Origin of the sequence: Rossellomorea sp. SC111 (assembly GCF_024733565.1) — a bacterium.
GTDB lineage: Bacteria > Bacillota > Bacilli > Bacillales > Bacillaceae_B > Rossellomorea.
Genome location: NZ_JANIOC010000008.1, coordinates 1 through 57671, shown reverse-complemented (window position 1 = coordinate 57671; position 57671 = coordinate 1). Strand labels below are relative to the sequence as shown.

Annotated in this window: 59 protein-coding genes and 1 other annotated feature (1 of these 60 running past the window's edge); of the genes, 21 read left to right on the top strand and 38 right to left on the bottom strand. The window is 42.7% G+C overall.

Features of this window, described 5'->3' with window-relative positions; all coding sequences use genetic code 11:
* Together NQ095_RS11750 and mgtE are read right to left on the bottom strand one after the other, a co-directional pair.
* A protein-coding gene (locus NQ095_RS11750; protein WP_258263670.1) for a monovalent cation:proton antiporter family protein crosses the window boundary here: on the bottom strand, window positions 1–997 show its 5' portion. The gene continues 866 nt to the left of window position 1, outside the view; 997 of the gene's 1863 nt are visible here — the first part of the coding sequence; the start codon lies at window positions 995–997; its stop codon lies beyond the left edge, outside the window.
* Between the two features lie 21 nt (window positions 998–1018).
* Window positions 1019–2362 carry a magnesium transporter gene (gene mgtE / locus NQ095_RS11745; protein ID WP_034763962.1) on the bottom strand — a complete coding sequence of 448 codons (1344 nt, stop codon included), beginning with the start codon at window positions 2360–2362 and terminating at the stop codon, window positions 1019–1021.
* Window positions 2363–2639: 277 nt separating this feature from the next.
* On the opposite strand from mgtE, the gene prpE reads away from it, so the two are divergent.
* On the top strand, window positions 2640–3377 hold the full coding sequence (gene prpE, locus NQ095_RS11740; protein WP_258263669.1) for a bis(5'-nucleosyl)-tetraphosphatase PrpE: 738 nt from the start codon (window positions 2640–2642) through the stop codon (window positions 3375–3377).
* A 71-nt stretch (window positions 3378–3448) separates the two neighbouring features.
* On the opposite strand, the gene NQ095_RS11735 is transcribed toward prpE, so the two are convergent.
* The 4 genes from NQ095_RS11735 to NQ095_RS11720 are packed head-to-tail and all read right to left on the bottom strand — an operon-like array spanning window position 3449 to window position 6201.
* Window positions 3449–4336, bottom strand: a complete 888-nt coding sequence (locus tag NQ095_RS11735) for an RluA family pseudouridine synthase (RefSeq protein ID WP_258263668.1) — start codon at window positions 4334–4336, stop codon at window positions 3449–3451.
* A 14-nt stretch (window positions 4337–4350) separates the two neighbouring features.
* The gene (locus NQ095_RS11730) at window positions 4351–5148 is read right to left on the bottom strand and encodes an NAD kinase (RefSeq protein WP_060670229.1); all 798 of its coding nucleotides are present in this window, start codon (window positions 5146–5148) and stop codon (window positions 4351–4353) included.
* 14 nt (window positions 5149–5162) lie between these two features.
* Window positions 5163–5807 carry a GTP diphosphokinase gene (gene yjbM, locus NQ095_RS11725; protein WP_258263667.1) on the bottom strand — a complete coding sequence of 215 codons (645 nt, stop codon included), beginning with the start codon at window positions 5805–5807 and terminating at the stop codon, window positions 5163–5165.
* A gap of 19 nt (window positions 5808–5826) precedes the next feature.
* Window positions 5827–6201: a UPF0738 family protein gene (locus tag NQ095_RS11720; RefSeq protein WP_258263666.1), complete on the bottom strand. Its 375-nt coding sequence runs from the start codon at window positions 6199–6201 to the stop codon at window positions 5827–5829.
* A gap of 129 nt (window positions 6202–6330) precedes the next feature.
* On the opposite strand from NQ095_RS11720, the gene NQ095_RS11715 reads away from it, so the two are divergent.
* From NQ095_RS11715 to NQ095_RS11695, 5 genes are all read left to right on the top strand, one after another.
* On the top strand, window positions 6331–6918 hold the full coding sequence (locus NQ095_RS11715; RefSeq protein ID WP_258263665.1) for a CYTH domain-containing protein: 588 nt from the start codon (window positions 6331–6333) through the stop codon (window positions 6916–6918).
* 47 nt (window positions 6919–6965) lie between these two features.
* Window positions 6966–7607, top strand: coding sequence for a lytic transglycosylase domain-containing protein (locus NQ095_RS11710; protein WP_258263664.1), 642 nt, complete (start codon window positions 6966–6968; stop codon window positions 7605–7607).
* A 253-nt stretch (window positions 7608–7860) separates the two neighbouring features.
* Window positions 7861–8262, top strand: coding sequence for a globin domain-containing protein (locus tag NQ095_RS11705; protein WP_258263663.1), 402 nt, complete (start codon window positions 7861–7863; stop codon window positions 8260–8262).
* Window positions 8255–9121 carry a ClpXP adapter SpxH family protein gene (locus tag NQ095_RS11700; protein ID WP_258263662.1) on the top strand — a complete coding sequence of 289 codons (867 nt, stop codon included), beginning with the start codon at window positions 8255–8257 and terminating at the stop codon, window positions 9119–9121. Before NQ095_RS11705 ends, NQ095_RS11700 begins: the two co-directional genes overlap by 8 nt.
* A gap of 247 nt (window positions 9122–9368) precedes the next feature.
* Window positions 9369–9590 (top strand): hypothetical protein, encoded by a 222-nt coding sequence (locus NQ095_RS11695; protein ID WP_258263830.1) that lies wholly within the window; start codon window positions 9369–9371, stop codon window positions 9588–9590.
* A 102-nt stretch (window positions 9591–9692) separates the two neighbouring features.
* On the opposite strand, the gene pepF is transcribed toward NQ095_RS11695, so the two are convergent.
* The 12 genes from pepF to NQ095_RS11635 all read right to left on the bottom strand — a co-directional run bounded on the left by pepF (window position 9693) and on the right by NQ095_RS11635 (window position 24273).
* Window positions 9693–11516, bottom strand: a complete 1824-nt coding sequence (pepF, locus tag NQ095_RS11690) for an oligoendopeptidase F (protein WP_258263661.1) — start codon at window positions 11514–11516, stop codon at window positions 9693–9695.
* Between the two features lie 88 nt (window positions 11517–11604).
* On the bottom strand, window positions 11605–12786 hold the full coding sequence (locus tag NQ095_RS11685; RefSeq protein ID WP_258263660.1) for a competence protein CoiA: 1182 nt from the start codon (window positions 12784–12786) through the stop codon (window positions 11605–11607).
* A gap of 88 nt (window positions 12787–12874) precedes the next feature.
* Window positions 12875–14380, bottom strand: coding sequence for a cardiolipin synthase (gene cls / locus NQ095_RS11680; RefSeq protein WP_258263659.1), 1506 nt, complete (start codon window positions 14378–14380; stop codon window positions 12875–12877).
* Window positions 14381–14485: 105 nt separating this feature from the next.
* The gene (gene mecA, locus NQ095_RS11675; RefSeq protein ID WP_258263658.1) at window positions 14486–15157 is read right to left on the bottom strand and encodes an adaptor protein MecA; all 672 of its coding nucleotides are present in this window, start codon (window positions 15155–15157) and stop codon (window positions 14486–14488) included.
* 335 nt (window positions 15158–15492) lie between these two features.
* Entirely contained in the window at window positions 15493–15888 is a 396-nt protein-coding gene (gene spxA, locus NQ095_RS11670; protein WP_032089161.1) for a transcriptional regulator SpxA, read from the bottom strand.
* Window positions 15889–16191: 303 nt separating this feature from the next.
* The gene (locus NQ095_RS11665; RefSeq protein WP_258263657.1) at window positions 16192–16764 is read right to left on the bottom strand and encodes a GNAT family N-acetyltransferase; all 573 of its coding nucleotides are present in this window, start codon (window positions 16762–16764) and stop codon (window positions 16192–16194) included.
* Window positions 16765–17057: 293 nt separating this feature from the next.
* Window positions 17058–18251 carry a putative glycoside hydrolase gene (locus tag NQ095_RS11660; RefSeq protein ID WP_258263656.1) on the bottom strand — a complete coding sequence of 398 codons (1194 nt, stop codon included), beginning with the start codon at window positions 18249–18251 and terminating at the stop codon, window positions 17058–17060.
* Window positions 18252–18471: 220 nt separating this feature from the next.
* Window positions 18472–19407, bottom strand: coding sequence for an ABC transporter ATP-binding protein (locus NQ095_RS11655; RefSeq protein WP_098441028.1), 936 nt, complete (start codon window positions 19405–19407; stop codon window positions 18472–18474).
* Window positions 19407–20477, bottom strand: coding sequence for an ABC transporter ATP-binding protein (locus NQ095_RS11650; RefSeq protein ID WP_375162836.1), 1071 nt, complete (start codon window positions 20475–20477; stop codon window positions 19407–19409). Before NQ095_RS11650 ends, NQ095_RS11655 begins: the two co-directional genes overlap by 1 nt.
* Window positions 20478–20496: 19 nt before the next feature.
* Window positions 20497–21522: an oligopeptide ABC transporter permease gene (opp3C, locus tag NQ095_RS11645; protein WP_258263655.1), complete on the bottom strand. Its 1026-nt coding sequence runs from the start codon at window positions 21520–21522 to the stop codon at window positions 20497–20499.
* On the bottom strand, window positions 21522–22451 hold the full coding sequence (opp3b, locus tag NQ095_RS11640) for an oligopeptide ABC transporter permease (protein ID WP_258263654.1): 930 nt from the start codon (window positions 22449–22451) through the stop codon (window positions 21522–21524). The genes opp3C and opp3b overlap by 1 nt, the downstream gene beginning before the upstream one ends.
* A gap of 172 nt (window positions 22452–22623) precedes the next feature.
* Complete coding sequence (locus tag NQ095_RS11635) at window positions 22624–24273, bottom strand: peptide ABC transporter substrate-binding protein (protein WP_258263653.1); 1650 nt, start codon at window positions 24271–24273, stop codon at window positions 22624–22626.
* Between the two features lie 509 nt (window positions 24274–24782).
* Between NQ095_RS11635 and NQ095_RS11630 the strand changes: the two genes are divergently transcribed.
* Together NQ095_RS11630 and trpS are read left to right on the top strand one after the other, a co-directional pair.
* Complete coding sequence (locus NQ095_RS11630) at window positions 24783–25166, top strand: DUF3899 domain-containing protein (protein WP_258263652.1); 384 nt, start codon at window positions 24783–24785, stop codon at window positions 25164–25166.
* A 43-nt stretch (window positions 25167–25209) separates the two neighbouring features.
* Window positions 25210–25442 (top strand) — a binding site (T-box leader).
* A gap of 50 nt (window positions 25443–25492) precedes the next feature.
* Complete coding sequence (gene trpS / locus NQ095_RS11625; protein WP_258263651.1) at window positions 25493–26491, top strand: tryptophan--tRNA ligase; 999 nt, start codon at window positions 25493–25495, stop codon at window positions 26489–26491.
* Between the two features lie 112 nt (window positions 26492–26603).
* Here the strand turns inward: trpS and NQ095_RS11620 are convergent, their stop codons facing one another.
* The 9 genes from NQ095_RS11620 to NQ095_RS11580 all read right to left on the bottom strand — a co-directional run bounded on the left by NQ095_RS11620 (window position 26604) and on the right by NQ095_RS11580 (window position 33819).
* Window positions 26604–27353: a YjbA family protein gene (locus NQ095_RS11620; RefSeq protein ID WP_258263650.1), complete on the bottom strand. Its 750-nt coding sequence runs from the start codon at window positions 27351–27353 to the stop codon at window positions 26604–26606.
* A gap of 94 nt (window positions 27354–27447) precedes the next feature.
* Complete coding sequence (locus tag NQ095_RS11615) at window positions 27448–27702, bottom strand: YuzI family membrane protein (protein ID WP_309137638.1); 255 nt, start codon at window positions 27700–27702, stop codon at window positions 27448–27450.
* Between the two features lie 96 nt (window positions 27703–27798).
* Complete coding sequence (locus tag NQ095_RS11610; RefSeq protein WP_258263649.1) at window positions 27799–28590, bottom strand: DUF2268 domain-containing putative Zn-dependent protease; 792 nt, start codon at window positions 28588–28590, stop codon at window positions 27799–27801.
* A 65-nt stretch (window positions 28591–28655) separates the two neighbouring features.
* On the bottom strand, window positions 28656–29900 hold the full coding sequence (fabF, locus tag NQ095_RS11605; protein WP_258263648.1) for a beta-ketoacyl-ACP synthase II: 1245 nt from the start codon (window positions 29898–29900) through the stop codon (window positions 28656–28658).
* Between the two features lie 51 nt (window positions 29901–29951).
* Window positions 29952–30884: a beta-ketoacyl-ACP synthase III gene (locus NQ095_RS11600; protein ID WP_258263647.1), complete on the bottom strand. Its 933-nt coding sequence runs from the start codon at window positions 30882–30884 to the stop codon at window positions 29952–29954.
* 194 nt (window positions 30885–31078) lie between these two features.
* On the bottom strand, window positions 31079–31267 hold the full coding sequence (locus NQ095_RS11595; protein ID WP_034763435.1) for a ComZ family protein: 189 nt from the start codon (window positions 31265–31267) through the stop codon (window positions 31079–31081).
* Complete coding sequence (locus tag NQ095_RS11590; RefSeq protein ID WP_258263646.1) at window positions 31264–32232, bottom strand: BMP family ABC transporter substrate-binding protein; 969 nt, start codon at window positions 32230–32232, stop codon at window positions 31264–31266. Before NQ095_RS11590 ends, NQ095_RS11595 begins: the two co-directional genes overlap by 4 nt.
* A gap of 101 nt (window positions 32233–32333) precedes the next feature.
* Window positions 32334–33092, bottom strand: coding sequence for a hypothetical protein (locus NQ095_RS11585; protein ID WP_258263645.1), 759 nt, complete (start codon window positions 33090–33092; stop codon window positions 32334–32336).
* On the bottom strand, window positions 33076–33819 hold the full coding sequence (locus NQ095_RS11580; RefSeq protein ID WP_258263644.1) for an alpha/beta fold hydrolase: 744 nt from the start codon (window positions 33817–33819) through the stop codon (window positions 33076–33078). Before NQ095_RS11580 ends, NQ095_RS11585 begins: the two co-directional genes overlap by 17 nt.
* Window positions 33820–34084: 265 nt before the next feature.
* On the opposite strand from NQ095_RS11580, the gene NQ095_RS11575 reads away from it, so the two are divergent.
* Window positions 34085–34252 carry a YjzD family protein gene (locus NQ095_RS11575; RefSeq protein ID WP_309137639.1) on the top strand — a complete coding sequence of 56 codons (168 nt, stop codon included), beginning with the start codon at window positions 34085–34087 and terminating at the stop codon, window positions 34250–34252.
* A 33-nt stretch (window positions 34253–34285) separates the two neighbouring features.
* On the opposite strand, the gene clpB is transcribed toward NQ095_RS11575, so the two are convergent.
* Window positions 34286–36877, bottom strand: coding sequence for an ATP-dependent chaperone ClpB (gene clpB, locus NQ095_RS11570; protein WP_258263643.1), 2592 nt, complete (start codon window positions 36875–36877; stop codon window positions 34286–34288).
* Window positions 36878–36999: 122 nt separating this feature from the next.
* Complete coding sequence (locus NQ095_RS11565) at window positions 37000–37179, bottom strand: YjzC family protein (RefSeq protein ID WP_034763424.1); 180 nt, start codon at window positions 37177–37179, stop codon at window positions 37000–37002.
* Window positions 37180–37373: 194 nt separating this feature from the next.
* On the opposite strand from NQ095_RS11565, the gene NQ095_RS11560 reads away from it, so the two are divergent.
* Both NQ095_RS11560 and NQ095_RS11555 read left to right on the top strand, forming a co-directional pair.
* Window positions 37374–38183 carry an undecaprenyl-diphosphate phosphatase gene (locus NQ095_RS11560; RefSeq protein WP_258263642.1) on the top strand — a complete coding sequence of 270 codons (810 nt, stop codon included), beginning with the start codon at window positions 37374–37376 and terminating at the stop codon, window positions 38181–38183.
* 73 nt (window positions 38184–38256) lie between these two features.
* The gene (locus NQ095_RS11555; protein ID WP_258263641.1) at window positions 38257–38949 is read left to right on the top strand and encodes a Crp/Fnr family transcriptional regulator; all 693 of its coding nucleotides are present in this window, start codon (window positions 38257–38259) and stop codon (window positions 38947–38949) included.
* A 57-nt stretch (window positions 38950–39006) separates the two neighbouring features.
* Here NQ095_RS11555 and NQ095_RS11550 read toward each other — a convergent pair whose 3' ends face one another.
* A complete protein-coding gene (locus NQ095_RS11550; protein WP_060670294.1) occupies window positions 39007–39315 on the bottom strand; it encodes a metal-sulfur cluster assembly factor in 309 nt (102 codons plus the stop codon).
* Between the two features lie 84 nt (window positions 39316–39399).
* On the bottom strand, window positions 39400–40173 hold the full coding sequence (locus tag NQ095_RS11545; protein WP_258263640.1) for a prolyl oligopeptidase family serine peptidase: 774 nt from the start codon (window positions 40171–40173) through the stop codon (window positions 39400–39402).
* Window positions 40174–40362: 189 nt separating this feature from the next.
* On the opposite strand from NQ095_RS11545, the gene NQ095_RS11540 reads away from it, so the two are divergent.
* The 3 genes from NQ095_RS11540 (at window position 40363) to NQ095_RS11530 (ending at window position 41627) form a co-directional block, all read left to right on the top strand.
* Window positions 40363–41178, top strand: coding sequence for a Cof-type HAD-IIB family hydrolase (locus NQ095_RS11540; RefSeq protein WP_258263639.1), 816 nt, complete (start codon window positions 40363–40365; stop codon window positions 41176–41178).
* Between the two features lie 108 nt (window positions 41179–41286).
* On the top strand, window positions 41287–41436 hold the full coding sequence (locus NQ095_RS11535) for a hypothetical protein (protein WP_179886584.1): 150 nt from the start codon (window positions 41287–41289) through the stop codon (window positions 41434–41436).
* Window positions 41436–41627: a DUF3813 domain-containing protein gene (locus tag NQ095_RS11530; RefSeq protein ID WP_258263638.1), complete on the top strand. Its 192-nt coding sequence runs from the start codon at window positions 41436–41438 to the stop codon at window positions 41625–41627. The genes NQ095_RS11535 and NQ095_RS11530 overlap by 1 nt, the downstream gene beginning before the upstream one ends.
* A gap of 43 nt (window positions 41628–41670) precedes the next feature.
* Here the strand turns inward: NQ095_RS11530 and NQ095_RS11525 are convergent, their stop codons facing one another.
* Together NQ095_RS11525 and NQ095_RS11520 are read right to left on the bottom strand one after the other, a co-directional pair.
* Window positions 41671–42093, bottom strand: coding sequence for a Gmad2 immunoglobulin-like domain-containing protein (locus tag NQ095_RS11525; RefSeq protein ID WP_258263637.1), 423 nt, complete (start codon window positions 42091–42093; stop codon window positions 41671–41673).
* 54 nt (window positions 42094–42147) lie between these two features.
* The gene (locus NQ095_RS11520) at window positions 42148–43002 is read right to left on the bottom strand and encodes a YitT family protein (protein WP_258263636.1); all 855 of its coding nucleotides are present in this window, start codon (window positions 43000–43002) and stop codon (window positions 42148–42150) included.
* A gap of 166 nt (window positions 43003–43168) precedes the next feature.
* On the opposite strand from NQ095_RS11520, the gene NQ095_RS11515 reads away from it, so the two are divergent.
* The 5 genes from NQ095_RS11515 to NQ095_RS11495 all read left to right on the top strand — a co-directional run bounded on the left by NQ095_RS11515 (window position 43169) and on the right by NQ095_RS11495 (window position 47666).
* Complete coding sequence (locus tag NQ095_RS11515) at window positions 43169–44026, top strand: DegV family protein (protein ID WP_258263635.1); 858 nt, start codon at window positions 43169–43171, stop codon at window positions 44024–44026.
* Window positions 44027–44083: 57 nt separating this feature from the next.
* Entirely contained in the window at window positions 44084–44215 is a 132-nt protein-coding gene (locus tag NQ095_RS11510; RefSeq protein ID WP_094075248.1) for a DUF3941 domain-containing protein, read from the top strand.
* 229 nt (window positions 44216–44444) lie between these two features.
* A complete protein-coding gene (locus NQ095_RS11505) occupies window positions 44445–44936 on the top strand; it encodes a YajQ family cyclic di-GMP-binding protein (RefSeq protein WP_044337711.1) in 492 nt (163 codons plus the stop codon).
* A gap of 69 nt (window positions 44937–45005) precedes the next feature.
* Window positions 45006–46358 (top strand): CoA-disulfide reductase, encoded by a 1353-nt coding sequence (locus NQ095_RS11500; RefSeq protein WP_258263634.1) that lies wholly within the window; start codon window positions 45006–45008, stop codon window positions 46356–46358.
* A 438-nt stretch (window positions 46359–46796) separates the two neighbouring features.
* On the top strand, window positions 46797–47666 hold the full coding sequence (locus NQ095_RS11495; RefSeq protein WP_258263633.1) for an SDR family oxidoreductase: 870 nt from the start codon (window positions 46797–46799) through the stop codon (window positions 47664–47666).
* 67 nt (window positions 47667–47733) lie between these two features.
* Here NQ095_RS11495 and NQ095_RS11490 read toward each other — a convergent pair whose 3' ends face one another.
* From NQ095_RS11490 to NQ095_RS11470, 5 genes are all read right to left on the bottom strand, one after another.
* Window positions 47734–48765, bottom strand: coding sequence for a LacI family DNA-binding transcriptional regulator (locus NQ095_RS11490; protein WP_258263631.1), 1032 nt, complete (start codon window positions 48763–48765; stop codon window positions 47734–47736).
* Window positions 48766–48890: 125 nt separating this feature from the next.
* Complete coding sequence (locus NQ095_RS11485) at window positions 48891–50426, bottom strand: alpha-amylase family glycosyl hydrolase (protein WP_258263629.1); 1536 nt, start codon at window positions 50424–50426, stop codon at window positions 48891–48893.
* A gap of 38 nt (window positions 50427–50464) precedes the next feature.
* The gene (locus tag NQ095_RS11480) at window positions 50465–51307 is read right to left on the bottom strand and encodes a sugar ABC transporter permease (RefSeq protein ID WP_258263627.1); all 843 of its coding nucleotides are present in this window, start codon (window positions 51305–51307) and stop codon (window positions 50465–50467) included.
* 1 nt (window position 51308) lies between these two features.
* On the bottom strand, window positions 51309–52595 hold the full coding sequence (locus NQ095_RS11475) for a carbohydrate ABC transporter permease (RefSeq protein WP_258263625.1): 1287 nt from the start codon (window positions 52593–52595) through the stop codon (window positions 51309–51311).
* Between the two features lie 151 nt (window positions 52596–52746).
* Window positions 52747–54024 (bottom strand): extracellular solute-binding protein, encoded by a 1278-nt coding sequence (locus tag NQ095_RS11470; RefSeq protein ID WP_258263623.1) that lies wholly within the window; start codon window positions 54022–54024, stop codon window positions 52747–52749.
* 292 nt (window positions 54025–54316) lie between these two features.
* Here NQ095_RS11470 and NQ095_RS11465 point away from each other — a divergent pair, with 292 nt between their 5' ends.
* Together NQ095_RS11465 and NQ095_RS11460 are read left to right on the top strand one after the other, a co-directional pair.
* Complete coding sequence (locus NQ095_RS11465; protein WP_258263621.1) at window positions 54317–56077, top strand: alpha-glycosidase; 1761 nt, start codon at window positions 54317–54319, stop codon at window positions 56075–56077.
* A gap of 111 nt (window positions 56078–56188) precedes the next feature.
* Entirely contained in the window at window positions 56189–57544 is a 1356-nt protein-coding gene (locus tag NQ095_RS11460; RefSeq protein ID WP_258263620.1) for an MATE family efflux transporter, read from the top strand.
* Window positions 57545–57671 lie beyond the last annotated feature (127 nt).

The window sequence follows — 57671 nt, the reverse complement described above, 5'->3', positions numbered from 1 at the left end:
ACCTCAATAAATATACCGGGATGATCTTCGAAACGAGGAAGGCAAGAACCAGTAATGGAATGAGTAAAAGCATTTTCTTATCACTCAGTAGTGACCCAAGATCCAGCTCCACACCGATCATTACGAAAAAGATCGGGATTAAAAACCCGTAACCAAATGAATCAAGCTTGTGAACCATCTCCTGATTCGGTGCAAGTAAAGATACAAGTACACCGGCAAGGAAAGCCCCCAGAATGTTCTCAGCACCCACCGTCTCTGACACGGCCACCAGTAACATGATCAAGGTGAAGACCGCACGTGTACCGATTTGAACAGTCCCGGTCGATAGACTTTTGATGAAAGGGTTATTCTTCAGCCTCTTGGCGAGGAAGTATAATAACAGACCTACACCAAAGAGAATCAGAAGTAGCCACATATTCCCATGTCCTTCTCCATAAAGGGAAACGAACACAGCCAGTAAGATCATGGTCACCAGGTCTGCGATGACCGCTACCAGCAGAATGATCTGTCCGATGGCACTTTTCGTGATATGCGCCTCTTTCAGTGTAGGTACCACGACACCAAGGGATATTGTGGAAATGATCAATGTCATCAAGAACGCATTATCAATGAGTCCAAACAGGACAAACAGATAAGACAATCCCAGTGACACAAAGAAAATACCGATAAAAATGATAATGGCCAATTTCAAGCGGTTTGGTTCTTCTTTACCACTCGGCAATACCTCTTTTTTCTTTTTCCCGCCTGAAAAAGCCGTGAAATCTATTTCAAGACCGCTTAAGAACATGAGAAAGATAAACCCCAGGGTAGAAAGTGTCTCAAGCCACATGTCCTGCTGGACGAGATTAAACCCGCTCTTTCCTATAACCAATCCCATTATAATCTCCGCGATGACGACCGGGATGAAATTCAACTTGAATTTATGCAGCAAAATGGGAGTTAAAAAAGCTACCATGATCACGATCACAAGGGATGCAACAGATGCATGTTGTTCCATTCATACTTCCCCCTCTTCTCTCTATATTAGGTAATTCATAAACATCGTCGCTAATCCAAGATAAATTAAAGTACTGATGATATCATTTATCGTCGTAATAAAAGGACCGGAAGCGACGGCCGGATCCACTTTTAGCTTGTGCATCAAAAGGGGCACTAATGTACCTGCAAGGGTAGCAACGAATAGTGAAATTAAGACGGAGACGCCAACAAGGATCCCTAGAAAGAATTCACCTTTCCACACGTATACAATGATGCTGACCACTATCCCGCAGGTCGTCCCGGTAATCAGTCCTGTTCCCGCTTCACGAAAGACAAGAGACATCTTGTTTTCCTTTTCCAGGTCCCCTGTTGCAATCCCCCTTACGGCAACGGCGAGTGCCTGAGTTCCAGTATTTCCTGCCATTCCGGCAATCAGTGGGATAAACACGGCAAGGATGGCCACTTTATCCAATGTATCTTCAAACCTGCCGATGAGGCTTGCGGTGAACATTCCGAGGAATAATAAGGCGATGAGCCATGGAAGACGCTTCTTGGCCGCATTTATAGGACTTCTGTCAATGGAATCCAAATCGGCGATACCGGCAAGTTTGGAGTAGTCATCAGACGCCTCTTCTTCCATGACGTCCATGATGTCATCTACCGTAATGATTCCAAGTAGATGATGTTGGAAATCAACAACGGGCAGGGCAAGGAAGTCGTAATCCTTCATCTGCCGTGCGACAGCTTCCTGATCTTCGCTGACACCGACAGACATGACCCGGCCACTCATTATTTCACCGATCATCACATCATCATGGCTGATGATCAAATCTCTAAGGGAGATAACCCCTACAAGCTTTTTATCATCATCCACCACATAGATATAGTAAATCGTTTCCGCATTCGGTGCTTCATTTTTCAATATATACATGGCAGATCTGACCGTCTGATTCTTTGAAATGGCCACGAACTCGGTGGTCATGATACTACCAGCTGTATATTCTTCATAATGGAGCAATTCTTTAATCTCTTTAGCCGATTCATCATTCATGATCGTCAAATAACTGACAACCTGATCTTTATCCAGCTCATTCAAGACATCCACGGCGTCATCGGCGTACATATTGGAAAGCATTTCGGCTGCGTATGTAGGATTCATTTCCGCTAAGATATCCTGATAATCTTCTTCATCTATATCCAGACTTTCAAAAAGCTCCGCCATTTCTTCCGGTGAAAGATAATGATACAGCCGGCTTCGGAGGTCTTCATCTATTTTAGAGAAAAACTTTGCTTGATCATAAGAGTGTAATTGAACAAATTCTGAACGAAATAAATCCAGATCTTCTTCCTGAAGGGCTCTGATGAGAAGGTCTTCATCATACATTTCCTTTTCCTGCTTGTCTCTGTCATTCTCCTGTTCTTGAGTTACCTCAGACATCCAATACACCCTCCTTTATAACTTCATTGAATATAGTCGTAATAATACTAGCAAATCTCAAGACAATTGTCTCTTATGAAATCATACCACCTATGTATTCCTTTGCTTTAATATGTCATACTAATGCCTGACGAATAATAAATGCAGTAATTGCTGAATCATTAATATGTCATAAAATACGGGAAAAGAAAAGAAAAAAGGCAGTTTAGGGAGTGGGATTTCCATGAAAATTGATATAATCGGTGATGTTCATGGCTGCTTTAACGAATTTAGAGAGTTGACGAGAAAACTTGGGTATGAATGGGGCAGCGGCCTTCCTGTTCACCCTGATGGAAGGAAACTTGGTTTAGTGGGAGACCTGACAGATCGCGGACATCACTCCCTGGAGACGATTTCAACCGTATACGGTCTCTTTCAAAAAGAAACTGTTTATTATGTCCCCGGGAACCATTGCAACAAGCTTTACCGTTATTTCTTAGGAAACAACGTGAAAATCCTTCACGGTCTGGAAACAACCGTGGCGGAACTGAATGCCCTCCCCCAAAAGGAAAGAAATTGTTATCAGGATATGTTCATTGATTTATATGAACAATCCCCTCTATACCATGTATTGGACAATGGTAAGCTCATCATTGCACATGCAGGCATCAAAGAAGAACTAATCGGAAAACAATCGAACCGGGTCAAAACCTTCGTCCTTTACGGAGATATAACTGGAGAAAAGAACGATGACGGCACCCCTGTCAGAAAAGACTGGGCACGTGATTATCAAGGAGAAGCATGGATCGTATACGGCCACACCCCTGTAAAAGAAGCACGCCTCATAAATAAAACGGCCAACATCGATACAGGAGCCGTGTTTGGCGGTATGCTATCTGCATTTAGATACCCTGAACTGGAAGTAGTGAGTGTAGCATCAAGTATGCCTTTCGTGGCTGAGAAATTTCGGGAAGTTGAATGAGTTTTCTTGTGGGCGATAGCATCATAAGATTTGAAAGAGATCCCCCTTCAGTCTAACTGAAGGGGGATCTCTTACTGTCTATAAAGCATCCTCATATCATCTGGCAAGGGGCATTCCAAGTTCATCCATATGTTCATGATGGGATGGAAAAAGTGCAGTCTCTTACAATGAAGGGCCTGTCTGCCTATCAGCTTTACACTTCCTCCGTATAAATCATCTCCTGCAAGAGGATGGCCTATGAAGGAAAGATGAACCCGGATCTGATGGGTTCTGCCAGTTTCGAGCTTCAACTCCAGGTGTGCAAACTCAGGAAACTGCTTCTCCACATTGTAATGAGTCAGGGCATATTGTCCATCTGAGCGCACTTCCCTTTCAATGATGCTGTCGGCTTTCCTTCCAATCGGCTCTTCTATCGAACCATATCCATTCATCACCCCTTCAGCGAAGGCTTCATATGTCCGATTGATTTCCCTTCCCATCTGCTGAAGGCTGAACAGGTGATGGACGTGGCGGTGTTTTGCCACCAGGACCAGGCCCGATGTGTCTTTATCCAATCGGGTGACGATGTGTACCGTTGAAGAGAGGTCCATTTGATTGAAATATCCTAATATCGCATTCGCAAGACTTCCCGTCGGCTCATCTTTCGTGGGGATCGTTTTCATCCCCCACGGTTTGTCCACAACGAGCACATCATCATCTTCGTATACGATCGAGAGAGGAATTCTTTCCGCCACTAGTGTTTCACTCGCTTTTTCTTCAGGGAATCTCACCTCAAGGATATCTCCTGAAGTAAGTGGATGCCGGACATTTTCTTCTTTTCCATTGATGGTGATCCTTCCTCCGTCAAACTTGACTGCCGTCAATGTGCGTTTTGACAATTGCTGATCGATCAGAAACTCTCTCATCAGTTTCCCTTCATAGCTTGACGGGATGCACCACTTTAGCGTATAACCCTTCACCTTACCATTCCCCGTTATTCATCCGCTACAAATGAATCATGCACGCGTTTCCAGAACGGGAAAGGACGGAAGCGTGCAAAGCGGATTTTTTCATCTGCGACACGATATTGAATGCTTTTCACGTCTTTATGAAGGAGGGATAGATGATCAATCGTCACCAGGAAATCCGGTCCATTCACAGGCTTCAGCATGCATGTATGATGTGCAGGTAAAATGAGCGGCGATCCGATGGTACGGAATACCCGATTATTGATGGAAGCCATTTCAGCGAATTGGATGGCGGGTAAGGACGGGTGAATGATCGCCCCTCCCAATGCCTTATTATATGCCGTACTGCCTGAAGGAGTGGACAGGCATAGTCCGTCCCCTCTGAACCGTTCAAAATGCTGCCCCCTGATTTCCACATCCATCACCAGGGTCCCCTCCACGCTTTTGACCGTTGATTCATTCAATGCAAGATAACGGGTTTCTTTCCCACCATGCTGATAGCGGATAATCGTTTCCAATAGTGGATACTCAATGATCTGATATGGTGTCTTGGCGATGGCAATGACAAGCTTCTCAATTTCTTCAGGCACCCAGTCAGCATAAAAACCGAGGTGACCCGTATGTACACCCACAAAAGCCGTCTTATCAAGTCTCGATCTATAGCGGTGAAAAGCATATAGAAGTGTGCCGTCACCACCGACTGAAATGACGATATCGGGTTGATCGTCATCATAGATCAGGTTGAAATCCTGGAGATACGTTCTCATTTTATGCATCAGTGTGTTGGACTTTGAATCACCTTTTGATGTAATTGCGAACTTCATTCATTTACCCCCTGCTATTTAGGTTCAGAGCCACGCTGGTCTTTTTCCTTTTTGTTTGTGAATATGACCTGGGCTTCCTGGATTTCTTCACGGATCAAACTCATTTCTTCATCCAGCCTGAATGCCGCTTCGGCAGCACTTTGCAGACGGTGACCGATCTGTTCTGGAATTTGTCCACTGTACTTATAGTTCAACGAATGTTCGATCGTAGCCCAGAAATTCATCGAAAGCGTACGAATTTGAATTTCTACCAGGATGTTCTTTTCACCGTGAATCGTTTGTACTGGATAGTCGATGACGACATGATATGAACGGTATCCACTTTGTTTCTTGTGCGTCACATAGTCTCTTTCTTCAATAATCGTAAAATCCTTGCGCCCGCGGAGCTTTTCCACCACCACATGAATATCCTCTACAAACTGACACATCATTCTTAGTCCTGCGATGTCCTGCAATTCAGTTCCAATGTTGGACAGCTTGATTCCTTTTTGATTGGCTTTATCAAGGATACTCGCGATCGGTTTAACTCTGCCAGTCACGAATTCAATGGGGGAATGAGTGTTATGAAGTTCATATTCTCCCCTCATTCCCTTAAGCTTAATCTTTAATTCATCAACCGCCTGCTTGTAGGGAGCCAAAAATTGTTCCCAGTGATTCATTCCCCTCACCTCTAAACGCCTACTTTTCAAGAAATACGTTCTCTACCTTTATAACCATTTCGTCACCATAGTTCCCGTTTCCTTCTATATTATCTATGAGATAGTCAAGCTCTTCCGTGAATTGATCTAATTCCAATGAATACTTTTCACTTTTCGCCACGACTACGGCTTTTTCATTCAGGGCTTTTTTTAATTCCGGCCAGATTGACTCTTCCAAATATAAGTATACATATTCCTCTTCATTTTCTGCTAAGTATACGAAAGCATAGCGATCGGAGTCTGCAATGATCTGACCGGCAGCAGTAGTACCATTAAAGAGCTCCGACTGGTCAGTATGTAAATATAATGTTCCGTTTTCATATGTTGTGTGGTTAAATTGAACAATTTTCCTCATGCTTTTCTTCATCCTTCCATTAAACAATCAGTATCATTTTAACATAAGAAAACCATTTCATCTAAATATTGAAGTTCCCTTTTATTAAAGAGATAATAGAGGAAGTATGAAAAGGAAAGGATGCTGGTGATGGCACAGGAAATTGAAATTGAATTTAAAAATCTTGTAACAGAAGAAGAATTCACCCGATTGACTTCACATTTTCATATAAATAAGGAAGATTTCATTTCTCAGGATAATCATTATTTCGATACACCGGATTATCAATTAAAGGAAAAACAGTCTGCCCTCCGGATCCGGGAGAAAAACGGAAGGTATATGTTAACGTTAAAGACCCCGTTAAAAGAAGATCTCCTGGAGACGAATCAATCCTTATCTAAAAACCAATCAGATTCCCTTTTACGGGAAGGGCTATTCCCAGAAGGAGAAGTGAGAGATGTGCTGACCTCCCTTTCCATTCCTTATGGATCCCTGCAACACTTCGGGACTCTCTCAACCAGCAGAGCGGAAATCCCTTATAGGAATGGCCTGCTTGTTTTCGACCAGAGCTCTTACCTGCAAAAAAAAGATTATGAGCTTGAATATGAAGTGAAAGAACGTACCTCAGGGGAAGCGATATTCTTGGAGTTACTCGAGCAGCATAAGATTCCCCTTCGTCAGACAGATAATAAAATCAAACGTTTTTATCTGGAGAAATTAAAAAGGGACCGATCATGACCGATATAGAATAGGAATAAGCGTTTTATTAAAGGGGAGTCAAACATATGAATGTTCAACAGTTGAAAACGATGATGGAACTTCAAGCCTTGAACAGTCTGGGTTCAGTATCTTCCATCCAAGATACAGGCGGTCAATCCAATGATTTGTTTCAACAATTATTAACTCAAGCCCTGCAACCAAGCCAACAAAATATAGATTTGAATCAAACACTTGGAGCCGTTAGTGGAGCCCTTCTAGCCCAGTCCACCCTACCGGCACCTATGAACATCCACCCCCTTGCGGATTTAAACAAATCGAACAGGGATGCACCGCAGGAAATCGATGAAATCATCAGCCGTGCAGCAGATCACTACGACATGCCGAAAAAATTGATTCAAGCCGTCATTAAACAGGAGTCCAATTTCAACCCGGATGCCGTCAGCCCTGCTGGCGCCACAGGATTGATGCAGCTCATGCCGAGCACCGCACGTGGGCTGGGGGTAAACAACATATTCGACCCTGAACAGAATGTATTTGCCGGTACCAAATATTTAAAGCAAATGCTTGATAAGTACAATGGGGACATCCACCTTGCACTTGCAGCCTACAATGCAGGTCCTGGAAACGTTGATAAATACAACGGTATCCCACCGTTCAAAGAAACCACTTCCTACGTAAAAAAAGTAACAGATCGCTATTTTGCCTAACGATCCCGCCATCAATCAGAAATCATGCCGCTCATTTTGAGGCCTGATTTTTTTTTGATTACAGAATAGTCCAATCTACCCTCGTTGATTCTTCAGCCGTAATTCCCACTATTTCATGGAATTTGAGGATAGAGTGACAAAAGCAGGCTACACTAATTTAGGAATAATCAGTTGGTGTAAGGCGATTTGTTTGAGATATGAAAGAATGCTTGCTAGAATGAACATACAATCTAAGGAAAAAGGAGTCATTCTTATGGTCGAGAAACCACAAATGCCTTATAATCTTATCGGCGAAAAGAAACTCTCCATGCTCGTTGAAGCCTTTTATAATAGAGTATCAAATCATCCTGAGTTAGCACCGATCTTTCCGGATGATTTAACCGAGACAGCTCGTAAACAGAAACAATTCCTAACTCAATATTTAGGTGGACCGGCTCTTTATACAGAAGAACACGGACACCCCATGCTGCGTGCAAGGCACCTGCCCTTTCCCATCACAGAGTCACGGGCTAAGGCTTGGTTAAGCTGTATGCATGACGCAATGGATGAGGTCAACCTAGAGGGTCCTGTAAGGGATGACTTTTTTCACAGACTCGTATTAACCGCCCACCATATGGTAAATACTGAAACACCTAAGGGTTCTTCCATTGACTAGAACAAATAGCTGGCATCACCTCAAAGGGTGTGGGCGTGACAAGAAACCTCTGGAAATATATATGTTTATTGACCCTCTTTGCCCTGAATGCTGGGCGCTTGAACCAATCTTAAAGAAATTGCACATTGAGTATGGACAATACTTCCGGATCCGCTATATTTTAAGCGGGCAGCTCGCCTCCTTAAACCTTGCGACGAAACGGAAGCAGGAAGATCTGGCACATCAATGGGACAAAACAGCGAGTCGCTCCGGCATGTCCTGTGACGGGAGCCTGTGGATCGAGAATCCGATTGATTCACCCTATCTTGCTTCATTCGCCATTAAAGCGGCAGAGCTTCAAGGGAAACACTCGGGAATCCGCTTTTTACGTTTTTTACAAGAGCGATTATTCCTGCAGAAACAAGACATCTCAAATATCGAAGTGCTGAAGGAATGCGCACAGGCAGCCAAGCTTGACCTCACAGAATTCATGAACGATATCAACTCTTCTTCCGCATCCAAAGCATTTCAATGCGATGTCAAGATCACATCTGAAATGGAAGTGGAAGAAATTCCGACGCTTGTCTTCTTCAATGAAAATATTGAAGATGAAGGACTAAAGATTACTGGATTGTATTCCTATGAGGTATATGTACACATCATTGAAGAAATGCTTGCAACAAAGCCTGAAAAGCAGCCGTTGCCTCCACTGGATGTGTTCATGAAGTATTATCGGGTTGTCGCATCGAAGGAAATAGCTGTTGTGTATGATCTATCGGTAGAAGAAGTAGAGAAACAAATGAAGAAATGGACGCTTCAGCAAAAAGTAAAAAAGCTCCCTGCAAAGCATGGAACCTTTTGGAAATATATTAGTCAATAATTATTTTAATATAATTAAATCGCCTTATAAACAAGAAAAGCCGATGTTGTTTCCAACATCGGTTTTTCAATACGAACAAAGGGGATGGGAGAAATTTTTCACGGTCAAACAAAGGGGTATATGTTTGCTTGTGATCAACTTCACACTGATAATATATCATGTATCCACTTGTATTGGCAAGTTGTTTGTATGGTATTTCACAATATTGTCAAAATCGATACATGTTCTCCTTTTCCTTTTCATATACATGGTTATAAGACAACGTACGGAGGGAATGGCTATGTTCGCAAAAATGAAATATGGAATACTCCTTCTATTGATTGTAATCAGCTTCTTCATAAATATCCTTGGCCTTATGCACCTGATCCCCGTATATATCACATCCCCCATCCTCTTTCTCTCACTCCTCATCTTCTTCCATTCACTGGGAAGCCGTAACCGCTTCAGGGGATTCAAGTCGATGAAATGAGGGACGGACCTTTAGGTTGGAATATGGCTATAAGCAAAAAAAACACCCCTCCCTGAAGATAACCCTTCAGGGAGGGGTGTTTCATTCTGTCGTTACGACTATTTATTGCAACTTTTCAAGCAGTTCTTCCATTTCATTCAGCTTTTCTTCAAAGACCTTACAAGCATCTTCCACCGGTTTGGATGTTGTCACATCCACTCCAGCTTTTTTCAATACTTCAATCGGATAATCGGAACTTCCTGCTCTAAGAAAATCGATGTAGCGTTCCACTGCAGGCTGCCCCTCTTCCAGGATCTGTTGACTAAGAGCCGTAGCTGCAGAGAAACCTGTTGCATATTGGTATACATAATAATTGTAATAGAAATGTGGAATACGCGCCCATTCCAAACCAATTTCTTCATCAATCGAAATTTCTTCCCCAAAGTATTTCTTATTCAGTTCATAATACTGTTTGGTTAAGAACTCTGAAGTCAAGGCTTCTCCTTCCTGGGCTTTCTTATGGATAAGATGCTCGAATTCAGCAAACATCGTCTGACGGAAAACGGTCCCTCTGAAGCCTTCAAGATAATGATTCAACAGATACAACCTTTTCTTCTCATCATCTATCGTATTCAACAGGTAATCATTCAATAATGCTTCATTGCAAGTGGAAGCGACTTCTGCCACAAAGATGGAATAATGACCATACGTGTATGGTTGAGCGCTACGCGTATAGTAACTATGGACACTGTGACCGAATTCATGAGCCAGGGTGAACAGATTGTTTACATTATCCTGCCAATTCATCAGAATATAAGGATTGGTACCGTAAGCCCCAGATGAGTAGGCACCGCTTCTCTTTCCTTTATTTTCGACGACGTCCACCCAACGATTTTCAAAGCCATCTTTCAGCACATTTGCATACTCCTCACCTAACGGCTTTAATCCATCGAGGATCATGGTCTGTGCTTCCCCATAACTTATGTCCATTTTGACTTCCTTCACGAGTGGGGTATACAAATCATACATATGAACCTCATCCAGACCCAGCACTTTCTTGCGAAGCTTCACATAACGCTGAAGCAGATGAAGGTTTTTATTCACCGTATCAACAAGGTTATCATACACTTCTTCAGGAATATTGTTAGTAGATAATGCCGCATGTCTCGCCGAATCGTAATGTCTGACGTTGGCGACGAAATTATCTTTCTTCACAGCCCCGCTTAAAGTAGAGGCGAATGTGTTTTCAAATTTTCCGTACGTCTCATACACCTTTTTAAATGCTTCTTCACGTACACGGCGATCACTGCTCTCCAGGAATCGAATAAAACGCCCGTGTGTAATATCCACTTCTTCCCCATTTTCATCTTTGATGCTCGGAAACTCAAGGTCCGCATTATTCAGCATGCCGAATGTATTACTTGCAGCACTGAACACTTCAGATGCCTGGGCCAAGAGCGCTTCTTCTTCAGCGGAGAGGACATGGGGACGCTGAAGGTTGATTTCCTCTAAAGCATGCTTATACTTCTTCAGTTCATCCTTCTCCTCAAGGAAACCATTCAGCTTCTTTTCGTCAATCGATAGAACTTCCGGCACCAAATAAGCAAACTTACTCCCTAACTGGGTATAAAGACTTTTGGCACGGTCATCGAGACCCTGATAATAGGAATTGGTCGTATCCTGGTCATAGCGCATATGAGAATATGTATACACCTTCCCCATACGTTCCATTATTTCATCCTGGAAGGCAAATGCTTTATAAAGCTGATCTGCACTATCACCAAGTGTCCCTTTAAATTCGTCTGCTCTTTTTGTCATTCCTTGGATTTCTTTATATTCTTTCTCCCACTCATCATCACTTACGAAGATATCTTCCAGTCTCCACGTTAACGTTTCATCTACCTCTTTTCTTCCAGGCAGACTTTTAGTAGCTGTATCTTTTGACATATACATCCTCCATTCTGAAATCTACAGAAAATTCCTTATAGTTACATTCTCTCTCATCTACCAATTTCCTGCAACAATACATTCTTTCTTACAGCTTTTTTAATATATGCTTCCATTTAGGAAAAAAATCATGTTTATGCTGTTCGAATGCCGAAAAATGATCCGGGCAGCTCCAGGGTTCAGTTAGTTGAAATGTATCATTTATCTTTCTGAGAACATGCACCTCTTCTAGTACACTTAAATATCCACCAGCAATTTTCTTTATCACTTTATCGCTTTTTTGGAGTGGGAAGGAACGAAACTCGATATGTCCTTTAGTAAGTCTTCTATTTAACGCATTTGACACACTTTCCAATGAGAAGAGGCTGTCTTTTTTCAAACAATCTTTCCATAAATAATATTGCCACTCTACTTCGTGATTTCTAATATGAATGCCATGGGGAATAACTGGAAGGCCAATAAAAAGGGGCAAATACAAAAACGTATCCCCTTCCCCGTACACTTCCCTTAAAAATACATCTGTTCTCGCCTTATTATAATGAATTTTGTTGTATATCCATTTGGTTCTAAAATCGTTCCATTTAGATAAAGAGTATGGAGGAAGAATGGGTACATTTGGAATGACAGGAGGTAGTGTAAACTCAGCAACGGGGATGATGATGGGCGCTGCACTCATAAATGCCGTACTTGAAACGGGAAGAAGACGTGTGTATAGATGAAAGATTCCCCTATCCGGGAGAAACTGAAGGAGGAAATAATCCAAGGATGGAGAGTATCGGATAAATGCTTGTTGAAAGGTCGTTAGATTCAGGAGCTTCTTGGACTTCAGGGACTGGGTCAGGATCCAAAAGGGGGTGATCCCTTCTCGATGATAACCGTTTGAGCGTCGCACTACTTCAGAAATCGGTATGGTTGAACACTGAATCTCGATGGCTATATCTGCCGTATCTGTTTTCACAAAAATATCTGCGACTTGCTTAATCTCTTTAATATAATGTTCAAGACTCACACTCTCATACAGGGAGCTTACCCTACCATATAAAAGCTGCTTACTTAAGAGATGTTGTGGAGTCTCACCCCTCACCAATTCGCAATCAGAGTGGGAAATATGGGCAAAGTGGGGTGTGTTTCGGCTACCGATTCTCATGGTCAATATAGAAGAACAATGGGGACAGACAAAGGAGACACCTTCCCTTCTCAGTCTTCTCAATTCCTCCCTGGAATAATGGATTGTGGTAATTACTTGCTGGTTTAATAATGCTGTTAACATAGAACACCTCCTTCTCTTATCATTCGACATAAATAGTAAAAATCCTGCATAAACAAAGCCCTCAAGCAATAAACTTGAAGGCTTAACTCTATAACAATGGAGACATTAACCTGGAAGTGGATTCCAAGATCCTATATCCCAGATGTCTTTTCTGAAATTCTTCCAGCTGTAATTCTTCGGATTCTTCCAGGTCATGTAAATATTCTTTTACAATGGAGGAGGTACTCTCAGTTTTATACAAAAATGCATTCACTTCAAAATTTAAGTGAAAACTTCTCATATCCATATTCGATGTTCCGATTGAAGCCATTTCTTCATCCACAATCACAATTTTACTATGCATGAACCCTTTTTGATACTCAAATATCCGGGCCCCGGCTTCCAGAAGATCTGGGAAATAAGAGCGGGAGGCATGGAATACAATCCGTTTATCCGGTTTATGTGGAACCAGGAGTCTCACATCCACACCACTTAAAGCGGCAATCTTCAGAGCTGAAAAAATGTCTTCATCCGGAACGAAATATGGAGAAGCCACCCACACACTCTTTTTCGCTGAAGTGATCATCGAGAAGAATATATTCTTCAATACACTCAATTCATTGTCAGGTCCGCCCGCAATCATCTGGACTCCGCCGTCGTTTGTATTTTTAAGGGGGTCAGGACTTAAATATCCAGGTGTCAGGAAATCATCGTTCGTCATATAATACCAATCCTGCAGGAAGATCAACTGCAAGGTCCGAACCGCTTCTCCCCTTACAAATAGGTGAGTGTCCCTCCAGAAACCGAAGTGAGGATTCTTACCCAAATATTCATCCCCGATATTAAGACCTCCCACAAATCCGATACTCCCATCGATGACAATGATTTTGCGGTGATTCCGAAAGTTAAATTTGTTATTAAGCACTGGGACCTTGACGGGACCGAACGCAACCACTTCGACACCCGCACCCTTAAGATCATTTATGTAATCCTTTGATAATTGCCAAGCACCTACTGCATCGTAAAGGAAGCGAATTTTGACTCCATTATGGGCCCGCTCTATAAGAATGTCTTTAATCTGATTTCCAATTTCATCATGACGTACAATATAATATTCCATATGAATATGATGCTTTGCCGTCTTTAACCACTTTAAAATCTCACCAAATGTTTCGTTTCCGTTGGTCAGCAGTTTCGTTTCACTTGAAAAAGAGATGGCACTGTTCCCGATTCTTTGCGCTAGCTGAAAATGTTTCTCTTGAAATAAACCAAACATATCAGCGTTTATTTCTTTAGGACCAGGTTCAAATTTATTATACGTTTCCTGATCCAATATGTACTTCTTCTTATACATTTTCTCTTTTCTGTAATTCCTGCCAAATAATAAGTAAAAAATGAAGCCCAAAAACGGAAATGCGCCCAATACCACAAGCCATGTCAGAGTTTGGGCCGGATGACGATTTTCAAAGAAAATGAGAAACCCAATGACAATGACCGAGAATGTGAAGACGATACTAAAATACTTCACCATACCTGAAAGATATTGATCAAAATAAAAAATATAACTTAATACTAGGACAGCAATAAATAAGAGTACTCTTACTGTATTCTTCATATGTATAACACCTTCCACCGGCTTAATGTATCAAAAATTAAAAACCCTTATACAGAGAGTGGATATAAAAAAATACCGATTTCTATATGAAACCGGTATTGATCCTTACGAAAAGTGTTCACTTAACGTCTCAAAGACTTGTTCATGGATGACCACTTTGCCATACTCTTCAAGACGATGAACAGTCATTCGTGACTCATTAGTATATTCAAGCAGTATACTCAACGTATTATCGATATCTTCTTCAGAAAAGTGTTCTTCAGAAAATTTAACATAAATAAAATATCGATCTTCGAATGCAAGCAGCTTTGTTTCCAAATGCTCCAATGGCATGTCTTTCAATCGATGGGATAGAGAAATCGCATCTTCGAAATCATTGAATTTCAACGTGAAGTCCAATACTACTTCAGCTTCGCCATCCTGGTCCTGTTTAATTTGGAAATGCTCATCCAGTAGTTCCTCTATACGCTCATCGACAGGAAGTTCCTTGAGCTTATCCTCTGGAATAGGAAGCTCGAATCGCTGGCCATCCTTCGAGACCTGTGCTCTTGTAACAAGTACTTCAAGACCTTTATCTAAAGCCTGAACTTGAATCCAAAGCGGTCCTTCTATTCCGAAATCTTCTTCCTGATGAACCTCATCCATCATTTCCCAGAAGAGTTCTTCACTTCGTTCGCGATTATACCAGATTTCCTCACGGTCAAATCCGCGATCTTCTATATCCCCATATGAAATATAGAACTTGACTGTATTTTCGTTTATGCGCTCGATTTCCAATTAACACCTCTCCCTTCTTGCATGATGTTAGTGAAGGGACTACACCCTCTGAGCTCTTTCGCTCCATTGCTGGTGAAGATAGAAGATACATTTAGGTTAGTTTGTACCTTGTACTTCTATTTTATGATAAAACCTCAGAAAATGGAATTAAACTAACACCCATTTTTTCCTCACAAATCCCTCTAGGTGTTTTTGACATTCTAGCGGATATTTGCAGAAAATTCAAGTGATAAAACTTATTCTAATATAAAGGGACTGACCCGAAAGGAGACGCAACGTTCCTTAAAGGGTCAGCCCCTTTTACTTATATATTCCCATACTTAGAAAAGGATACTTTAGTTTACCATTCTTTGAGCTTCGAGAAGTTGGAATGTCCGAACCTTCCTTGGAAGGAATCGTCTGATCTCATCTTCATTGTACCCAACCTGTAGACGCTTTTCATCGAGGATGATCGGACGTCTTAGAAGTCCGGGATTTTTTTGAATCAATTCGAACAGCTCTTGAAGTGGTAAAGTTTCCAAGTCCACATTAAGCTTCTGGAATGTTTTAGAACGGGTTGAAATGATTTCATCTGTTCCATCCTCAGTCATACGAAGGATTTCTTTGATTTCATCAATGCTTAATGGCTCAGAAAATACGTTACGTTCGGTATATGGAATCTCATGCTCTTCTAACCAAGCTTTTGCCTTACGACAAGATGTACAACTAGGTGAAGTGAATAATGTAACCACGAATCATTCACACTCCCTTAAGGATTTTTTATAATTATAGTATAGAGTATTTTATTTAAACATCGTTAATTAAAATTAGTTTAAATAAGAAATCTCTATTATGTATTATACATGAATAACAGTCCCATGAACATAGTTTTAACTAATTTGTCAAATTTCCTATACAGAGGTTTAACATAGCTATATATTTTGTTTCTATTATGGGTTTACCCGATACAACTCAAGCCTAAACATGTTATTGAACATTTCCATATTTTCATTTAGAAAACCTTATTGCGAATAGGCAATAAGGTTTCTCTTTGCTTAAAGATCTTTTAATACATCCCCATCACGTTTTTCATCTTTCTTTAGAACTTCTTCCACGGGTTGATAAGATGCACCATAAAATTTATGGTCATTGTACGTATGAATGAGCTCGTAAGTTTTTTTCATGGATTCGAAGATAAGGTCTTCAGATTCATGTTTGGGAGTCCAATATAGGATTTCCATTTGGTTGATCTCGTTGGTTGCTAGTGAACGGCGTGCATATCCGATGCTGACGGCGTGTTCGAAGCCTTCACGCTTGTAGAATTTCAATCGTTTCTCTGTGTCAGTGTCATCATAGTCCACAGGCTCTACTTCCAAAATGATCGCTTTCTTCTTTACTTTCAACTGATCAAGTAATTTATGGCCGAGGCCTTGTCCACGGGCATCCTTTGAGACAAATAGATAATCGATAAAGATAAAGTCTTCAAGTTCAGCATACATGAGTACATGGTGAGGCCCTTCATCTTTGTGATAGATGTCGCTTCTCTCTTTTAACAGTGACTCAAGATGTTCTTTTGATTTCATTTCCTCTACAGGGAAATATTGATTTAATTTTTCATACCAGTGCATGGATCTACTCCTTCGATTGAATTTTTAAGTGACATTGACTAACGTGATACCATTATCATTCTCAGAAAAAAATTGGTTTATGTTAGATGTTAGTCTTATCCGTGGGATAATCATACGGAATCACAGGCTATACGCCTATGAAGGGGGTAATGTGGTTGAAAGCGGTTAATCTTACCAGTACTTTAATGATAACAATATTTGAAGTCTTTTTCAAATGGGAAGCGATGCTTCGGTCCTGGATTCTCCATAAATGAAAGAAAGACTGACCTGAATGGTCAGGTCAGTCTCTTCTATTAAGGAGTGTAGTCAACGCCTTCTGTATAGGAATTACCTGCATCCCATAGAAGGAATTCATTGATCCCTTGATCATTTAACGCTTTGATCTGCGCCTCTACTTCTGCTTTACCGTACGTTTTATAGTTACCGCTGCCAAGCCAGGAAGCGGTGAAATCCTGCAGCCAAGGTCTTGAGATCGGCTTATTTGTCAATTCGGCTATTTTCGCTTTCTCCACCTTCGAGTATTCCGTCACCAGTTCGTACGGTTGTAGATCCGGTTTCGCTATTCCGAAATATGGTGTCCAATGGCTTGGGTAAATCATGGATGAAATGACATCCACATTCTCAGATATCTTCGAGAAATTCTGACCGATACCAGGTGCCTCCGGAAGAGTTGCCGTATATCCGAAAATATCAACGGATACTTTCACTCCATACGGTTCGAGCTTTTTATGGGCATATTCCACAAAATCAGTAACGGCATGTACACGTTTCTGTACATTATCACTGTCTTCCTTGGCATACTCCCCTCCGTTATAACTCAGTTCATCATCGCGCTTCTCGAATCCTTCAGGGAATCGTACATAATCGAACTGAATTTCCTGAAAGCCCATTTTTGCTGCTTCAATGGCGATACCTACATTATAATCCCATACTTCTTTCAAGAATGGATTGACGAAGGAGTCCCCACCACCATTTGACCAGACCTTATCCCCGTCCTTAAATGACAAGTCAGGGCGCTGATTCGCTAGAACCGTATCCTTGAAAACAACGACACGTGCAATCGGATAGATTTTCTTTTCTTCCAATGTCTTTAACATCGCTTTAGGATCTTTTATATATGGCTGACCCACTTTAGCATACGGGGAAGACTCTTCCGGTTCATATGTTACATTTCCTACGTCATCTTTAATGTCAATGACCATGGCATTAAGATCTGTATCATCCATTAACTTTGTTAGAGTATCAAAACGGTCTCCGCCAGCTGAATGTGCCGTGACATATACCCCTCTTACCGCATCTGGATACTCGAAGCTCAGACCGGAATCATATACAAACCGTGGTACTGGGTTTGTAATCTCTTTTTTACCCATTGAAAACGTTCTCTTCTCATGTACTGCCTGACCATCTTCTGCGGCACTTGCCGACTGGAAGGGCAATACGCATATTGTGACTACACATAGTGATGTCGCTACCTTACTCCATTTCAAAATGAACCTCTCCCCTATTAAGTATGCTATCTAGTAAATTATGTAACTCCTTATACTATTCTAACAAGGAAATTACTTGTAAGAAAAGGGTTATTCCACCTAGTCTTTCGAAATTTCCAAGGAAATGAATATTCTTCAATATATAATATGAATCATTGTTGTAAATAGACTTTATCAAAGGAAAAAGCTCCCCTCATTGAAGGGAGCTATTATCATCCTCTTAGCTTTTATATGATGCTTGATACTGCGCAAATTCTTTCTCGGAACAGTATACGAAATGTCCCGGTACCACTTCACGCATCTCAAGATTGTCATCCTCTGTATAGTTATGAACAGAAGGATTATACTCTTTTCTTCTGCGGGTGCGCTCATATTCTGGATCCGGTAACGGAATCGCAGATAGAAGCGATTGAGTATAAGGATGAAGCGGATTTTTGTATAGGGCGTCACTTGTCGTCAACTCAACAAGCTTACCATAATACATTACACCAATCCGGTCACTGATATACTTCACCATGGAAAGGTCATGGGCGATGAATAGATATGTTAACCCTTTTTCCTTTTGAAGTTCCTGCATCAGATTGACGACCTGGGCCTGAATCGAAACGTCCAAGGCAGAGATCGGCTCATCGGCAATGATGAAATCAGGATCTACTGCAAGTGCACGGGCAATCCCGATACGCTGACGCTGTCCACCTGAGAATTCATGTGGATAACGTCCGGCATGCTCTTTGTTCAGTCCCACTGTCTCAAGCAGCTCATGAACCTTTTTCAAGCGTTCTTCCTTAGAAGAAGCCAATCCATGAATATCGATGCCTTCAGCAATGATGTCCGCTACCTTCATACGAGGATTCAGACTCGCATACGGATCCTGGAAGATCATTTGCATTTTACGGTTGAACTTCTTTAATTGAGAGCGTGACTTCTTCCCATGAACATCTTCACCGTTAAAGAGAACCTGACCGTCCGTCGCATCATAAAGACGAATGATCGTCCGGCCTGTCGTTGATTTCCCACAACCGGATTCTCCAACAAGGCCAAGGGTTTCCCCTTTGTAAATATCAAAGCTGATATCATCAACCGCTTTTACCATATTCGGTTTTCCTGGGTTGAAGTACTGTTTTAAATTCTTAATTTCAAGTAATTTTTCTGCCATTATGAACGAACCCCCTCAACAAGTACCGGCTCTCTATAATTAGATGGCATTTGTCTTTGTCTTACTTTCACTGCTTCCGGTGGCTCAACCTGTGGTGCACTCGGATGCATCAACCAGGACTTTACATAGTGAGTGTCTGATACCTGGTAATATGGCGGCTCCTGCTCGAAATCCACCTTCAGTGCGTATTCACTTCGGAGGGCGAATGCATCTCCTTTTGGTGGATTCAATAAATCCGGAGGGGTACCAGGAATCGCTACAAGCTCCTGCTCACCTTCCGTATCCGTTGTCGGCATCGAACCGATCAATCCCCACGTATACGGGTGACGCGGGTCGTAGAAAATCTCATCGACCGTTCCCGTTTCCACAATCTGACCACCGTACATGACCGCTACACGATCTGCAACATTTGCAACCACTCCAAGGTCATGGGTGATGAAGATGATGGACGTTTCAATTTTATTTTGAAGATCTTTCATCAATTCAAGAATCTGTGCCTGAATTGTAACGTCCAATGCTGTTGTCGGTTCATCGGCAATAAGGATCTTAGGATTACATGCAAGAGCGATGGCGATGACGACACGCTGACGCTGCCCACCCGAGAACTGATGCGGGTATTGCTTAAAGCGGGCTTCAGGGCTCGGAAGACCAACCAGCTTCAGTAATTCAATCGCGCGTTTTTTAGCGTCATTTTTGCTCATATTCTGATGTTTCACCAGTGGTTCCATGATTTGCTTCCCGATTGTCATTGTTGGATTCAAAGATGTCATCGGATCCTGGAAGATCATCGAGATATCTTTCCCACGGATTTTTTGCATATCTTTTTCAGGAAGCTTCGCTAAATCTTTCCCTTCAAAAAGGATCTCCCCGTCTTTGATGAATCCAGGAGGGTTCGGAATCAATCTCATAATGGCTTTGGTGGTAACTGATTTACCTGAACCCGACTCCCCTACAATCGCTAATGTTTCGCCTTTATCTAAATGGAAATCTACACCGCGGACAGCCTGTACTTCTCCACCATGCGTATTGAAGGAGACGTGTAGATCTTTCACTTCTAAAATTTTCGACATATTCATTATCTCCCTTCCATTACTTACGCATTTTCGGATCTAGTGCGTCACGCAGTCCATCGGCCATTAAGTTGAAGCTTAGGATGACTAATGAAATGACAGCTGACGGTACTAGCATCATATGTGGATATGACTGGATAGATCTGTATCCTTCATTAACCAATGATCCAAGAGACGCTTTAGGTGGAGCAATCCCTAATCCGATAAAGCTTAAGAATGCTTCTACATATATTGCAGCAGGCACAGTGAACATTGTCGTAATGATGACAGGTCCCATTACGTTCGGTAGCAGATGTTTGAAGATCAAACGGTTACTGCTTGCCCCTAAGGTACGTGATGCAAGGACGAATTCCTGATTCTTTAATTGAAGAACTTGACCACGGACAATCCTTGCCATGCCGGTCCAACCGGTTATGACCATCGCCATGGTAATCGAAAAAATACCAGGTTCAAATATCAGGATGAAAAGGATGACAACAATCAGATTAGGAATCCCTACCAAAATTTCTATGATACGTTGCATAATGTCGTCGACTCTTCCACCGTAGTAAGCAGAAATCCCCCCGTATGAAATTCCGATAAGGAAATCAATTACTGCGGCTAGTATACCGATGTATAAAGATACCCGAGTTCCATTCCAAGTACGTGTCCATAGGTCACGACCCAGGTCATCTGTACCAAACCAATAATTCTCCTTGATTTGTCTGGATTCATACACATCAAAACCGTCAGCATCTTTACCGTCAAACGGAAGCCAGCTGATTCCTGAAAGCGCTTCGATTTTAGGAGGCAGCTTAGCGTGGCGAATATTTTGATCACTGAATTTGTATTCGTTCATTCCCGGTCCGAATATGGCAAAGAATATGATGATGACAGTGATAATGATTCCAACCAGTGCACCCTTATTCTTTCGTAAGCGAAGCCATGAATCCTGCCAGAAATTTAAGCTTGGACGTGATATTTTTTCTGCCTCATCCCCGCTAGCCTGTTGGGGTTGGAAGAGGTCTGGACTAAGTTGTTCTAGTTTCTTTTTGTTTGCTTCCATTATTTCTTCCCTCCAGCTAAACGAATACGTGGATCAATGATACCGTAAAGAATATCAACCAAGAAAATAACACCAATGAATAAAGCACTGAAGAATAGGGTAATACCCATGATAACTGTGTAGTCATTCGTGTTAATGGATAATACAAACTGTTCACCGAGTCCAGGAACAGCAAAGATCCTTTCAACTACAAGAGATCCAGTCATAACTGCTACTGTCATCGGCCCAAGAATGGTGACAATTGGAATCAAGGCATTTCTAACTCCGTGCTTCACAATGGTACCTGTCTTCGAAATACCTTTGGCAGTTGCAAGTAAAATATAATCTGAGTTTAGAATCTCTAACATTTCTGTTCTCATAAAACGGGCAATGGTAGCTACTACACCAACTGTAAGTGCTAGTGTAGGGAGAATGGTATGCTTATATTCGCCCCAAAGTGCTACAGGAAGCCATTCAAGTTTAACCCCTACATAATATTGCAGCAGTGCTGCAAATACAAAGGACGGAATCGATATTCCGAGTACAGCCATAAAAGTAGATCCATAGTCTAACCAAGTATTGTGTTTAATTGCAGCAATGATACCTACTAACAGTCCTATAAACGTTCCTAATACCATGGCTTGAAATCCTAAAAGTGAGGAAGGACCAATACGACTGCCAAGAATCTGTGTTACCGGGCGGTTATCATATTGGAAGGACAAACCCAAATCCCCTTTAGCCAGCCCGACCATATAGTTGATATATTGTTCTGGCAGCGGGTCGTTAAGACCGTATTTATCCAGGATGATTTGTTGTTGTTCCGGAGACAGCCTTTCTGTGTTTTGCAGTGGAGATCCAGGCAGGAGCTTCATCAGAAAGAAAGTGGCGGTTGCAATGATAAGCAAAGTGATGATCATATAGACGATACGTTGAATAGTATATCTGACCATTCTTTAGCCCCCCTTTATTTATCTTATTTTTTCTACATTTTTAATTATATCTATTTTCGACAAATTTTCAATGTATTTTTACTTTTTTGATAATTATCGACATTCACTGGAAAAGGAGAGCATATGCTCATGCATACGCTCTCCTTTAAAGGTGTGTCTACTGAGTTAATACTTACTCAATTGAAGCCCATTTGTATGAATTATCTGCACCAAATGAATGACGTAGAACATTCTTAACATACGGACGTTCTAGATAAGAAACGCCTTTTTGATACATTGGACTGATCGCTTGATCATCAAACAGGATCTTTTCTGCGTCAATCATTGCCTGCCAGCGTGCATCTAAATCGTCAAGAAGCTCACCTTTAGCTTGTTCAATTTTCTTGTCATATTCAGGATTCGAGTAACCCATTTGGTTATGAGCACCGTCAGTCACGAACATGTCAACGAAAGTCATCGGATCTGGATAGTCAGGACCCCAACCGGCGAATGAGAAGTCATATTGACCTTTCGTTTCTAATTCAAGCTTTTGCTTGAATGGTTGAGCTTTGATACTAACCGTTAAACCTTCAAGGTTTTGCTCAAGTTGCTCTTTCAGGAACTCACCGATTTTCTTAGAGCTGTCAGAGTCATAGTTTAATAGTTCTAATTCAATAGAATCTTTACCTAACTCTTCTTTTGCCTTAGCCCAGTAATCTGCAGCTTTCTTAGCGTCGAATCCACCGAAATCGCCAACCGCTTCACGGTACTCAGTTCCGTCAGGACCAGTTACGAAATCTTTTGGTACTAAGTAGTACGCAGGAATCGATCCGTTATTAAGAAGTACATCAACCATACCTTGCTTGTCATATGCAGCATCAATTGCTTTACGTGCATTAACGTTTTTCAATACTTCATTACCTTGGTTTAAACGTAAGAAGTATACAGATGTTGCAGCTCTTGTTTTGAAATTCTCATCAGATTTGTACTTGTCAACGAATTCAGCTGAAAGACCAGCGATATCCGCTTTGTTTGTTTCATAAAGGTTAACACCAGTAGCAGTATCTTTAACGATGTTGAAATTAACTTCTTTCAACTTAACAGTTTCTGCATCCCAGTAGTCTTCGTTTTTAGAAAGTTTGAAGCTTTGCTCATGCTTCCACTCAGAAAGTGTGAATGGTCCGTTATACACAACCGTGTCAGCTTCAAGACCGAACTTGTCGCCTTGCTCTTCCACGAATTTTTGGTTTTGAGGATAGAATGTTGCGAAAGAAAGAAGAGCTTTGAAATATGGTACCGGAGTTTCAAGCTGTACTTCTAACGTTTTGTCATCTGTTGCTTTAACACCTAATTCTTCAACTGGTAAGTCGCCACTGTTAACTTTAGCAGCGTTTTTGATATCGTACATGATGTACGCATACTCTGCACCAGTATCAGGGTTTAAAGCTTTTTTCCAAGCGTAAACGAAGTCGTTAGCCGTAACAGGATCTCCGTTTGACCATTTCGCATCGCGGATCTTGAACGTGTATGTTTTACCGTCTTCACTGATTTGTGGCTCTTCAGCAGCCATACCAAGAACTGCCTCGTCATTTTCACCTAAACGGTAAAGACCTTCTAAAACGTTGTTCATGACGTTGAAAGAAACAGCGTCAGTTGCCAGCGTGGAATCCATTGATGGGATCTCAGATGCCTCCAGCAAGTTAAGTACCTGTTCTTTCTTTTCGTCAGAACCGCCTGCACCTGATCCTTCTTCACTGTCAGTCTCTTTGTCGCCGCCACAAGCAGCTAAGAAAGTACTGAGAGCCAGAAGAAGAACCAGCAAGAATGAAAACTTTTTCTTCATCTTGAAATTGACCTCCTCGTAAATCTCATATTTATTTATCTTCTAATTTTCAGAAGATTTGTTACTTATTATACATGATAGAGAAATTATTGCAATATGAATTTAACAGTTTTTTTGCTAAATTATCAGATTAGTAGGTATATCGACGTCAAAATACCGTTATATCAACGTTTTGTCTAAACATTTTAGAGAGTTTGTCCCATTACAATTGTTACAATTGTAAATATCATCTAGTTGAAACCACTTTACATTATGGAATGTTTTTAGTCATTTATCCTCCCCTTCTATTATAAATATTAAAACATCAGACTAAATATAAATAATAGAATTAATACTTATTTCCGTTTCTATCATAAATGGAAATAAGATACCGTTCATATGTACGCCCTGCATGGATGTCTGTTTTCTTACCTCAAACAATAACGAAAGAATTGAATATATATGAAGGATGATTGAATTATTCTTCTTTCTTCATGTATACTTTGATTAAAAACATCTTAAGGAGCATTATGAAACGAATGAAATTGTTCAACATACTTACCCTTCTTATTTTTATCATTGCCGTGGTAGTGGCATCACTGCAGGAAAAAGACCTGCTTCTTTCTATTATAGATAGCCTGTTTGTGATCGGGATTGCATATATCAGTATCGGTGCCCTCCTTTATATTTTTGGAAAAGGATTTTTTAACGGGATCGTGTATGCTCTTAAAAGATTTCGCAACAGCACGAAACAGGGAAAGTATATTTCTCAGTTCGATGACCTGGATGAGATGAAAGAAGCTCACGAAGAATATGGAGTACAACGTTCCTACTCCATTACAAGATCCTTTTTACTGATAGGTGGAGTGACACTTGTCCTTTCCATTATCATGACCTATCTTTTGTACACTTGAATTTACCTGTTTTTTTTCATATAATATCTACATATGAATGAAAGTATAAGCATGGATGGAGAGTAGTACTTTTCAGGATGATTAAAAGAGAGCTTGTGGGTGGTGTGAACAAGTATTCATTGGAAAAGGAATGGACTTCGGAGCTTTATGTGTGAAACGGAGTAGCATATAACGGAATGACCTTACGTTAAAGAGGTTCCATGCACGTCATGGACTAAGCTGGCTCTAACGGGCACTTAGGGTGGCACCGCGGAAATGATCCCATTCGTCCCTATTTTCATAGGACGGGTGGGTTTTTATTTTGTGTAAAATTAGGAGGAAATGAAATGAAGACAATATTTAGCGGCATTCAGCCGAGTGGTACGATCACTCTCGGCAATTACATCGGGGCGATGAAGCAATTCACCGAGCTCCAGGAAGAATACAATTGTTATTTCTGTGTGGTTGACCAGCACGCCATCACGGTAGCGCAGGATAAAATGGAGCTGCGTAAAAATATCCGCAGCCTTGCCGCCCTGTATATCGCCTGTGGCATCGATCCGGAGAAGTCCACACTATTCATTCAATCGGAGGTCCCTGCACACGCACAGGCTGGCTGGATACTGCAATGTGTGACCTACATCGGTGAGCTTGAGAGAATGACGCAGTTCAAAGATAAATCTCATGGGAAAGAAGCCGTTTCAGCAGGATTATTGACGTATCCGCCGTTAATGGCGGCTGACATCCTGTTGTATGGAACGGATCTTGTTCCAGTCGGGGAGGATCAGAAGCAGCATCTGGAATTGACGAGAAATCTTGCGGAACGCTTCAACAATAAATACAATGATATCTTTACAGTGCCTGAAGTCCGCATCCCTAAAGTCGGTGCACGGGTGATGTCCCTGCAGGACCCGGTGAAGAAGATGAGTAAATCTGATTCGAATCAGAAGGCCTTTATTACACTCCTTGACGATCCAAAACAGATCGAGAAGAAAATTAAAAGTGCCGTAACCGACTCGGATGGCATCGTGAAATACGATAAGGAAAACAAGCCCGGAGTTTCGAACCTCCTTTCGATCTACTCGATTCTTGAAGGTACTACTATAGAAGAACTTGAAAAGAAATATGAAGGAAAAGGATATGGGGACTTCAAGAGCGACCTGGCACAGGTGGTCGTAAACGCCATCAAGCCGGTCCAGGACCGCTACTATGAATTGATCGATTCCGAGGAATTGGATGATATTCTTGATCGAGGTGCAGAAAAGGCAAACTTCGCCGCAAACAAAATGCTGAAGAAGATGGAAAAGGCCATGGGATTGGGACGAAAAGAGAGAAAGAGGAAATAAACAGGACGACCAGAGACTGCCTGCGCGGTTTCTGGTCTTTTCTTTCGGCTTATTCGCTACCTCCACATAAAAAACCTCAAGCCCTTTAAGGACTCAAGGTTTACTGCGACTATTAATTTACCTTTGGACGATTCTCCACTTCCCATAGTTTCTCGAAAAATGGTTGTCCCTTAATCAGGTTCTCACAGAGAGTGAGGTGCTTGTCCGACCAACCGTACTGGGTTTCTTCATATAGCATCTGCCAAATGTCTTCAAAGTCCATTTCCTGGATGGTGCGGTAGCGCTGTGGTGCCCACTCTGTATACCAATAGCGGATTTCCGCCGTGTTGTTCGAGCTGTGAAGTTGATCAAGCGCCATAAATAACAGTTGCTTGAGCTGTCTTTCTTTCCTCGTCAGTCCACTCATCATATAAGGATTCGGCGAAAGAATGTGGTACGCTTCCTCCCTTTTACCATCCGGCTCGATGGGAAACTGCATCGTTTCATGACTTTCGACCATTTCATACACCAGTTGTTCCTGTCTTGGTATGAGCCTGCTTTTTCTGATTGGGACGGTGTAACCGATTGTATCCACTGCCAGTATCCCGGTACCATCTGTCACAATGAAACAATAATCCAATTGGATCCGTTCGTGGTTTTTTCGCAAATATGCTTTTTGATAGACATTATGGAGCAGTTGTTGAGGTAACTCTGATAGATCATTCTCGATGTAATGATACAGTGTCGTGTCTACTTTAATCAGAGGAACCTGATCCAGTAATTCGATAACGTCCTCTTTTCTCCACTCATGAAAATGGCAGACGTTGTAGCCATTTTCTTCACCTTCGAACCAATTTACCCATACATCATGAAGATATAACATGATTGACCCCTCGCTTTGCTTCAATCTTATTTGTCAATCAGTATAGGCTAATTCGTGTAAATTTATTCCTATTATCCGGGATTTATGATAGTCATTATATTTTTCTGCGGGGTATATAGATCGAGAGGGTGATGATGAGGATTCCCAAAAGGAATAAATAACATTCAACACGTGTCGTGACGAAGAATATATAGTCTGTAAAGGTCATTCCGGTCGTAAGCAAATTTAAATACATGATTAAACTCACTCCGCCTGAAACAGCCAGTCCGAATCCTATAAAGAGCCCAAACATTTGTACCACCATACCTTCCGCCTCTATCCTTGCATTAAGATATTGGAGCCCGTCCATGCTTAGTATATTTTATGAAAGGAACAGGAAGATATGACGGCACAGGGCAGCTTATTTTCAGGAAAACCCCACAGATTCGTCTGTTCTCCTGATATTCTATGGCAAAAATACTGATGACGGTTCTCCTAAGAGGGAAAGGGTTGACGAATCCTGCTTCTTTAAAAAGTGTTGCACCAATCGATAGCCTGAGGAGTAGCCGAGCATTTTAGGAAAGGATTTCTGCCCAAGAAGGAGCTGATCATGAAGGGGAATACTCCGTTTCACTTCCAAATTGGGCTCTATCCATTTTTCGTAAAAACGGGACAATTCTTGTTCGTCATACGCTTTTGTCCAGGGAGCTACATACTTCTCTCCACAGTATTCTTTGACAGCATTTTCTGCCAGACCTTCAAAGATGATGGAGTCAAGGAGCGTGTAGTGGTCCTCCTTTTTGTTTAACCGCTTCATTCGGGCACAGTGATGATATTCATGGACAAATAACGCTTCGTATTCTTTTGGATCTTCCTGGTCAGTCACGAAAAAGAAGATTTCATCTTTAAAGCATACCCCCGATTTTTTCATGGATGATTGGAACATCCCCTTTTTTTCCTGTACGGGGAATAGATAGATCGGGACGCTCGGTCCATTCCACTTTCGCTTATATTTTTTTTCAAAAAGAGCAAATCGTTCCCAAAGTTTCTTTTCTTTCATTTTTTCGTAGATATCTACCGCGAGACGCGCAGAGCGATACATCCCGTGTTTCGTGAGGTATTGATAAAACGATTGCTGATCGTCCTTCCCATTTTTCGTTTTCTTGAGAAGATCCAAAGGCTTATCGATCCAATCCGCCAACCAATCATCTGTAGGAACAACTGCCACCTTCATCCCTCTTTCCATTCTTTTTAACATGTATATGTTAAAGGGGAATGATTCACAACAAAAAGAGCCTGCTACACGTAACAGGCCCGTCTATGTTAACCTTGATATTTTTTGAATACGATGGTGGCATTGTGACCACCGAATCCTAATGAATTACTCATCGCTACATTTACTTCTTGTTTCCTTGCTTCGTTTGCTACATAGTCCAGATCACAATCCGGATCCGGCGTTTCAATATTGATGGTAGGAGGAAGAACACTGTCTTTCATCGCCAGTACAGTGAAAATCGCTTCCACTCCTCCTGCTGCACCAAGAAGGTGTCCCGTCATGGATTTCGTCGAACTCATGGCTAAATTATATGCATGGTCCCCGAACACTTCCTTCACAGCCATCGTTTCGTATTTATCATTATATGGGGTACTTGTTCCGTGGGCATTGATGTAATCCATCTCTTCCGGACGGACCCCGCCATCATCAAGTGCCATTTTCATCGCTCTTGCTCCGCCTTCTCCAGCTGGTGCCGGGGCAGTGATGTGATAAGCATCTCCGGTACATCCGTACCCGACGATTTCTGCATAAATCGTCGCTCCACGTTTTACGGCATGCTCAAGTTCTTCCAGAACGACGATTCCCGCTCCTTCTCCCATTACGAAGCCATCACGATTGGAATCAAAAGGCCTTGATGCTTTTTCGGGATCTGGATTGGTGGAAAGTGCTGTGTTTGCACAGAATCCGGCTACGGACATTTTCGTGATGGGCGCTTCTGCTCCACCGGAAACCATCACATCCGCATCCCCGCGCTGAATGACCTTGAAGGCATCCCCGATTGAGTTTGTACCTGTTGCACAAGCCGTTACGGTACAAGAGTTGAACCCTTTGGCCCCGAGCATAATGGATACTTGTCCCGCTGCCATATCAGGTATGATCATTGGCACGAAGAATGGGCTCACACGGCGATATCCACGCTTTTGGAATGTTTCGTATTGCTGTTCGAATGTTTCCATTCCCCCGATACCTGAACCGATCCATACACCGACTCGATGTGCATTTTCGTCTGTGATATCAAGTTTTGAATCTTTTACAGCCATTAACGATGCAGCAATCGCATAGTGAGTGAAGCGATCCATCTTCCTTGCTTCTTTTCTTTCCACTCCGAACTCTTCGATATTGAAGTCTTTTAGTTCTGCCGCTACTTTAGCAGGATACTCATCGGCGTTTAAACGCGTCAAAGGCCCTACCCCCGTCTTTCCGGCCAAAATATTCGACCAGGTCGATTCCACATCATTACCTAATGGCGTGACGCTTCCTAATCCTGTCACTACTACACGTTTCTTATTCATTCTAATCCATCTCCTTTATCTGCAAGTTGTCGATAAGCTTCTGATACTCAATTATTTACCCCAGCGCATAATAATCGCGCCCCAAGTTAAACCGCCACCGAATCCTACCATGACGACAACATCATTCTCTTTCACTCTTCCCGCTTCAAGATCTTCCACTAAAGAAACCGGGATAGAAGCCGCTGAAGTATTTCCATATTTATTTACGGTCTTAGACATTTTTTCCACCGGCAGCTCAAGTCGTTGCCTTGCTGCTTCCATGATACGGATGTTGGCCTGGTGTGGAATCAGGAAATCTACGTCCTCTTTCCTTAACCCTGCCTTTTCAATCACATTTATACTGGATTCACCCATTTGACGAACGGCGAACTTAAAAACTTCCCGACCGTTCATGATCAATTTTTCATCCTGATATAAGTGCTTCGCTCCTGAACCGTCCGATCCCAATTCAAAGGCAAGAATACCCTTGCCGTCCGGAACGGGTCCAAGGACCGCCGCACCGGCAGCATCCCCGAACAGGACGGCTGTGTTACGGTCCTCCCAGTCAGTGATTTTGGATAATTTCTCCACACCTACCACAAGGACATTCTTATACGCACCATTATCAATAAATTGCTTTGCCGTAATCATACCATACATAAATCCTGCACATGCTGCACTGATATCCATTGCAGCAGCCTTCTTGGCTCCCAATCGTTCTTGTAGGAGACAGGCAACAGAGGGGAATGGATGATCCGGGGTAACGGTTGCAACCATGATCAAATCGATTTCCTCGGGATTGATTTCCGCATCAGCAATTGCCTTCTTGGCAGCTTCAAAAGCCATATCAGAGGTATTCGTTTCATTATTAGCTATTCTTCTCTCTTCAATGCCTGTTCTCGTACGAATCCATTCATCCGAAGTATCCACCATTTTCTCAAGGTCCGCGTTTGTTAAGATCTTTTCAGGAAGATATCGTCCAATTCCAATAATACCTGTATTCATACTGGCGTTCCCTACTTTCATTTATAATTTTTTACTATACTTAATGGTTATTATCAATTATTAAGACTTGGTACTAATTTTATCGAAGATTTCTACTTTCTGCAATTATTTTTTACTTCTCACTACCTTCTACACGTTTTTTGACTTAATAAAAAACGGGCCACCGAACATTCCGATGACCCGTCCTTTAATAACTATTCTTTATGTAAGGCATCCTGCTTGCCTAATTCGTAGGCTTCACTCATCACCTGGGTGAAAAGCGTCATGAATGGCTGCAGCATTTCAGGAGAGAACTCGACACCTGCTTGATCGAGTTGTTCCTTCGCTTGAGGGAAGTATTTCATGGCAATCTGCATAAATTCCATCGTTTTATCTTGATTCATTGTTTCGATTCCTTTCCATTCGGCAATTTGCCGGTGTCAATATAGTCATTTACATGTTGCTTCATTTCAGATTGAAAATCTTTCGGAATGAGGGGACTGAATTTCCCCATGGAGATCACACCGTCTTTAAAATCAAATTCCAGGTTGCCTGATTTGAGCTCATCTTGCGCAAACCTTTCGGCAACTACTCCATATAACTTATCAGCCTGCTGGACAGTGCTGGTCAGGACCGTTGATTCCCCAAGATCGGATTGATCGGATACGTACCCTATGGCATAAAGTCCTCTTTCCTTAAGCTTTTCGATTACAGCTACATTATAGCCGTCTCCAGCAGGATATACAACATCGATACCCTCATTCAGTAAAGTGTCCAACTCTTGAAGGGCCCTCGCTTGATCGTCCCAATGATTGGTGTACTCCACCTTAATCTCTGTCTCACTGTTTTGATACTTCGCTCCATCTATAAAACCTTGAACTTCAGGCTGCCAATCAAAGGCTGCAATCACACCGATCTTTTTCGTTTTCGAGTGAAAGGCAGCTGTCATTCCTCCGAAAAAGCCCATTGCATATCCTTTGAACTGTAGGCTTGTCGTGTTTTTTTCCGAGGCGTGTCCGTTAAAACTGACGAAATGCATGTTAGGGTGCTCCCCTGACAAGTCGTTAAAAACATCTGCATACTCACTTCCGTGTCCAAATACTAAGGTGACATCATTATCATCAAATTCCTCTACTGCCTGCTTGATTGATGTATCATTCTTCATTCCCTCTTTATAGAAAACGTCTGCATTATAATCGGATTGTATTTTTAATAATCCCCTGTATCCTTTTGTCCCCCATACTCCATCATTCACTGCTTCCGGAACAAGTAAACCAACCTTTTCTATCTCTTCGCTGTTCCCTGCTGAACAACCACTTAGTCCAACGAGGAATACAATCAGGATAAACATGTAACATTTCTTACTCATGTGCAGCAACTCCTTTAAAGCCCATGCAGCATCTATAAAAGGTTCATTACATCATCCCTATTTTACCCTCACCTCTATCCACATGAAAAGAAAAAGTTTTCTCATTCCTCAATTTCATGCAAGCGTATCCCTTTTTCTTGTTGATCAATGATGCTCCTGTGAGACTTGGATGGTCTGACGATCACTTCTTTTCCAACTGATTCGATTTCACGGTGATCAGCTGAAAAAATTTCATCTGTAATATATGATAGAACTTCATTCCAGCTCCTGTTTGATAGAGGTTTCAAGGTGTAGGTATCTTTCTTTGAGGAAAGCTTGACAATCATACCCGCTGCATCCTTCACATAAATCGCCCCCGAGGGATCATCCACATAGTCCGTTACTTCCCCTCTGCCGGTCAAAATCTGTGTAAACAGAAATTCTTCCGGTTGATGGATGCCATATAACGTTGGAAGGTAAAACACTGCGCCCTCCTCTTCTAGATTTCTGTTTCCTTTTCCAATAGAATAGATTCGGATCTTATGGAAGGGTTGGTCCACTTTTGAGAGCAATTTATCTACTTCTGTTAAAAACCCTGCTCTATCTCCTCTTCCCTGGTCATAGTAAGGAAGGAAAACACTGGAGCCTTCGCGTACGTTCTTATCCCATTCCCCATAGGGAACATACTCCAGGTTTGCATTCCTTCCAATTTCCATCCATTTATCCACCGTCTCTTTGTCCTCATCGATGGCAGTCACGGTCCATCCTTTTTCCAGAAGGGCATTACAGAGTTCGAAGCCTAAAAACTGTTGTGCAGCAAAAACGATTGCATGATGGTTCAAGTCAATCACTCCAATTTTTTTGTTATAACTCTTTCTCATGCAGGGAAAAGTAAGAGGCGATCTTCCCTCCAAGAGACCCTCGCTTCTCAGGAAGAACAAAGAATAGATCCGTTGAAATTCCTTTTGCTAAACGCTCCGTATATATATCTTTTATGAGAGTGAATTGATTTTTATAACGGTTTAGAGTCATTGACTGAACAATATACAGGGGAACAGGGATTTCCTGGAATATTTTGTAGTTCTGTGATTGTTGTGAAATGAAGGCTTCACAATCCTCTTCCATCATCTTCAGCATGAAGGAAAGTTCCTTTATCACTTTTTTATAAAAGAATTTCTGTTCCTTTTCTTGTTCTAAATGGTCATAGAGCGATACACATGGGGAGAGAAGGATGGCACTTCTAATATCATTTGCCAATTTCGGATAGAGATTTTTCAATACTAATGCTCCCATTCCTTCAGCCAATATGTGAATCCTTCCATTGATGATTTCATTACGTTTCACATGCTGATAGAGTCGCCTGGCCAGTTGTACGGCTTGATCGCTACCCCAATTCGCTCCATACAGATTACTATAATATACAATGTACCCCTTGGCTGTCAGCTCTTGAATCCACTTATATCTTGCCTCATGCTGCACCCAGAAACTGCTCTTTTCGTCTACATAGTGATGGGAGTCCCCAATAATCATTACAGCGAATCCATTTGGTCGTTCAGGGTAATGGATCATGCACCACTCTTGCTCTAATTGAAACAATCGCTGATACATTTAAATTTCTCCTTTTACATACTAAGTCTCTATAGTTTATGTAAGGAGACTGCATTTGTAAGGAAGATAGCCCATAGAGAAACATTAATTTATGTAAATTCCGGCCACTTTCTCCAACGGGATGACAGGGTTTACATTTCACAGATTAGTCATTTATTAATTGCGAAAGCTGTGGTAAACTAATAAAGATTGAAATGAGTGACAACATACGATTGAATGTGTTAAATACATAGGAATGAGGTGACTTGGCGTGAGATTTTTTTGGATGTTCTTCTGGGCTTTTGCATTGTCCGAAATGCTGACTTACGTTGTTAGTTCTATGAATGGAAACGAATTTCATTTTCAAACAGGATTAATCCTTTCCGTTTGTTTCACGGTATTGGTATTCCTGATCACGCTTGTTATACCAAACGAGCCTGTAGAAAACCATTAAGAAAAGCAGCCAAATCCGGCTGCTTTTTTTAGATTAATGAATCGACAGACCATTTTCACCTGCATCAATCGTGATGGTTTGACCCTGTCGTATGTTTCCGGCAATGAGCTCCCTTGCAAGCTTAGTCTCGATTTCCCTCTGAAGGTACCTTTTTAAAGGACGTGCTCCATAAACGGGATCATAGGCGGATTCTGCGATGAGTTCTTTCGCCCCTTCCGTAAGGGAAAGGATGATTTGCTGCTCCTCAATCCGTTCCTGAAGGTCCTCAATGAGTTTATCAATGATCCCCTTTATATTTTGAATGCTCAAAGGCTTGAATAGGATAATGTCATCCACCCGGTTAAGGAATTCAGGGCGGAAAGCAGACCGCAGCTGGCCCATGACGAGATCTTTCGTTTCGGAGTCAATCTCTTCTTCCCCTTTATTCCGTTCAAGGAGGTGAGCAGAACCGATATTGGAGGTCATGATGATCACCGTGTTTTTACAATCAATGGTCCTCCCTTGAGAATCGGTTATCCGGCCATCATCAAGCATTTGCAGAAGAATATTGAATACTTCGGGATGAGCCTTTTCAATTTCATCCAGTAAAATGACAGAATAGGGTTTACGCCTGATTGCTTCTGTCAGCTGACCGCCTTCTTCATAGCCTACATATCCAGGGGGTGCCCCGATCAAACGGGAAACCGCATGCTTCTCCATATATTCAGACATATCGATTCGGATCATCTGTTCTTCACTGTCAAATAACGTTTGGGCGAGGGTCTTCGCAAGCTCTGTCTTCCCGACTCCTGTCGGCCCTAAGAAAATGAAGGAACCAATCGGTCTGTTCGGATCCTTGATCCCTGCCCTTGCACGAATGACGGCATCACTGACCAGTTGAACGGCTTCATCCTGCCCGATCACCCGTTCATGAAGAATGTGATCAAGCTTCAACAACTTCTCCCTTTCTCCTTCTACAAGCTTTGTGACCGGGATCCCTGTCCATCTCGCCACAATATTCGCCACTTCTTCTTCTGTCACTTCTTCACGAAGCAGGCGCCCTTCCTGTTCTTTCATCATTTCCTGCTCTACCGCCTCAAGCTCCTTTTCCATTGCCGGAATCCGTCCGTGCCTGAGTTCAGCGGCTTTATTCAAATCATAATCACTTTCGGCTTCTTCCAACTGGCGCCGGAGTTTCTCTAATTCTTCCCGCTTCTCCTGTACGACGGAGATGCTTTCTTTCTCCTGCTCCCATTTTAATTTCATGCTATTCGCTTTTTCCTTCAGATTGCTTAAATCTTCACGGATACGTCCGAGCCGCTCTATACTTGCAGCATCTTTCTCCTTATTCAACGCTGCTTCCTCAATTTCGAGCTGCATCACTTTACGGGTGACTTCATCGAGCTCTGAGGGCATCGAATCGATTTCCGTCCGGATCATGGCACATGCTTCATCGATTAGGTCGATGGCTTTATCAGGGAGGAACCGGTCTGAGATATAACGATCAGACAGCCTGGATGCAGCTACGATGGCCCGGTCATGTATATTGACTCCGTGGTGGATTTCAAATCGTTCCTTCAATCCTCTCAGGATGGAGATCGTATCCTCCACGTTTGGTTCCTGTACGAGCACTTGTTGAAAGCGTCTTTCAAGGGCAGGATCCTTCTCTATATACTTTCGATATTCATTGAAGGTCGTTGCCCCGATACAGTGAAGCTCCCCTCTGGCCAGCATCGGTTTCAGGATATTCCCCGCATCCATGGCACCATCTGTTTTTCCTGCACCGACAATCGTATGGAGTTCATCAATGAAAAGAAGAATGCGTCCTTCACTCTTTTTCACTTCTTGCAAAACGGCTTTCAATCGTTCTTCAAACTCGCCCCTGAATTTCGCTCCTGCGACTAAAGAGCTCATATCCAGCTCGAAAATCGTCTTATCCTTCAAGCCTTCAGGAACATCCTTACGAACAATCCTCTGGGCAAGACCTTCCACGATGGCGGTTTTGCCTACTCCCGGCTCACCGATCAAGACGGGATTATTCTTCGTTTTCCGTGAAAGAATGCGAATGACGTGTCGGATCTCACTATCTCTCCCGATAACAGGATCGATTTTCCCTGACCTCACATCAGCCACAAGATCCCTTCCGTATTTCTTTAGCGCTTCATATTTCACTTCCGGGTTTTGTGTCGTCACCCTGCTCCCTCCTCTTAGCTCTTCAATGATTTCTCTTGCGTTTTTTTCCGTTACCCCTTGATGTGTTAAGTATAGGGTAATCGGATGATTCTTCTGCTTCCACAGGGAAAGGGCAAGATGCTCAATGGAAATATAGTCGTCTTCCCATTTCCGTCTCAAACTCTCACTGTCCGCGAAGAGTTGATGGATATCCCTTGAAAGGTACTGTCCATATTCAATACCTTCCCCCTCTACTGCAGGGATGTCTTGTAACTTCTCATCAATCCATTCAGTCAAAGCCTGAATGGTTACCCCCGCCCGCTCATATATGGTACGAAGGAAGCTACCTCCCGACCCGAGAAGGGATTTCCATAAATGAATGGCGCTTACATCTGTATGTAGCTTTTCCTTCGCCATTTGACCAGCCGAAACCAATCCTTCCTGAATGCTGTGGGTCATATTATCAAGATTCATTGTCTACCACCTCGCATTTGACCTTTATTGACCTTTAATTGCATTATATCCCTTTCTTCGGAAAAAGGGAAAGAAAAAGGAACAAGGGCCGCCTTGTTCCGGGGCACCCTTGTTCCTGATGGTTAAGGTTTTCTCATATATGACCAAAGACGGTTGTGATTGGAGTTCTCAGGAAACCTGTCCCCTGCTTTCAAACGCAGTTTTTGCGGATTCTTCACCATGCTCCCGGTTTCACCGATTTCTATATACTCACCATTGTTCGGTGCTTTTTCCCCGGCCCTGAATTGTCGTGACTGTCCCATTTTTACCCCTCCTTTTTCGAAGCGATGCTTCCTTCCTATTTTTCTACAAGCATGACCTTTCATGCATGCCAGATGAAGGATAAATATAATATTCACGTTACGGTTCGGTTAACATTCGGAAAAAGCCTTTACAGTCTTTCCCTTTATGGTGTTAAATTAAAAAATGTGGAGAAAAAAAGCTTGGAGGATATACAATGGATTTTTATTTGATTATGAAATACTTATTTTTGGGGATTTTTCAAGGGTTCACGGAACCGATTCCGATCTCATCCAGTGGACATCTGTTGCTCGCCCAGCATTTCCTTGGAATCAAAGACACAACGCTGACCTTTGAAATTCTGGTCAATACGGCTTCGTTACTCGCCGTGCTCATCGTTTACCGGGAAGACATCATGCGACTTATCGTGAATGGACTCGGTTATTTCAAACAGAAAACACCCGAAACAAAACGTGATTTTCATTTCATTATATACTTGCTGATCGGGACAATCCCTGCCGGGGTGATCGGTGTACTATTCGGCGATGTCATTGAGGAACACCTTACTTCTGTCATCACGGTAGGCATCACACTCATCGTGACAGGTATCGCCCTATGGATGATCCGTAACCTGAGAGGAAGAAAGAATGATGGAGACTTAAATGTAAAGGACGCGATCATCATCGGTCTTGCACAGGCAGTTGCCCTCATCCCTGGAATCAGTCGTTCAGGTGCCACGATCGTTGCGGCCATGGCAAGCGGTATGAAGGCGGAAACAGCCCTGCGCTTCTCGTTCCTTCTTTATATCCCCGTCAGCGTTGGCGTCATGGTATTTGGAATAAGCGACCTGATGGATGATCCGAATCTCGCTTCCATGGCGATTCCATATGTCGTTGCCTTTATTGCATCTTTGATCGCTTCTTACTTCTCTTTGAAGTGGTTCATGAATATTATGGCTAAAGGAAACTTAAAGTATTTTGCTATTTATTGTGTCGCCGTTGGAGCTGCCGTCCTGATTTTCACATAAGCCTTCTATTCGCCCGCGTTCCTTTGTTAAGCTTGTTAAAATAAGACATTTTTTATGGAAACGGTGTGATCTCATGAGTGAGAATGTTGAAGTCCCTTCCGAGATAAAACAATTATTCATCGAGAAAAAGTCGGTGAGAACCTTAAAAAAAGGAAGTTTTTTGTTTCAAGAAGGAAAAGCGGCTCACGAGTTATATTTAATCAGAAGCGGCCGGGTTCAAATAAGCAAAATCATCCCCGATGGACGTGAATTATCCCTGCGCATCTGTTCAACTGATGACGTCATCGGAGAATTGACTTTATTCAGTAAAGTGGCCCACTACATGCTCAGCGCGAAAATACTCGAGGGCACGACGGTTTATGTTTTACCGAAAGAAAGGTTTGAAGAAACTCTGTCCCAAAACGGTGATTTGACAATACAATGGCTGAAATGGATACAGCTTCAAAATCAGCAGAATCAGACAAAGTTTCGCGACCTCATCCTTCATGGAAAAAAAGGAGCCCTGTATTCTACCCTGATCCGCATGGTCAATAGCTACGGAAAAACCGTTAAAACCGGTATTCTGATCGACCTGCCCTTAACTCACCAGGAATTGGCCAATTTTTGTGGATCATCCAGGGAAGTTGTGAACAGATTATTGAGTGAATTGAAGAAAGACGGCGTCCTAATGTCGGAAAAAGGATACATCACGATCTTGGATCTGGATTATCTGAAAAATGAAATTGACTGTGAAAATTGCCCTGTCTCCATTTGCAGGATCGATTGATCCAAACCTAAAAACCCCCTGAAGCAAGCCTGCTTCAGGGGGTTTTTAGGTCGGTTATTATCGGATCCCCAATGCGATTTTCGCATAGCGGGACATATTGTCTTTGCTCCATGGTGGATTCCAGACGATGTCAACCTCTGTTTCTTTCACTTCGGGAATGTCACGCAATGCTGTTTTCACCTGATCCACAATGGTTCCGGCAAGGGGGCAACCCATTGACGTAAGGGTCATGGTGACTGTTGCTTTACCTTCTTCATCTAGATCCACATCATAAACTAATCCTAAATTAACTATGTCTATTCCTAATTCAGGGTCGACAACCTGCTCTAAAGCACCCATCATATTATCTTTAAGATCTTGATCCATGCTAATCACTCCTTTACGGTTATACTTGTCTCTTACCCATTTTCATTACTCATCTTAACAAATAACAACGTATAAGACAAAAGGTTAAGCTGTTAAATGCTTCTCGAACCACTCGACAAGCCGTAACACGCCTTCTCTCGTCACTTTATGATCTGCTTTATCATCTTCAATGAAAAGCAGATGGTCTTCACGTTCCTCATAATAAGGCAATATGCTGTCATAGAATTCCCTGGTCAAATGGAAGGGGACGACTTTGTCGCGCTTTCCATGCCAGAACATGAGTGGCCTGCCCCCAAGCTTCTCGGGTTGAAGGCTTAAATCGTAATGGGCAAGCTCACTCATCATGCTTTCGATTTCCCCCTCGCTAAATGGCAGATCATATCCCAGCGATTCCACTTGATCAAGCTGTGCCTGTGCAAATTTTACATATGCAGGGTTCCCCATCAGTGAAACGGCTGAAGAGATCCATTCATATTGAGTAAGGGCACCCAATGTGACGATTCCCCCCATGGATGTTCCTGCAACACCAATTCCATTTGGTGCGATCAGCCCTTTTTCTTCAAAGTGCTCTTTCAATATGGATAATTCATGAATGGTATTCAACACGATCTTCCAAAAGACTTCTCCTAATTGATATTCTGACTTTCCAGAAGATCGTTCTCCGTGCTCTAAACAATCCGGGAGTATCACTCTGAACCCCTTTTCAGCAAGAAGGTATGCGTAGTGAAGATTATGCTCTTTCGCACTCGTAAAGCCGTGAATAAAGAAGCATATCGGTATCGGTTTATTCATGTCTTCTTCCTTCACAAGATGAAGAAATGGGATCGTTTGTATGTTTGATTTATCAATAAGAATCATGGTGGTTCTCTCCCTCCTGATTGCTTTTCACTTTACTATGATATCCTAGATTTGGTAGTATGTATAATATTTAAATCGAAGGCGTATGTAAATTTTTCTTTAAATCTATGTGCAGTCGGTGGACAACTTTCCGGGTGTAACGCTACACTAGAATAGCCTTCATACCAACAAGATTGGGGATTTGTATTCATGAACTTACAAGAAAAACATCTAATTGTTCTGGATCTCGATGGAACATTATTAACCGATGAGAAAAAAATCTCATCCAAAACACATGATATATTAAAAAAAGCTCGTCATAAAGGGCATGAAGTGATGATTGCAACAGGCAGACCGTTTCGTGCAAGTGAACTGTATTATCAACAATTACAGCTCAGTACGCCCATTGTCAATTTCAATGGAGCATTCGTACATCATCCGACCGATCCAACATGGGGAATCTACCATGAACCGATGGATCTAAAAGTGGCAAAACAAATCATCGATGCATGTGATGATTTTCCATTCCGTAACATTGTCGCTGAAGTAAAGGATGATGTCTATCTTCATTATCATGACGAAAAGATCATCGATGTATTCATGATGGGGAATCCATCCATTTCAACAGGTGATATCCGCAACGTATTATCCGATCACCCTACATCCATGCTCATTCACGCTGAAGAAGAGGATGTAGCCGACATTCGTGCCCATTTAGATGATGTTCATGCAGAATTGATCGATCATCGCCGCTGGGCAGCACCCTGGCATATCATTGAGATCGTTAAATCCGGATTGAATAAAGCGGTTGGGATAGAGCGTGTGGCTTCTTCTTTGAACATCCCTCAAGAAAGAATCATCGCATTCGGGGATGAGGACAACGATCTGGAAATGCTCGCCTACGCGGGAACAGGTGTGGCCATGGGAAATGCCATTGATCCACTGAAGGATATTGCAAATGCTGTGACTCTTTCGAATGAAGAGGATGGCATCGGGCGCTACCTGCAAAAACGCTTCGATCTCTAAACCTGATGGAAACGGTGGGTAAATCTTCTTACTGTACGTTCCCCCTCCGAGAGCCATACTAGAAAAGAACGCATCCAGCGTTCCAACTTGCACAAGGGGTGGTAAGTGATGGGTAGAAATAAATCGAAACGATTTGTACAACAAGGTAAAATTGCTGTATCAAAACATGACGAACGTATCCCATATCATCTGACGTATGCAGAAGCAGAGGCTAAGAAGCTTGCTTCACATGGTGACGGTGCAGGGGGGCTGGAATAATGAGCAATCCACTTTTCCAGCAGGCACGTAACGCTGTATCTTCAGCCAAGCAGGCATGCAATACGGGAGAAAACGCTCAAATGTCCATTGATAAAGCGAAGAATGCTTTGTCATCTGCTTACGCTAACTCGAATGTGGAAGAACAGAAGCAGCTTCACGCTCTTCAAGATGAGTTGAGCCACCTATCATAAGCAATAAAACAGGGTTGCCCGTAAAAAGGCAACCCTGTTTATTTTATGGAAGAGCGACAATATAAGAATGAATGACCTTCCCGTCTTCCTTATCCCGCTCATATAGATTTAAGAACAGCTTTCCTGTTCTCGCTTCCATTTCAGGAAGGATGATGGAAAATTTTGTCCAGTTAGGAGCTTCTTTATTCACTTTTAGAAGAGTTTCTGATAGGACGACCCTATGACCATCTTCCACCGAATAGTAAAAACTTCCACTTGATACACGGGCTTGTCCACTAACCGTATAGCGACCCTTGACCTCCATTACCTTCACGTCTTTAAAGGAAGGATTTCCCTCTGCAACAGTAAATGATTTCACTTCCCCAAAATGGTGATCGACACTTTCCATATAGAGGCTTGCTTCCATGGTCATTGGTGCACCCAAAAACATGATAAAGCTGATCAATAAATATACGATGGCTTTCAAGGTGATACCCCTTTCTATCTAGGTTCACCTATAGTATTTGTTAAACTTTCTAATCTAATCTTTTCGAAAGAACCCGAAGATCCCTGTTGTCTGGACGATATTTGTAAAGGCATTGGGATCGACGTCCTTGATCGTATGTTCAAGCTCGTACAATTCATACCGTGAAATGACGATGATCAGCATCTCCTTGTCCTCTCCGGAAAATGCCCCTTTGGCAGGCAAAGTCGTGATACCCCTTACCAGCTTGGAGTGAATGGCTTCACGCAATTCATTCGATTTCTTGGTGACGATCATCGCCGTCAGCTTCTCATGTCGTGTATGAATGGTGTCGATAACACGTGTGGAAGCATATAATGTCACTAACGTATACAGTGCTTTTTCCCACCCGTAAAGGAATCCTGCAGACGTTATGATCACCGCATTCATCAGGAAGAAATAAGATCCTACAGGCTTATCCTTCATTCTAGACAGGATCATGGCGATGATGTCCATCCCGCCGGTGGAGGCACCCCATTTCAAGGTGATCCCGACCCCGACAGCTGCGATGACCCCACCGAATACCGCATTGAGAAGGATATCGGGTGATAATTTAATAACAGGGATCACTTCCAGGAAAAAGGAAGTCAAGAATACCGAGATAAAGCTATACACAGTAAAGGAACGGCCAACCTTGTGCCATCCTAGTATAGTTACCGGAATATTAAGGATGAATAATAAAATACCTGTTGAAATATTGAATGGTGCAAACTCTTTCAGTAAACTCGACAGCAGCTGGGCAAGTCCCGTAAAGCCGCTCGCATATACATTTGCCGGAATAAGAAAGAAGTTCATGGCAATGGCCCCTAAAAGGGATCCTACCAGAACCACGACAAATTTCTTTGCCTCTAATTGAACATGATCTCTCGACATACACATACCTCCTGCATCTTGTTGTTATTTTCTATGTTCCACAATTCATCTTACCTAAACTCTTTCTACTATTCATCTTTTTATCATAATTCATGTTCAATCGATTGTTATTTTCACTGAAAATCGCTAGACTAAAGCTATAAAGATAAGTCAAAGGATGATGAGGATGACAGTAAAATTATTTGCTGATAGTGCAAGCGATCTCCCTGCTGCCTATTTCAACGAACACAACATAGAGCTTCTTCCACTTAAAGTACATATAGATGGTCAGGACTACGAGGACTTGATCACCATTGAACCGAAGACCGTATTCGATAAAATCAGGGATGGGCATATGCCGAAAACGTCTCAAGTCTCACCGGACATGTTCCTGAGAAAGTTCACTCAACTTGCGGAATCGAATCATTCCGGCATTTACGTTGCATTCTCTTCCCAATTATCAGGCACATATCAAACGGCTGTCATGATCCGGGATCAGGTTAAAGAAGATTACCCTGATCTTGATTTGACCATCATCGATTCGAAATGTGCTTCTCTCGGATATGGATTGGTCGTCATGAAAGCGGCTGAACTCCTGAACAACGGCGGGACAAAAGAAGAAATCATCGAAGCCTCCCGGTTTAACTCCGAGCATATGGAACACCTTTTCACCGTAGAAGATCTTGAATACATGGCAAAAGGAGGGCGAGTTTCAAAAGCTTCTGCCTTTCTGGGAGGACTCCTGAATATCAAGCCCCTTCTCCATGTGGAAGATGGGAAACTTGTTCCAATTGAAAAGTTGCGCGGAAAGAAAAAACTCCTTAAACGCATTTTAGATGTAATGGAAGAACGCAGTGACGATCTCTCTAGCCAGGTCATCGCCATCAGTCATGGCGACGACGAAGAACTCGCTCTTGAAATGAAGCAGCTCATAGAGGATAAATTTTCACCGAAAGACGTTTATATCAGTATTATTGGATGCGCCATAGGTTCTCATACAGGTACAGGGACCTTAGCCATATTTTTCTTAAATCAGCACTCATAAACTTCTTTCCCCTTCCTCATACTAGTAACGAGAACCAATACGGAAGGGAGAATCACCATGCCACATACATCTGATAATGAAAAAAAGGCGAGGGACAACAATGCCCTGCGCCAGGAAAAGAATAAAATCAAAGAAATAAACCGGAAAGCCGGTAAGAACCAATACTCCAAAAAAACGGATCATCTATAAGGGATGGACCGGTCAGAAGGCACCTGTTCTTTCATGAAGGGGTGCCTTTTGCGTTTAATAAACGATGCGATTGGTTGATCCCTCATTAATTCATCGACCTCTTACCCTATATGATTGTCTCCCTTCCCTATCTATTCAAAAAAACCTGTATCATTTCAACCAAAGAAGTTGTATGTCCCGTCACAGCTTGTCTATAATGAAAAGAGAAAAAAGTATGGAGGGGTTACATATGGCAAAGGAAAGTTCGTTTGACATCGTATCCAAAGTGGATATGTCAGAAGTGAGCAATGCGATTCAAATCGCGTTAAAAGAGGTTCAAACCCGTTATGACTTCAAAGGCAGCAAGAGTGACATTAAATTAGATGGTGAGGAAATCGTCCTCGTCTCCGATGATGAATTTAAAATGAATCAGTTGAAGGACGTCCTTCTCAGTAAACTGATCAAGCGTAACGTCCCGGTTAAAAATCTCGATTACAGTAAGCTTGAAGGTGCATCAGGCGGCACTGTCCGTCAGCGTGCAAAACTTGTACAGGGAATCGATAAAGAGAACGCAAAGAAAATCAATACGATCATCAAGAACTCAGGCGTGAAGGTAAAGAGTCAAGTTCAGGATGATCAAGTCCGCGTTACCGGTAAAAGCAAAGATGATCTTCAAAAAATCATTGCAGCCATCCGCGAAGCTGACCTCTCCATCGATGTACAATACGTAAACTTCCGTTAATACGGTTTTTCAAAGAAGTCTAATGGGTACAATAATCCCATTAGACTTCTTTCACTTAGGAGGAAAAACATGAAGAAAAAAGTCATCATCATTGGTGCCGTCGGTGGAGGAGCCACGACAGCATCTCAAATCAGGAAGCTCGACAGTGAGATCGAGATCATCCTGCTCGAGAAGACCTCTTACTTATCCTACGGAGCCTGCGGCATGCCCTATTATTTAGGCGATGTAATCAAAGACAGGGAAAGTCTCTTTGCAGCCACCCCTGAACAATTACATACAAAAAAGAATATTGACGTAAGAATGCATCATGAAGCGTTAGCAATCGATCGTAAGAAGAAATCTTTACTGATAAGGGATCATGACGGCAATGAAGATTACGATGAAACATATGACTATCTGGTGATTGCAACCGGTGCCTTCCCCTTTCTCCCGGAAATTCCAGGACTCCACAAGATCCCTGCTTTCCATCTAAGAACCGTTGAAGACATGGACAGGATCAAGCAGTTCATTGAAACATCAAAACCTGAATCGTGCACCATCATCGGCGGTGGATTCATTGGGGTCGAAATGGCTGAAAACTTCACCCATCTCTGCATGAAGGTGAATATCGTCGAAAGGTCTGAACACGTCATCAGTGTCATTGATGAGGAGACAGCTAAAAGATTGCAGAATCATATCTCAGAAAAAGCGGTGAAGCTGTATACGAATGATGGCTTGAAAGAAGTACTTCCTGAAAATACATTAAAACTCGACAGCGGAGAAACGTTACAGTCTGACTTCATCCTCCTTTCAGTGGGAGTGAAACCCCGTAACAAACTGGCAAAGGAAGCCGGTTTATCCATCGGGGAATCAGGTGGAGTCGTGAGTAATGAGTTCATGCAAACGGACGATGACTCCATTTATGCAGTCGGGGATGTCGTAGAATCCATCGACTTCATTGACGATATGCCGAAACAGGTCCCTCTTGCCTGGCCTGCCCACCGGCAAGCCTACATCATCGCCAAGCACATATCCGGGGACCCTGTCCCTTTTAAAGGGATGCTAGGAACGGCAATTGCCAAAGTATTTGACCTTTCCATCGCTTCAACTGGTCTCGGAGAGAAAGACCTAAAGAAAAAAGGTTATACTTATCAAACGGCCGTACACGAAGGAAAGTCCCACGCCGGCTACTACCCCGGGGCACATGAAGTATATGTCCGTGTCCACTTCTGTCCTGATACCGGCAAGATTTTCGGGGGGAATGTGGTAGGAGGTGAAGGTGTAGATAAACAAATCGATATCCTGGCCACTGCCATCTACGGTGGACTCTCGGTCACCGATCTCCAGGAAATCGAGACGTGCTACGCCCCTCCCTTCTCTTCACCTAAGGGGTTGTTGAATATGATTGGATATAAAGCTGCAGGCAAAATGAAAAAGAAATGATTGCAGGCAGGCTGGGTCATAACTCAATCTGCTTTCTCTAAAGACGAACAATCAAAAAATAGTTAGGATCACTTGCTACATCGCTTTGGATTTCCGTGCAGGACTTCGCTTTCCTCGGGCGTTCGGCTAGCCTCCTCGTCACTTACGCTCCTGTGGGAAACGCTGGACAGTCCGAAAAGCGGAAGCGGCTCGCCCAGCCCCGCGGAAGGCGAGCACCTGGAGCGGAAATCAACCACTACTTACTACATCCAAATGAAAAATCCGAACGATTTCGATTTTCAAAAATGAATTTCGAATGATCGTTCGGATTTTCTTTTAACTAAATGCTTTTGTCCCAACCTCTTTTTCCTAACCTCCTCTAAAAAAACACGTTAATAATTTTTTTTTCCGGGTAAACACTATTTTAAGATAACCTATACCCATAAAGGAGTGTTTTCATTGTCTCAACAACAAAACCAGAAACAGACTTTCCCACCTCAGCACCAGGATCATCAGCCTGGTACGGTGGATGAAATGAATCCCCAGCCCATCCATACGGATCAAAACTATAAGGGCAGTGGCAAGTTGGATGGAAAGGTCGCACTTATCACAGGAGGCGACAGCGGAATCGGACGGTCGGTTGCCTGGTACTTCGCAAGGGAAGGTGCACATGTAGGGATTTCATATTTGGATGAGCATGAGGATGCGAATAAAACGAAGGAACTTGTAGAAGCAGAAGGAGTCAGATGCACCCTTTTACCTGGTGATGTCGGAAGTTCGACTTTTTGCAAAGATCTCGTAAATAAGACGATTTCCGAGTTCGGGAAACTTGATATCCTCGTGAACAACGCTGCCGAACAGCACCCTCAGGAGGGCCTTGCGGATATAAGCGATGAACAGTTAGAGCGTACATTCAAAACGAATATCTTCTCGATGTTCTATTTGACGAGGGCAGCCCTACCCCACCTTAAGAAGGGAGCCTCGATCATCAATACTGCTTCGATCACAGCATATAAAGGAAACAAGGATCTGATCGATTACTCTTCTACCAAAGGGGCCATTGTCAGCTTTACCCGTTCACTGGCTGAAAACATTGCCTCAGATGGCATCAGAGTAAACGGGGTGGCTCCAGGACCGATTTGGACTCCGTTGATACCATCCACTTTCAGTTCACAAAAAGTATCGGAATTCGGAGCGAACACACCCCTTGGACGGGCAGGACAACCGTTTGAATTAGCACCTGCCTACGTATATCTTGCCAGTGATGATTCAAGCTACGTGTCAGGACAGATGATTCATGTTAATGGCGGTACCGTCATCAACGGATAAGCCAAAAAGCGACTGAAGTTTATGACCCTCCTCTTTTGGATGGAGTCCACACTTCAGTCGCTTTTTATTATGACTTCACTTTGCGTTCACTGCAGGTACACCGGGTCACAAGATGATGAGGAACAATGATCCGCTTGATCGGTTCTTTCGGATTCTCGATTTTTTGAATGAGGCTTTTCGCCGCCTCATTCCCAAGATTATATATATTGATATCCACTGATGTAAGCGGTGGTCTGGACATTTCAGCCAGGAGTACATTATTGAAGCTGACAATGGATATGTCTTCCGGGACACGAATGCCCATCTCATCCAATGTATTCAAGACTCCAAGCGCCATTAGATCGTCGGCTACGACCAGGGCTGTCGGGGGGGCTTCCAGCTGCATGAGCTCTTTAATGGCTTCACGTCCCCCTTCACGAAGAAATTCTTCATGGATGATATATTCGTCCTTCATATCGATTCCAGCATCACGGAGGGACTTTTCGTACCCTAACAAACGCTCCACCGTCACAACAAGATTCAGGTCTCCCCCGATGAAGCCGATGCATTCATGCTTAAGCCCAAGGAGATAGTCCGTCACTTCTTTAGTTGCCCGGTAGTTGTCATTATCCACATGTGTGATTTCTTCACAATACTTATATGGTTTACCGACGACGACAAAGGGGAAATCACGATTCTTTAAGTAGTTCATCACTTTATCTTCTACCTTTGAATATAGCAGGATGATTCCGTCCACCCGTCCCCCTTGGACCATCTGAACGACACCTTCAAAGATTTCCTCATCGGATTGGCCGGTGGACATTTGAAGGGCATACTGTTTTTCCTGAGCCCCATCACTCAACCCTCTCAAGACAGTCGGGAAGAATGGATTTTGTGAAAAGGCACTGGCGGAACCCGGCAGTACCAGCCCTATCACCTGTGTGGACTGATTTGCCAGGCTCCTTGCAATGAAGTTAGGATGATACCCAAGTTGCTCCATCGCTTCCCGTACTTTTTGTTTTGTTTTTTCACTTATTCTTGGATTGTTTGCGATAACACGTGAAACCGTGGACGGCGCTACGTTTGCAAGCTTCGCAACATCTTTTATGGTAACAGCCAAATATTCCACCCCCCTGTATTAAAAAAGCGGACCCTTAGGCGGGCTGCTCATTCATAAAATTAAAACGCTTCCATTTCATTTAATTTAAAATGGCAGCAGGGCTCATCTTAATGGCCCTGCTCTTATTACTTATTCTTCGCTTTTCCACGTTTCCTTACAAGATACAGGAAGAGGAAGAATAGGAAGTACATGATCCCCAAAGCGAACAGGTAAGGATAATTCAGGCCACTCTTGTTTTTCAGCATATAGATTTCTGACTCTTCACGATCAAGAACAAGATGATAATTTCCATCCTTGTCGCTGCGAACCAGGTCATCACTGATCAGCCCTTTTAATTCATGATTATCCGCTAATTCTTCTTTTGTTAATTGAACATTTTGTGTTTCGCTCGTATTGTTGATCGCTATGACGATCGTCTGATCTCTGTAAGTACGCTTAAAGATTCCCATCCCGTCTTTATTGTAGATCGGTGTAATATCGCCTCTCGTCAGTGCTGGATATTCTTGACGTATTTCACCTAACCGGGTGATATAATCGATCAATTCCTTATCCGCCCTGAAATTCATAAAGCGGCGGTTATCAGGGTCATTCCCCCCGTCCATCGCTATTTCAGATCCGTAATAAACGATCGGTATTCCCGGGGTTGTATACATATAGGTGAGAGCAAGCTTCCATCTCGTTCCAGGGAAAAGTTTCTCTTGAACAATCATTCTTGTAAATCGTTCCATATCATGATTGTCGATAAAGGTTCCCATCACATATGGATTGTCATAAAAGGTTTCATTGTATTTCCAAAAGTTAAATAACCGATCCATGGATGTATCGGGCTTTTGGAAGACGGAACGCATTTCTTCCGCTTGAGGAACATTGACGAATCCATCGATCCCTGTCCCATTGTACGCAGCGATTTTCTCCGGATCCCGGTCGAACACTTCACCTAACAGGTAGAAGTCTTCTTTCACCGACTTCACCTCATCGCTGAACTCCTCCCAGAACTCCTGCGGGACATGACGTACCGTGTCCAGGCGATATCCATCGATATCGGTTTCTTTGATCCACCATTTTGCTGCATCGAATAAATAGTTCTTCACTTCGGGATTTTCAGTATTTAAATCAGGAAGATCATATAACCAGGCATTTTTTAGACTTTCTTCATTATTGAAGTTCATCGGTTGTTTCTCATGGAACCAGTCCCCTTTTTCAGGGTCATTCACCCAGGGGTGCCGAGGTCCGACATGGTTCACAACAAAGTCCAGCATCACTTTCATATCCCGTTTATGGGCTTCTTCCACAAGCTTCTTGAACGTCTTCATCGAGCCGAAATGTTCTTCGGTCTTGTAAAAGTCCGTAATCCAATAGCCGTGATAACCCATAGGTTGATTATCAAAGATCGGGGTCAGCCATATGGCAGTGAATCCCATATCCTTGATGTAATCTAATTTATCGATGATTCCTTGGAAATCACCGCCCTGATAGGCTTTCGGGTCCTTCGTGTTAACATCTTTATCATTGCTCGTATCCCCATCATTAAAGCGATCGACCATCAAGAAATAAATGGTCTCATCCTGCCATTTTCGTTCTTCTTTTTCAACTGCTCCTACCGGAAGGGCGTAAAAAAGAAGAAACGGGACTAAAATGAGAGATAATACTCTTCTTTTCATCTCCGCTCCTCCTAAAATTGTTAGTAACGCCTATAAGATTATCCTTTTGTACCCCCTGCCGTCAATCCTGAAACGAAGTATTTCTGGAAGAACAGGAATAATAGGGCAATCGGTACGGCAATGAGTACCGAGCCGGCAGCAAATGTTGTAAATTCCGCCCCGAATTGTTTGGCCACCATATCATAAAGGGCAACCGGTAATGTATACATCTTTTCTGAACGTAACAGAATACTTGCAATGATAAAGTCTGCGAATGGGGCAATGAATGAAAACAGTGCCACGACCGCAATGATCGGTTTCGCAAGAGGCATGACGATCTGAAAGAAAATGCGCAAATGGCCCGCACCGTCCATCTTGGCTGATTCATCAAGCTCTTTCGGAATCGTATCAAGATACCCTTTCATCAGCCATGTGTTCATAGGGATCTGACCTCCTACATACACGAGGATCAATCCAATGTGTGTATCCAATAATTTCGTCAACAGGGCCAATACGAAAATGGCAATCAACGCTGCAAAGTTCGGGATCATTTGCAGAATCAGAAATGTCATCAGTCCATTCTTTCGGCCTGTAAATCTGTAACGGGAGAATGAATAAGCCGTTAAACTGACCAGTAACACCGTGAGGACCATGGTGGATAAACTGACCTTCAATGAATTCCAGTACCAAAGCATATAATTGCTTTTCTCGAGATCAAAAAGTTCCTTATAATGTGCCAGTGTTGCATTTTTAGGAATGATGGATGAACCGGATAAACTTTGACCCGGGTTGAATGAAGATCCGATGATCCAGGCAACCGGGTAAAGGATGATGGCAAACATGATTCCGATGGCTGCGTATGAAAGTGTCAAACGTATGAGTTTCTGTCTCTTCATATTCATATTACATCATATCCTCTTCTTGGAATGACTTCGTTCTCTTGAACTGCCAGATCGCTACAGTGATCACGATGATGGACAATAATAATGTGATGGCAGCAGCTTTCGAATACTGTGCTGATGTCATCGTCAGACTGTAGATCCAGGAGATCAGGATATCCGTCCCACCTGCATTTTGTCCAGTTAAGGCCGGTCCCCCGCCGTTGAATAAGTAAATCACGTTAAAGTTATTAAAGTTAAATGTATATTGCGTAATGATGATCGGTGCCGTTGCAAAAAGGACGAGTGGCAGCGTGATATTCTTGAATTTCTGGAATGCTGAAGCCCCATCGACCGTAGCTGCTTCATAAAGTTCATCCGGAATGGATTGAAGAACTCCCGTTGTCATGGCAAAGATGAACGGGAAGCCGAGCCAAGCCTGGATACCAATCAGGGCAAGTCGTGTATACAAGGGTTCGGTCATCCAAGGTAATCCTTCAATACCGAAGAACCCCAGGATGTCCCGATTGATCGTTCCGAATGATTCGTTGAACATTCCTGCGAAAACGAGGATCGAAACGAAAGCCGGGATTGCCCAAGGCAGGATGAATACCGTACGGATGATGGCTTTTCCTTTTAAATCCTTCTGATTCACAAGGATGGCAAGGAATACTCCAAGTGCCACTTGAAGCGTTGTCGCTCCGAACGTCCAAACGAGTGTCCAGGCAAGTACCGTGATGAACGTTTCTCTCCATATATCAATCTTGAAGATATCAACAAAGTTTTGGATCCCTACCCAGTCGACCAGTTTAGCCGGTGGTGAGTGATACAGATCGTAATTTGTAAACGCCAGTAAAACGACAAAGATGATCGGGAAAATGACGACGAATACAAGCAGTAAGAAGCCAGGAGACATAATGAGATATGGAAAGCCATTATCGATCAGATTTCTGTACTGCTCGCGGATCGTGCTGAGCTTCTCTCCCCTGTCCCGCTTTTCTCCATTCTTATACGCATCCCGGAGATTAAACAGATAAAAACCGATTCCAAAAATAGATACTATGATTGCCAAGATACCGTATACCATTAAGAAAATGGAATGATCTCCGTATGATACGTCTGTCCCAAGGGTCGTAATCCCCCATAATCCGTAGCCGATCAAGTCTCTGAAGACAAGGATAAAGGCGGCTGTCATGATCAGGAAGAATCCGCCTTTCAGAAACTGTCTATGATACATCTGACCTAAACCAGGGATTAGGGAAAGGGCCAGCGCTGATTTTCTATGGTTTGTTTGATAGGATTGTTGCTCCATCCTATATTCCCCTTTCTACGTTCACAATTTTGATAAGCTTCAAGAGCTTTTTAAGAAAAGAACGATTTTATTTCCTTAAAAAGCCCTTGAATAGGTCTTTAAAAGGATAGCAGTACCTCTCAATAACGAGAAGGTACCGCTATGGTTATGATTAGTTGGAATGGTTCGCATCAATGTTTTGCTGAATTTGCTTCACTGCTGCATCAAGAGCCGCTTTCGGTTCTTGCTTACCTGTTACAACCGTTTGAAGTGAATCAGCCATTGGTCCCCAAACTTCTCCCATCTCCGGGATGTTCGGCATTGGAACCGCGTATTGAGATTGCTCAGCAACCGCTTTTGCACCAGGGTTATCAGCGATCGCAGGATCGTCGATCAGACCTTCGTTCGTTGGAACTTCCTGTGTTTGTTCGAAGCGTAATTTAGCATACTCGTCTTGAGTGATGAATTCGATGAATTTTTGAGCCCACTCTTTATTTTTAGAGTAGCCTGACACATGCCAGCCTTTAACTCCCATGAATGTTTTCATCGGCTCACCGTTTGGAAGCTTAGGCATAGCAGAGATACCAATGTCAATACCCGCATCTTTATATCCTTGGAATGACCAAGGTCCGTTCATGACAGAAGCAACTTTTCCTTCACCGAAAAGACCGTCAAGAGCAGATCCACCATTTTCTCCGATGATCCCTTTAGGGAATAAACCTTCTGTGTACCATTTTTGGATATATTCAGTACCTTCCACAGCACCTTCATTGTTTAAGCCAAGATCTTTCGCGTCCAATGCTCCATCTTTTTCAGCAAATACATATCCGCCGAACCCACCGATCGGTGCATGTGCGAAATAGAAGTTATCCCAAAGAGCTAAGAAACCGTAGTTCCCATCTTTCGTGAAATCTTTAGAGAATGTGTATACTTCATCCATTGTTTTAGGCGCTTCTTCCATCAACGCTTTATTATAAATGAATACCGGCGTTTCTGAAGATTTTGGAAGACCATATAATTTACCATCATAGCTCTCAGCCGTCATGGAAGATTCAGTGAAACGCTTTTCAATGTCCCCGTCGACTTCTAAAGGAGCGATATGACCTGCAAGAGCAAGCTCACCGATCTGGTCATGTGGTAATGTTAATACGTCGGGACCTGTCCCGGCAGGACCGTCTAAACGTAATTGTTCTTTCATTTTCGTAGCCATTTCGACTTCTTTTACTTCAACCTTGATACCCGTTTCTTCTTCGAACTTGGCACCTACTTCATCCAGCCATCCAGTTTTCTCTTGATCTTCCCAGACAACCAGTTTTTCAGGTTTGTTCGCATCGTCAGCTTTTTTCTCTCCACTGTCACTTTTCGATCCTTCCTCACGGTTTGGACCACAAGCAGCGAGCGCCCCCAGTACAAGCATGATTACCATAAGCAATGATAACGCTTTCTTCATTTCGACCCCTCCTAAGTATGGTGAAACTAATAATTCATGTTTTAGATTGAACAAACGCTTGCACATACTATGACTTAACCTCTAAAGATATCGCTTACATTATCTTGTGAAAACGATTGCACAACCTACTTCTTATTATACAAACTAAATCTCCTTTGACAATACTTTTTTTGAAAATTTTTGCGTTTCACTTGAAAGAAAAGAAAACACTTTACTAGTTTGACGGCCTATCATTGACAACATTGTTGGTTTGGAATACTCTTTAATGGAATGAATAAGAGGAGGATCTACGATGCTACTGGAAGCAATCTATCATAGACCGAAAGATAATTATGCATACGCTTGCACAAAAAACGAATTACACTTACGGATTCGTACGAAGAAGAATGATGTTAAAACCGTCACGCTCCTGCACGGAGATCCTTATCAATGGGAAAATGGAAAATGGCTATACGATCGTAAGGAAATGGTATTGACCGGAACGGATCGGTTGTTTGATTATTGGTTCGCTTCCATCTCCCCTCCTTTCAGACGGCTTCGCTATGGTTTTCTCCTTGATGACGTAACGGAAGAAGTCTTTTATGGAGAAAAAGGATTTAACACGGCCCCTTCTACTGATATAGGGGATTATTTCTGCTTCCCTTTCCTGAATGCCATCGATGTCTTCGAAGCACCCCAATGGGTGAAGGATACGGTCTGGTATCAAATCTTCCCTGAGCGATTCGCAAATGGGAATACGGAGAATGATCCAGAAGGAACACTTGATTGGAATAGCACAGAGCCCACTCCGACCAATTTCTTCGGAGGGGACTTGGAAGGCGTCATCCAGAACATTCCTTATCTGAAGGAGCTTGGGATTTCGGGAATCTACTTTACCCCGATCTTCAAAGCGCACTCCAATCATAAATACGACACAATCGATTATTTCGAAATCGATCCGCTATTCGGAACGAAAGAAACATTGAAGGAATTAATTAAGGTCTGTCATGAGAATGATATCAAAGTCATGCTGGATGCCGTCTTTAATCATAGCGGCTTCTACTTTGAACAGTTTCAGGATGTGTTAGAAAAGGGTGAGGATTCTCCATATAAAGAGTGGTTTCATGTAAATGATTTCCCACTGGATATAGACAGTTCGCCTCCCAATTATGATACCTTTGCATTCGAACCTTCCATGCCGAAATTAAATACTGAAAATGAAGGGGTCCGCAATTATCTATTGGAAGTTGGGCGTTACTGGATTAAGGAATTCGATATCGATGGCTGGCGTCTTGATGTTGCGAATGAAGTAGACCACCACTTCTGGCGTGAATTCCGAAAAGAAGTAAAGGGCATAAAACCGGATCTATATATCTTAGGGGAGATTTGGCACGATTCCATGCCCTGGCTGCGGGGAGATCAATTCGATGCTGTCATGAACTATCCATTCACGACAAACCTATTGAATCTGTTCGCCCACCAAACCATTTCTGCTTCTCAATTTGCAGAAAACATGACGTCTGTTATGCATATGTACCCTAAGAATGTGAATGACGTGAATTTCAACCTTGTCGGCAGTCACGATACACCACGCGTATTAACGGAATGCGGCGAAGATATCCAACGTGTCAAACAAATCTACACGTTCATGCTCACCTTCACCGGCACACCTTGTATTTATTATGGTGATGAAATCGGTCTGACTGGTGAACAGGATCCAGGGTGCCGTAAATGCTTCCCGTGGGAACAGGAGCGCCATAACGAGGATCTTTTCGGGCATATACAGAAACATATCGCCCTTCGCAAGAAATATCCATTGTTAAGTAACGAAGGAAATCTGACGTTTTTACCCGGTGATCTTCATGAGCATTGCCTTTCATTCACCAAGTCAAACGGAGAGGAAACAATCTTTGTTCTATTAAACTGCGGTGAAGAATCGACCACTTACTCCCTTCCTTTTGAGTTAAAAGGGAAGAAAATTACCAATCTGTGGAACGGGGAAGATTTTGCTGCCGAGGCAGAGTCCATCGAAGTCTCACTCGACGGGTATGGATTTGCCATTTTAAAATTCTAATGATGCTTCCTATAAAGAGGGACTACACCTTAACGGTTAGTCCCCTTATCTATTTAAATTGTAACGGGTGCCGGGGAGCACATACCCCAGGCAAACTAAAGGAGAAAATCTATGAGCAAGAATCAAAAAAACATGACCCTCTTTGCCTTGACTTGGCCGATTTTCATTGAAATCTTTCTTCACATGCTGATGGGGAATGCCGATACGTTAATGCTGAGTCAATATTCGGATGACTCTGTAGCAGCCGTCGGGGTCTCCAATCAGATCCTTTCTCTCATCATTGTGATGTTTGGGTTTGTCGCGACGGGTACAGCCATCCTCGTAGCCCAGCATCTGGGGGCGGATGAGAATCGCATGGCAGGGGAAGTGTCGATCGTTTCCATTGCTGTCAATCTACTATTTGGACTCTTATTGAGTATCGCACTTGTATTTTTCAGTAAGCCGATCTTATTATCGATGGATCTCCCGCGTTCACTAATGAATGAAGCTTCTTCCTATTTAAAAATTGTAGGGGGCTTTGCTTTCATACAGGCCTTGATCATGACTGCTGGAGCCATCATGAGGAGCTACGGCTATACAAAAGACGCCATGTATATCACAATCGGCATGAATATTGTCAATGTGATCGGAAACTACTTATTTATTTTCGGACCGTTCGGTGTCCCTGTATTAGGCGTAGAGGGTGTGGCCATTTCCACCATCACCTCGAGACTGATCGGATTCATCGTGAGTATCATCGTAATCAGGAAGCGGATACCCAATGCCCTTCCATTCAGGAGATTATTCAAGCTCCCTGTCTCTCACATTAAAAATTTATTGCGGATCGGGATCCCCTCTGCAGGGGAACATCTTTCCTATAACGGGTCACAAATGGTCATTACCTACTTCATTGCGAGTATAGGGACCAATGCTCTAACGACGAAGGTATATGCCCAAAACCTGATGATGTTCATTTTCTTATTCAGCGTCGCCATCAGCCAGGGGACTCAGATCATCATCGGGCATATGATTGGAGCGAAACAATTTGACAGTGCTTATGAACGTTGTTTAAAAAGCTTAAAGATTGCTATCTTCATTTCTCTTATCATGGCCGGAATTTTCTCTGTCGCAGCGGAGCCGCTACTACGTATCTTTACCAGTAACGAAGAAATCATCTCCCTTGGTAAAACATTGATTTACCTGACCATCATCCTTGAACCGGGCCGAAGCTTTAATTTAGTTGTCATAAACGCACTAAGGGCAACAGGTGACGTACGCTTCCCGGTCTATATGGGGATATTATCCATGTGGGGAGTAAGCGTCACGCTTTCCTATATCCTCGGAATCTGGTTCGGACTCGGACTTATCGGAATCTGGATCTCCTTCATTGCCGATGAATGGCTGCGGGGCATCATCATGCTCAAACGTTGGCGATCCAAAGTATGGATTCATAAACGATTTGTCCAAAATGATAAAAACGCCGTTTAGAGGGACGGACCTTCCTTTAGATGTACTCTAAAGACGAACAATAAAGAAATTAGTTAGGATCACTTGTTACACCGCTTTTGATTTCCGTGCAAGACTTCGCTTTCCTCGGGCGTTCGGCTAGCCTCCT

What these genes read in the sequence shown, in the direction of transcription:
- mgtE (WP_034763962.1), bottom strand. Translation starts at nt 2,362, where the DNA reads ATGTATGATGAAGACCTTCTCATCAGAGCCCTTCAGGAAGAAGATCTG.
- NQ095_RS11475 (WP_258263625.1), bottom strand. Translation starts at nt 52,595, where the DNA reads ATGGAGCAACAATCCTATCAAACAAACCATAGAAAATCAGCGCTGGCC.
- NQ095_RS11520 (WP_258263636.1), bottom strand. Translation starts at nt 43,002, where the DNA reads ATGTCGAGAGATCATGTTCAATTAGAGGCAAAGAAATTTGTCGTGGTT.
- NQ095_RS11530 (WP_258263638.1), top strand. Translation starts at nt 41,436, where the DNA reads ATGAGCAATCCACTTTTCCAGCAGGCACGTAACGCTGTATCTTCAGCC.
- NQ095_RS11535 (WP_179886584.1), top strand. Translation starts at nt 41,287, where the DNA reads ATGGGTAGAAATAAATCGAAACGATTTGTACAACAAGGTAAAATTGCT.
- NQ095_RS11580 (WP_258263644.1), bottom strand. Translation starts at nt 33,819, where the DNA reads ATGTATCAGCGATTGTTTCAATTAGAGCAAGAGTGGTGCATGATCCAT.
- fabF (WP_258263648.1), bottom strand. Translation starts at nt 29,900, where the DNA reads ATGAATAAGAAACGTGTAGTAGTGACAGGATTAGGAAGCGTCACGCCA.
- NQ095_RS11665 (WP_258263657.1), bottom strand. Translation starts at nt 16,764, where the DNA reads ATGCACTGGTATGAAAAATTAAATCAATATTTCCCTGTAGAGGAAATG.
- NQ095_RS11715 (WP_258263665.1), top strand. Translation starts at nt 6,331, where the DNA reads ATGGCACAGGAAATTGAAATTGAATTTAAAAATCTTGTAACAGAAGAA.
- NQ095_RS11655 (WP_098441028.1), bottom strand. Translation starts at nt 19,407, where the DNA reads ATGGCAGAAAAATTACTTGAAATTAAGAATTTAAAACAGTACTTCAAC.
- NQ095_RS11515 (WP_258263635.1), top strand. Translation starts at nt 43,169, where the DNA reads ATGACAGTAAAATTATTTGCTGATAGTGCAAGCGATCTCCCTGCTGCC.
- NQ095_RS11460 (WP_258263620.1), top strand. Translation starts at nt 56,189, where the DNA reads ATGAGCAAGAATCAAAAAAACATGACCCTCTTTGCCTTGACTTGGCCG.
- NQ095_RS11540 (WP_258263639.1), top strand. Translation starts at nt 40,363, where the DNA reads ATGAACTTACAAGAAAAACATCTAATTGTTCTGGATCTCGATGGAACA.
- NQ095_RS11470 (WP_258263623.1), bottom strand. Translation starts at nt 54,024, where the DNA reads ATGAAGAAAGCGTTATCATTGCTTATGGTAATCATGCTTGTACTGGGG.
- opp3b (WP_258263654.1), bottom strand. Translation starts at nt 22,451, where the DNA reads ATGGTCAGATATACTATTCAACGTATCGTCTATATGATCATCACTTTG.
- NQ095_RS11500 (WP_258263634.1), top strand. Translation starts at nt 45,006, where the DNA reads ATGAAGAAAAAAGTCATCATCATTGGTGCCGTCGGTGGAGGAGCCACG.
- NQ095_RS11555 (WP_258263641.1), top strand. Translation starts at nt 38,257, where the DNA reads ATGAGTGAGAATGTTGAAGTCCCTTCCGAGATAAAACAATTATTCATC.
- NQ095_RS11565 (WP_034763424.1), bottom strand. Translation starts at nt 37,179, where the DNA reads ATGGGACAGTCACGACAATTCAGGGCCGGGGAAAAAGCACCGAACAAT.
- NQ095_RS11615 (WP_309137638.1), bottom strand. Translation starts at nt 27,702, where the DNA reads ATGGACGGGCTCCAATATCTTAATGCAAGGATAGAGGCGGAAGGTATG.
- NQ095_RS11485 (WP_258263629.1), bottom strand. Translation starts at nt 50,426, where the DNA reads ATGAAAAGAAGAGTATTATCTCTCATTTTAGTCCCGTTTCTTCTTTTT.
- NQ095_RS11620 (WP_258263650.1), bottom strand. Translation starts at nt 27,353, where the DNA reads ATGTTATATCTTCATGATGTATGGGTAAATTGGTTCGAAGGTGAAGAA.
- NQ095_RS11730 (WP_060670229.1), bottom strand. Translation starts at nt 5,148, where the DNA reads ATGAAGTTCGCAATTACATCAAAAGGTGATTCAAAGTCCAACACACTG.
- NQ095_RS11650 (WP_375162836.1), bottom strand. Translation starts at nt 20,477, where the DNA reads ATGTCGAAAATTTTAGAAGTGAAAGATCTACACGTCTCCTTCAATACG.
- NQ095_RS11575 (WP_309137639.1), top strand. Translation starts at nt 34,085, where the DNA reads ATGTTCTTCTGGGCTTTTGCATTGTCCGAAATGCTGACTTACGTTGTT.
- NQ095_RS11630 (WP_258263652.1), top strand. Translation starts at nt 24,783, where the DNA reads ATGAAACGAATGAAATTGTTCAACATACTTACCCTTCTTATTTTTATC.
- NQ095_RS11610 (WP_258263649.1), bottom strand. Translation starts at nt 28,590, where the DNA reads ATGTTAAAAAGAATGGAAAGAGGGATGAAGGTGGCAGTTGTTCCTACA.
- NQ095_RS11635 (WP_258263653.1), bottom strand. Translation starts at nt 24,273, where the DNA reads ATGAAGAAAAAGTTTTCATTCTTGCTGGTTCTTCTTCTGGCTCTCAGT.
- yjbM (WP_258263667.1), bottom strand. Translation starts at nt 5,807, where the DNA reads ATGAATCACTGGGAACAATTTTTGGCTCCCTACAAGCAGGCGGTTGAT.
- NQ095_RS11710 (WP_258263664.1), top strand. Translation starts at nt 6,966, where the DNA reads ATGAATGTTCAACAGTTGAAAACGATGATGGAACTTCAAGCCTTGAAC.
- NQ095_RS11510 (WP_094075248.1), top strand. Translation starts at nt 44,084, where the DNA reads ATGCCACATACATCTGATAATGAAAAAAAGGCGAGGGACAACAATGCC.
- NQ095_RS11545 (WP_258263640.1), bottom strand. Translation starts at nt 40,173, where the DNA reads ATGATTCTTATTGATAAATCAAACATACAAACGATCCCATTTCTTCAT.
- NQ095_RS11590 (WP_258263646.1), bottom strand. Translation starts at nt 32,232, where the DNA reads ATGAGTAAGAAATGTTACATGTTTATCCTGATTGTATTCCTCGTTGGA.
- NQ095_RS11600 (WP_258263647.1), bottom strand. Translation starts at nt 30,884, where the DNA reads ATGAATACAGGTATTATTGGAATTGGACGATATCTTCCTGAAAAGATC.
- NQ095_RS11465 (WP_258263621.1), top strand. Translation starts at nt 54,317, where the DNA reads ATGCTACTGGAAGCAATCTATCATAGACCGAAAGATAATTATGCATAC.
- NQ095_RS11595 (WP_034763435.1), bottom strand. Translation starts at nt 31,267, where the DNA reads ATGAATCAAGATAAAACGATGGAATTTATGCAGATTGCCATGAAATAC.
- prpE (WP_258263669.1), top strand. Translation starts at nt 2,640, where the DNA reads ATGAAAATTGATATAATCGGTGATGTTCATGGCTGCTTTAACGAATTT.
- NQ095_RS11480 (WP_258263627.1), bottom strand. Translation starts at nt 51,307, where the DNA reads ATGAATATGAAGAGACAGAAACTCATACGTTTGACACTTTCATACGCA.
- NQ095_RS11560 (WP_258263642.1), top strand. Translation starts at nt 37,374, where the DNA reads ATGGATTTTTATTTGATTATGAAATACTTATTTTTGGGGATTTTTCAA.
- NQ095_RS11705 (WP_258263663.1), top strand. Translation starts at nt 7,861, where the DNA reads ATGGTCGAGAAACCACAAATGCCTTATAATCTTATCGGCGAAAAGAAA.
- cls (WP_258263659.1), bottom strand. Translation starts at nt 14,380, where the DNA reads ATGAAGAATACAGTAAGAGTACTCTTATTTATTGCTGTCCTAGTATTA.
- NQ095_RS11695 (WP_258263830.1), top strand. Translation starts at nt 9,369, where the DNA reads ATGGTTATAAGACAACGTACGGAGGGAATGGCTATGTTCGCAAAAATG.
- pepF (WP_258263661.1), bottom strand. Translation starts at nt 11,516, where the DNA reads ATGTCAAAAGATACAGCTACTAAAAGTCTGCCTGGAAGAAAAGAGGTA.
- opp3C (WP_258263655.1), bottom strand. Translation starts at nt 21,522, where the DNA reads ATGGAAGCAAACAAAAAGAAACTAGAACAACTTAGTCCAGACCTCTTC.
- trpS (WP_258263651.1), top strand. Translation starts at nt 25,493, where the DNA reads ATGAAGACAATATTTAGCGGCATTCAGCCGAGTGGTACGATCACTCTC.
- NQ095_RS11685 (WP_258263660.1), bottom strand. Translation starts at nt 12,786, where the DNA reads ATGTTAACAGCATTATTAAACCAGCAAGTAATTACCACAATCCATTAT.
- clpB (WP_258263643.1), bottom strand. Translation starts at nt 36,877, where the DNA reads ATGAATCTTGATAATATGACCCACAGCATTCAGGAAGGATTGGTTTCG.
- NQ095_RS11505 (WP_044337711.1), top strand. Translation starts at nt 44,445, where the DNA reads ATGGCAAAGGAAAGTTCGTTTGACATCGTATCCAAAGTGGATATGTCA.
- NQ095_RS11720 (WP_258263666.1), bottom strand. Translation starts at nt 6,201, where the DNA reads ATGAGGAAAATTGTTCAATTTAACCACACAACATATGAAAACGGAACA.
- NQ095_RS11550 (WP_060670294.1), bottom strand. Translation starts at nt 39,315, where the DNA reads ATGGATCAAGATCTTAAAGATAATATGATGGGTGCTTTAGAGCAGGTT.
- NQ095_RS11585 (WP_258263645.1), bottom strand. Translation starts at nt 33,092, where the DNA reads ATGAGAAAGAGTTATAACAAAAAAATTGGAGTGATTGACTTGAACCAT.